Raw genomic sequence first — 57671 nt, 5'->3', positions numbered from 1 at the left:
GCGTCTTCGGTCTTTTCAAGGGCGGCGATCTTTTCTTCGAAGGCACGGACCGTCGGGTTAAGCCCACGCGAATAGACCGGTCGGGTTTTGCGCCCGGCATAGGTTTCGACCATTTCGTCGAAATTCTCGAATGTGAACAGAGAATTCTGGAAAATGGGCGGCACCACGGCATTTGCGAAATGTTCCGCGTCATAGGCCACGACGCTTTCGGGGCTGCTGACAGTTTGCTTGTGATTGTTCGGATTATTGTTGTTCTTCATCAGACATTCTCACGATGTCGTTCTCGACGACTTCAAGGATGGCAAGGGTGTGCTGGCGGGCCAGTTCGGCATCGCCGGCAACGATGGCGTCAAACAGCATGCGGTGAAATTCAAAGGATGAACTTGCGAAATCGGGGCGGTTGAACGGCTGGGCAAAGAAGCTTTCGAATGCTTCGCGCATTTGCCCCAGAAGCTGTTCGAATAACGGGTTGCCCGATGCCTTGTAGATCGACAGGTGAAACACCAGATCGGCCTCGCCAGCGGTGCCGAATTCAAGATGTTCGGCCTCCATCGCATCAAGGGCGGCGCGCATTTCGTCAATGTCCTGTGCGGTGGCGCGTTTGGCGGCCAGCATGCTGGCTTCGACTTCCAGCCCGCGGCGCACTTCAAGGGTTTGCAACAACCCGTCGCGCTGGGTGGCGATCGAAAGCGGCATGAACAGGGTCTTTTCACTGACCGGCCGCTTCAGATAGGTGCCCGATCCCCGCCGGATTTCGACAACACCCAATGCCTGCATATGGCCAATGGCTTCGCGGATGCTTGACCGGCCGACTTTCAGGCCCGCCATCAATTCGCGTTCGGGCGGCAACCGGTCACCCGGCGCCAGTTTGGAACTGACGATGAAATCGGTCAGGGCTTCAAGGATCGCATCACGGCGTCCCGATGTTTCAATGGGTCGAATGGTCGCTCCGTCCGCGTGCGGCACATCACACCTTCTTGTTTGTCATCACAGGTCCGGACTGCCGGGGTGAACTGTTCAATCTGGTCAGTCATCAGACGTCAGACCAATTTTTGCGTTGAATCGGTTCAAGTCAAGTTCAAATTCAACCAACCGGTGATTTATCGGAGGATTTTCAGTGTAATTGTTGGCCGGTTTGTGCAGGCGCGAAATTGCGAAAGCCGCGGTTTTCAAAGGGTGAGGCATGCGGGGCGATCCGCACATACGCACACGCATTCAGGTTTGATCATGCGCCGGATTTTTAGGGCCTTGGGCGCAAAACCGGCGGGGAATCGGGCGGGTTTGGTCCGGCAATGATAAGGCGGGATGGCGGACAGGGTAAAATCCGTGATGACAACGCGGGTCAGGTGCGCGGTTATTTTCCGGCTTTGGCGCGGGCTTCCTGGCTTAAGGATTCCATATAGACCAGAAGATCGGCGATGCTTTCCGGTGTCAGGGTGAATTCCGGCATCGTCATATTGTCATGCGATACGGTGATGCCTTCTGCCAGTGCTTCTTCGAGGTTTTCAAGCGGCCAGCGCAGACCGAAACTTGCCAGGGACGGCGCATCGGTAACGGCCGGATCCGGGGCCGGGTCGCCGTCAAACTTGGTGTGACACCGCAAACAGGTCTGCTCGGCAATGGATTGACCACGCGTGACATCGCCATGTTCTTCGCCCTTGCGTGACAGATAATCGCTGATTCCCCACATGCCCGCGGCAACGATCCCGGTCACAAGGATGACAAGGCTGATTTTCTGCATGGTGGATCTCCCCCGGTGGCGTGCCTGAAACGGGCCGTTTTCTTGTTGATATCAATCGACTTTACCACAGGTTGGTAACGAATTTCCTAAGCCGGTTGCCAGAAATCTCGGCCCGCATGCCAGATGTTGACGGTTGTTTTGGGGCGATGGTTCCTGTTTTCTATGTAAGTTGACGTTTACGTAAAAGTAAACAATGCTCTCGCGATATACCGTTTCAGGAGGGAGGCCCTTAATGGAAAACAGAATCACGTCAGAAACCAGCGATAACATCTGCACAATAAGCATCAATCGTCCCGAGAAACGTAACGCCCTTAATGAGGCGATGTTCGATGCACTCGCAAACGCCATGAACCACGCAAACCAAAATACAAATGTGCATTGCGTCATACTTCAGGGCGTCGGGCCACATTACAGCGCCGGACACGACATTGCTGAATTCGCCAAGCTTTGGCCCCAATCCCAAGACGGTGCGGTACGTCGCTGCATTTCTGCCTTTGCTCAACAATCCAAGCCGATGGTGGCCGCAGTAACCGGGGCAGCCGTGGGTTTCGGCGCCACAATGCTGTTACACGCAGACTGGGTTGTCGCAGGAGAAAGTACCGTGTTTAAGTTTCCCTTTGCGGATCTCGGTATCGTTCCTGAAGCTGGTGCAACGGCGCTTCTGGCGCGCAGGGTAGGGGACATGGTCGCACGAGATTGGCTTTTAAGCGCCCGTCGAATATCGGCAGAGGAGGCGTTGCACCATAGATTTGTTTCATGTGTAAAACCGGATGTCGATGTCCATGCAGCAGCCCGCGACTATGCTCTTTGCCTCGCAGCAAAACCTGCCGATGCATTGCAGACCAGCCGTCGCCTGTTAAACGAAGGGAGCGTGTTGTCTGCCAGCGACGCGATCGTGAAGGAGGTCGTCTGCCTTAATGCGTTGATCCCGGCTGTGGCCAAGGCATCCAGCGGAAATTCATAAGTCTGTTACTGCCAAATAGGCCAGCTTGCTAACGGCGTTAACGACTTGGGCCTCCAGAGACCCGTTTGCCAATCAACAAGCAAAAGGCCAGCTTTTCTGGTGAAATTGCCAAACTTGTTGAAAGCAACAGTGCTGTCGCCAGTAAAAGTTATTGATAATCAGTATCACTTGCGATATGGCTCAAGCCGTGGGGAACGGAGCTTGAAAGGGCTGCGCATAAAGGAATGCCTGTTTGGCCGGTAATTCAACATCTTTGACATTGTTCATGCGCCAAAGACCGGCGCTTGTGAACTATGCCAGTTCGATCATCGGCAACCGTGTGTTGGCCGAAGATCTGGTGCAGGAAGCCTGGTTGCGGTTTGACGAGGCGTCCAAAGGCCGGTTTCTGGAAGACGCGACCGGGTATCTTTACCGGATCGTGCGCAATCTTGCCCTTGATAGCAAACGGCGTGATGCGCAGGAAAGCCGTGTTACCGGTGCGGTTGACTATGAAGTGATCGCCAATATTTCGCCCGCACAGACGCCGGACCCGGAAACCATCGTTCTTTACAAGGATGACTATGCCACCCTGATGCAGGCCCTGGCCGAGCTTCCCGAAAGAACGCGGATTGCCTGCGAAATGCATCGCTTTGGCGGGGCCAAGCTGCGCGAGATTGCCGAATTCCTCGATATTTCTGTTCCGCTGGCCCACAAGCTGGTGGCGGACGGTATTGACCATTGCCGCGAACGTCTGGGCGGTTGGCCATGAAGGTAATGCATGACCCGGTCATTCTTTTCAGTGTAGAAGATCGCATTGCTGCCCGTCTGGGTGGTGATCAGATGCGATTGCTGACAAGATATGTCCGTGGCACGGCCGATCAAATTGTGCGCCCGGACGGTGAAATGGTGTGATGACAGGGATGACAAACCCGGCGCAAGCCAAGGCAGCAAAAGAAGCAACCGACTGGATTATCCGGTTGCACGAAGCGCCCGAGGACCGCGAACTCAAGGCAGAATTTGATGCCTGGTGCGCGCAGGATCCGCTGCATCTTGATGCCTGGAATGCGACCAGACGCACCGCCGATCTGATGGCGGGGATCGCACCGCTTGGGGCGGATCAGGCCAAAGACGGCAAGGCCGACTGGCAGCGTTTTCTGGATGCCAGACGCGCATCCGAAGACGATCTGGCCGATGTCAGAACCGCTGCTGGCAAAGATGCCATCGCAGCCCGGGCCGAAGAAACCGCCAAAGTCATCGCCGCCCAAAGCCGGTTTAAAAAACGTGGCAATACATCCTGGCGCGGGATTGGTCTTGGCGGGCTTGCCATTGCCGCATCGCTGGTTGCGGCAATAATCGGGCCGCGGATTGCAACCGAAATGCAGGCCGATCATTTTACCAAGACAGCCGAAATTACCACGGTGACGCTGGCCGATAACAGCACGGTGACCCTTGCACCTGAAAGCGCGATCAAGGTGCGGATGGATGGCACCACCCGGTTTGTTGAATTGCTAAGCGGGGAGGCGTTTTTTGAAGTCACCCCCGATCCGCAAAAACCGTTTACCGTCGGTGCCGATGCCGTGACCGTAACCGTGCTGGGCACCGGATTTGATGTGTCTGATACGGCGGGGCGGTCAAGTGTCGCGGTTGAACATGGCCTGGTCCGTGTTGAAAATGCCCCGACCGTACCGCCGGTGTCGGAATTGCTTGAAGCCGGACAACAGGCCCGGGTCAGTCGCGACGGACAGGTCCGCCGGTCAACCGCCCCGGCAAGCCAGATCGCCGCATGGCGGCACAATCAGCTGATTGCCCAGGATCAGCCGTTGGGCGAAATCGTTGACCGGTTGCGCCGGTATTATACCGGCACCATCGTCATTACCGATGCCGAACTGTCCCGTCAGACAGTGACCGGGGTTTATCGTCTTGATGATCCGGTATCGGCCCTGCGCGGCATGGCCCGTGCGCAAAAGGCAACGGTGCGTGAAATCACCCCTTGGTTGCTTGTCGTGTCGCCGTCCTGATTAAATCAGGATCATGAAACGCGCCGGGAAATTTGCGTAAAGCCGGGGCTTTCAGGCCGATTTTGAATTTTCTGAAACTTTTTTTGAAAAAACACTCAGCCGATCCGTTTTGTTTCATATCTCGCCATTGAGAAGCGTTTGCATTCTCAGTCTGGTTGGGGCATATGACGTAAAACGGAGATTAAGACGAATGAAGAGTGGGGGTGCAGACACGCTGCGTAATCGTGGACGTGTTGCAGTTATAGCCAGTGCCTTGATGATGACGACCGCCTTGGCGCCTGTCATGTTTGCAACCGATGCGACCGCCCAGGTCGCGGCAAACGGCATTGATGGTCAATATGCCTTTGACATTCCGGCCCAGTCGCTGACCAGTGCGCTTGCGCAATTCGGTGTTCAGACCGGGCTTCAGGTGACTGTGGATGGCGCGCTTGCCCGCAATGTGCAGGCCAGTGCCGTTTCCGGTACCATGCGTGCAGATACGGCACTCGAAGCATTGCTGCGCGGAACCGGACTGAGCTACGACATCACCGATGACGAAACCGTGGTGATCGAAGCGGTCAATACCGGCGGGGCCGCACAGGGCGAAGTTCTTGACCCGATCCGGGTTGAGGCGAATGGCGCAGAAGCATCGGGTCCGGATGTTGCCGTTACCGAAAGCTTTGTCGCATCGCGCAGCCGCACGGCATCGAAAACCGACACGCCCATTCTTGATGATTCATCGGCCGTGTCTGTGATCACCCAGAAAGAAATGGAAACCCGCAACGTTCAGGACATCCAGCAGGCCGTTTCCTATACCGCCGGTGTCCAGGCCGCGGAATACGGGTCGGATTATCGCTATGACTATGTGCGCATTCGCGGCTTTGGCCAGACGTCGCTTAGCAGCTATCGCGATGGTCTTCCCATTCGTATCTACAACTTCACCAACAGCCGTCCCGAACCGTATGGTTTGCAGCAGATCGATGTGCTTAAGGGATCGACATCAAGCCTGTTTGGCCTGAATGGTCCGGGCGGTCTGGTCAATATGACGACCAAACGTCCCGAAGACGAAGCCGGCGGCGAAGTCTTTACCACCTTTGGTGAAAATCACCTGCGCGGTGGCGGGGATGTTACCGGCCCTGTGGTCGAAGGCAGCAACTGGACATACCGTTTGACCGGCCTTTGGCAGGATGCCGAACGCAGCCAGGATTATTCGCAGGATGACCGTCTGTATATCGCGCCTGCCTTTACCTACAAGCCCAAGGCAGGCACCGAAGTTACCCTTCTGACAAGTTACAGCGAACGCGACAGCGGCCTTGGCTATGGCTATCCGATCGGGATCGAAACCAGCCGCGATGCATTCTTTGGGGAACCTGATTTCAACAATTTCGACACCGAAGAAACCAATATCGGTTATGCGCTTTCCCACCAGATTACCGACAAGCTCGAATTTCGTCAGAACGCGCGTTACACCCATGTCGATCTGACCTATGAAACCATCTATCTCAATGACAGCACGCCGCTTGGCAATCGTAACGCCTTTGCGATTTATGGTGAACTTGACCGCTTCGGGATCGACAACCAGCTGCAATATGACACGGCGATCAACGATACCTTTGACAGCAAAACGCTGATGGGGATCGATTTCAACCGTGACCGGAACCGCGAATTCCGCCGCGACGGTACGGCATCGGCAATTGATCCGTACAACCCGTCCTATTGCGGGCTTTCATGCATCACATTCACAAGCAGTTCCGACACCGAAATCACCCAGTCGACCTATGGTGCCTATCTGCAGGAACAGCTGACCATTGCCGATGACTGGATTGCGACGGTTGGCGGGCGCTTTGATTATGTTCAAAGTGACACCGACACCATCAGCAGCGGCACCACGGCCGAACGCGATGATCACAAATTCACATCGCGCCTTGGTCTGACCTATAAGGCGACCAACGAAGTTTCGATTTACGGCAATTATTCGGAATCCTTCCAGCCGGTCTATTCCGGTCTGGCGTCGCGCCCCGACGGGGTCAAGCCGCAGGAAGGTACGCAATATGAAATCGGCGTGAAATATCAGCCCGAAACCTTTGATGCGCTGTTTACCGCGGCCCTGTTTGACCTGACCCAGGAAAACGTGTCGCAGTGGAATTCAAGCACCAGCAGCTATAAGCAGATCGGCGAAATCAATTCGCGCGGGCTTGAGCTGGAAGGCAAGATGTCACTTGATGAACAGACCAACCTGACGCTTGCCTATACCTATCTGGATGCGGAAATCAAAGACGACATTACAGCAGCCAATATCGGCAACAGCCCGGCAAACGTTCCCGAACATCAGGCATCCGCATGGCTTGATTACACCATTCCGGGGCAGGGCTGGTTTGGGGATCTGACCCTTGGCGGTGGTATGCGCTATACCGGCGAACGTGCACGTAATGACGGCAATACCGAAACGCTTGGCGGATACACCCTGTTTGATGCTGCGGTCATTTATGCGGTGACCGATGATGTCAGCCTGTCGGTCAATGCCACCAACCTGACCGACCGTGAATATGTGTCTTCCAATACCTTTGGCAGCCGCTATTACGGTGATGGCCGCACGGTTCTGGCGACCCTTAAATACAGCTGGTAACAGCTGATCCAACCTATCTTCTGGCAAAAGGGCGGGGCATTTTCCCCGCCCTTTTCGTTTGGGATATTGGCATTGAGTAACCGGTATGATAATTTTCAAAAACTTCATAATTTCGAATTTCAGATCATACAGGAGATTTCAGAATGCGGCATTCATCGCTTGTTGCCTTTGCCATCGCGGTTTTGGCAGCAACGCCGGCACTGGCCCATACCGGGGCGGGCACGGTTTCGGGTTTTGCATCGGGTTTCGGACATCCGATCGGTGGTCTTGACCATTTGCTGGCGATGGTTGCGGTCGGCATTCTGGCCTCCCAGCAAGGGGGAAAGTCGGTCTGGCTTTTGCCTTTGTCCTTTGTCGGCATGATGATTGTCGGCGGTATTCTGGGCGTTGCCAATGTTGCCCTGCCGTTTGTTGAGCTTGGTATTGTCGGCTCGGTCATTGTGCTGGGCGCGGTTATTGCCCTTGGCAAACATCTGCCGACCGGTGCTGCGATGGCGCTGGTTGGTCTGTTTGCGGTTTTCCATGGTCATGCCCATGGCACAGAAATGCCGGCAACCGCCAGCGGCATCGAATACGGGATCGGCTTTGCTGTTGCGACGGCGGCACTTCATGCCATCGGACTTGGTCTTGGCATGTCGGTTAAAAAGCTGGCCGAAAAGGCCGCCCCATTTGCCGTGCGTGCCGGTGGCGGTGCCATCGCAGCAGCGGGTGTTTTCCTGCTTGCAGCGTGAATGCTGCCCGCGATGAACTGATATGAAAAACGGCCGCCACTCCGGATGGGAGGGCGGCCGTTTTGTTTTCAGACCGGTTGCATAGTGACGCAGACCGGGCGAAGGCTATTCGCGCAATTTCTCGCGTGCGGGTGCGCCGCCGCGTCCGCGTTTCAGGCTGGGCAGGGCCAGCATGGCCAGAACAAACAACCCGGTCGCCAGTTTCAGATCGGGCGGTGGCATGCCTGCCGCCAGACACAGCGACACCAGCTGATAATAAATGATCGCCCCGACAAAGGGTGCCAGGAGCTGGCGAAACACGCTTTGTTTGCCAACAACGGCTTCGCCGATCATCAAGGCGGCAAGACCATTGATCAGAATGCCAAGCCCCATATTCACATCGGCAAAGCCCTGTGACTGGACCATCAATGCGCCGCTGGTTGCCGAAAAGGCACTGGCAAGGCCGACACCGACAATGGTGGAAACCCAGACCGAAATGCCCTGTGCCTCGGCCATGGCGGGGTTGGAGCCAACCGCGCGAAGGGCCGTGCCCTTTTCGGTTTTGAAAAACCAGTTCAGGGCCAGGAACACAGCCGCACCAATGATCCCGGCAATGATGATCTTGCTGACCGGGAAGCCCGGGGTAACGAACGGTGCCCAGTTATAGACACTGTCCGAGCCAAAGATCGACAGGTTCGATTTACCCATGATGCGCAGATTGATGCTGTAAAGCATCGTCATCATCAGGATCCCGGCAAGCAGGGTGTGAATGCGGAACCGCAGGTGAATAAGGGCCGTACAGCAGCCAGCCAGAAAACCGCACAACAGGGCCACAATGATCGCCAGTGCCGGGTTCATGCCCGCGGCAATCAGAACACCGCAAACACATCCGCCCAGCGGATAGGCGCCCTCGCTGGTCAGATCGGGGAAATGCAGGGTGCGGAACGGGATCATGATGCCCAGAACCACAAAGGCCAGAATAAGGCTTTGAGCAAGGGTCACCGGTACAAGCGCGACATAGCTGGTAAAGGTCGAAGACAGAAATTCCATAGTATTCTTAAGCCCCCAACATCATCGCATCGGTCTTGACCGCGAAATGATCGACCAGTTTTGCCACGGTGATATTTGCTTTTTCTTCGCCACCGATCTGAAGTTTGACGCGGCCGGCATCAAGCATGATGACGCGATGCCCGTAATCGACAGCGTGCTGCATATTGTGGGTCACCATCAGTGTCGTCAGTTTCAGGCTGTCGACCGCACGAACTGTTGCCTGCATCACCAGATCGGCGGTGCGCGGATCAAGGGCGGCGGTATGTTCATCCAGCAACAGCAGATCGGGCGATCCGCCAACCGCCATGATCAGCGACAATGACTGGCGCTGTCCGCCAGACAGAAGTTCCACCTTGGTGTTCAGGCGGTTTTCAAGACCAAGCCCCAGGGTGGATAACCGTTCCTTGTAATCGGCAAGCCGTTTGGCATTAAGCCCGCGCGCAAGGGTGCGTTTTTTGCTGCGCAATTCGGCCAGAAGCATGTTTTCGGCAACCGTCATGCTGGCCGCAGTTCCCAGCATCGGGTCCTGAAACACGCGCGCAATCCGGGTGGCGCGTTTATGAACCGGGGTGTTGGTGACGTCGTCCCCGTTAATCAGGATTTGACCGCTATCAAGGGGAAGCGCGCCAGACACGGCGTTCAGCATCGTGCTTTTGCCTGCCCCGTTTGATCCGATGACTACGCCGAATTCGCCGGTTTGCAAGGTCAGGTCAAGATTATCAAGTGCCACCTTTTCGTCGGGTTGTCCGGCGTAAAAGGTTTTGCGTGCAGATCGGATTTCAAGCATCCGTCTTCTCCTTGGGCCATGTGTGACATGGCGAAATGGCATTGGCGCCGAAGGGAATGACCACTTGCGGCGCCAATGTGTGTTCAGGTCTGGACGAAATTATTCGACGATGCAGCCGCAATCGTTGAATTCAGCCGGAATTTCGATCCCGAAGGCCGCAGCAGCCGATTTTGAAATCATCGGTGCATGGGTTTCATAGGACGGGGCGGACGGCGGGATGTCTGCCGGTGATTTGCCCTTAAGGATTTCGGCTGCGATCTTGCCGGCATTCAGTCCGACCTGGCTGTAATCAACCGAGAAGCTGGCCGGAACGGTGCCATTAGCAACAGCCGAGCTGTCAGAGTTGACAATCGGAACGCCGATCTGGCGGGCCGCGGCCGACACGGCGGCAATGGCAGGCTGAATCAGGTTCGATGCCGGAGTATAGATGACGTCTGCCTTGCCTGCGACCGATGTGATGCGCTGCTGGATGTCATTGACGTTGTCAATGCCGACCGCAACCACCGAGAAACCGGCAGCCGGTGCCAATGCTTCGACCTTTTCAAGAAGGGCCACGTCATTGGCTTCGCCCGGGTTGTAGGGCAGGGCAAGGCGCTTGGCATCCGGAAGAAGCTTGCGGGTGAATTCCAGAACCGCTGCGATATCCTGAAGATCGGATGCGCCGGTCATGCCCTCGTCACCGGCTTCCCATGACGGGACCAGCTTGGCGGCAACCGGATCGGTCACAGCCGAAAAGACGATCGGAATGCCAGACCCTGCCAGCGCCTGTTTGGCGATCTGCGAAACCGGGGTGGTGATCGTATAGATCAGTTTCGGATTCTCGGATTGCAGCTTGGTGATCATCTGGGGCACCAGGGATGCGTCAAAGTTGGTGTGGCTTTCGGAATAGGAAACGTCTTTGCCCTCAACAAAGCCGTTTTCAGCCATGGCTTCCTTGAAGCCTGCAATCGCCGCATTAAGCTGCGGATGTTCGCCGAAATTGGCGATCCCGACCTTGATTTCCTCGGCCGATACGCTTGAGACGGACGCAAAAAGGCTGCCTGCCAGGACCAGTCCGGAAAGAAGGCCCGATTTGTTCATTTTCATTACCTGAAACTCCCTGATTCTTTTGGGCCGGCATTCGCTGCGCCGACCTTGAATGCGGATCATGCGAAGTTCCGAGATGAACGTCAATAATATGTATTTTTTCGAACCGACGCGGCCGAGAAAATCTGCATGAATGTGCAGCAATCACAGAATGGGGTGTTCAAGCCACAGAGTAGGGCCATGTTGGAAATGCAGGCTTGTTTCGATCCATGGTTTGGCCGAAAAGCCGATCAGCCTGTGCAAAAGGCCCTGCTTGATATGGAAACCGAATTTTTCGCCGGGTCTTTGAGATTGGCAAACTGATAGTTATCGGCCTCATGGACCGGGTCGACAGTCAGTCCGGCTGCAAGCAGATGGGCGCGAAACGCGAAAACATCACGCACGTCAAAGACCAGCTTGATAAGAGCCTGACCTTCTTTCTGCCCCTTGCTTGCCGGATGCAGCATCAGGACCAACCCGCCATCCGTCCGGCGCAATTCAGTGATGCGATCTTGTGGTCGCGCGACGACCTGATATCCGAAATAGGTGCTGTAAAATGACACCATTGCCTCGATATCCCGGCAATAGATCACAATGCGATTGCACGGCCCGGAAACAAGGTCCGAGGGGGCGGAGGCAGATGGTGCATTCATGGTCTAACTGCCATCAGCCGTGCGATAGACTGTCAGGCCGTTAACCACGATCCGGCCATCCGGAAGCAGCTGACCGTCATATTCGGTTGTGCCTTGCGGGCCGGGGCGGCCAACCGCAAGACCGTTCACCGCAAAGGGCAGCAAGGCGCCAAGAAGGGTCGGGCTGTCAGGGGTACCCAGAAGGTCGACCAGCTTGTCCTGGCCCAGCAATTTGAAATCAAAATCACCGGTAAAGCCATATCGTGCGGCGGCCTGGGCCATGAATTCGCCGGAGCCAAGGGCCTCAAGCCCGCGGGATTCAACGTAGAATTCCTCGACCTTGACCGGGGCACCGTTCTGGGCGGCCTTTTGCCAAAGCGCATCACCGATCTGGCGGCGGGCAAATCTGGGGGCGGTGCCGGTCAGGATATCGTGGAAGCCTTTTTCAATGATCGGTTTGGCTTCGCGCCAGGGCAGGCCGGTGCTGCTGCTTTTGACGCGCATGGTGCGCGGCTGGAACAGGCTGGGCAGCCATAAACCGTCATGGGCGTAATCAAGATGGGTTTCACCGTTTTCGCCGGGATAAAGGGTGAAGCTTGCCGATTTGACCGCCCCCATTTTTTCGCGGTTGGGACCGGTCCATTCGGCACCTTGCCAGGCAATGCGGGCCAGTTCCGGCAGCCACTGGATCATCAGGCCATTCATCATCCAGTGTTTGCGCGTCACCGGTTCGTCACCGATCAGGAAATCGGCAAAGCCGTCAAAGGTCACCGGGATGTTGCGCGCAACGTCCCAGCGCAGATAGCCCCCCGCATTACGCATGGTCAGATCACGCTGGTCACTGGTGGCTTCGGCTTCCATCCGGGCGCGTTCGGGCAATTTGACATCAAGATCAATCTGATCGGTTTGATCGGTGTCGCGCACGGTAACCGTGACCCCGTCCATGGTCAGCGCGCGGTCGGTCGAATAGCCGCGAAGATCAAGATAGACGCCATCATAGGTCAAAACCACGCCGTCGCCGTCAACCGTGCGGGCGTCGCTTTCGGTTGCCGTGATGCCCGATTGCATCAGGATTGCTTCAACGGCGGTGCGGGCCTTGTCGACCGTGATGGCCTGCGCACGCGGGGCAAGCGCAAGCATCAAGGTGGCGCACAAGCCAAAACCGACAAAAACACGACGTCCGGGCATCAGAAAACCCCTGCTTCTGGAATGGTGACAAACGCGATCCTGTTGCATTCAGTTTACATCGGTTTTGCGCATCTTTGGTGAACTGTTTGGAACGGTTGCAATCAATCATGGGGTATGCCCCGATTGCGGCACCGCAACGCCGGTTCGCCAAACACGCATCCGATGGCGCGCAACATCACACCTGTCACGCCCTGCCAAAGCAACCGGATCCGGTCTTGTCAGGCATCCTGAAGGTCAATTTTGGTGAAGTTAGGGCGCCGTTCGGGGCGTTTACCATCCGGTCACCCGGATTGCTGACAGGATGCTGTCAGGAGGGGCAGGTTACAAGTAGCTGACTTTCATCGCAAAGCCGTCGTGATCAACTGTCACATCCGACCGTTTGGCGATGTTCGTCGGTGGTGATGCCACACAGGAAAATCTGCACAGCACGCGACACGCGGTCTTCAATCTCGCGGTCGGTCATCGGGGGTCTTGGATGATGTTTCATAATGCGTGATTGCCAGTCGCCGATCACCATGGCTTCGAACATTTCAGCCGCATGGTCGGGATCATTGATGCTGATGCGGCCAAGCTTTTGCTGGCGCGAAAGGTAATCGGCAAGATGTTTGCGTGTGCTGTCCGGGCCGACTTCAAAGAATTTTTCGATCAGGGGTAGAAAGTGCTGGCCTTCGGAATACAGAATTTGAGTGAAGCGGGCGACTTCCTCGGTTACTATCTTGTGCGCCAGTTTGGTGCCGAAGTCCGTCAGTGCGTGACGAGGAGGGAGATCGGTTTCCAGCGAGATGTGTAATTCCGCGGAGAATTCCTGACAGCGTTCTTTCATGACAGCTTCAAGAAGGCCGTCCTTTCCGCCGAATGCTTCGTAAAGGGTTGTACGGGAGCCACCCGATTGCGAAATGACATCATTAAGTGTGACGCCAGCGAACCCCCGCTCCAGCAAAAGTTTCCAGGCCGCATCCATCATGGCGCGCCGTCTTGCAGACCCGCGAGTGGATTGTTTTTCAAGCTTTTCTGGCGTTTCACTCATGATTCTTGATTCTGTTGTTTTTGGCTCTTGATCGTGCAGTGCACAATGTGTACTGTACCGTACAGTATTTCGAAAAGCAATGACAAAGCGTTCCCGTTTTCATTGCTCGGGACTTAGAAGGAAAAGCAATTTGTCCATGCGATCTTGTTTGAAATTTGCCGGTGTGGCAGCACTTGCCTTGATGGTCGCTGCCTGCAGCGAGCAAAATGAAGGCGCTGAAAAACAGGCCGCTGCACCGCAGCAACAACCTGCAACCCAGGTTGGCACCGTTACTCTTGAAGCCCAGACCGTCGGTCTTGTCGAAGAAATGCCCGGGCGTACGATTGCTTTCCGTCAGGCGGATATCCGTCCGCAGGTCGACGGGATCATCAAGGAACGCAACTTCACCGAAGGCACCTTTGTTGAAGCCGGTCAGCAGCTTTATATGATTGATCAGGATGTCTATCTGGCCAAGGTCGATGCCGCACAGGCCGAACTTGCCCGTCAGATCGCCACCTTTGATCAGGCCACCAAAACCCGCAAGCGTTACGATCCGCTGATCAAGTCGCAGGCCGTCAGCCAGCAGACCTATGATGATGCGGTCGCCGCCGAAGCACAGGGCAAGGCCGCAGTCGCAGCAGCCCGTGCCGAACTGGAACAGGCCCGCATTGATCTGGCATACACCACTGTTACCGCACCGATTTCCGGTCAGATCGGATCATCCGATTTCACCGAAGGCGCGCTGGTAACTGCCAACCAGACTGCGAAACTGACCACGATCACCCAGCTTGATCCGATCTATGTTGATGTCACCCAGGCCGGGGGACGTCTGATGAAGATCAAGCAGGCCATCCAGAATGGCCGCATCAAGGGTGTTGAAAACGGTCAGGTCGAAGTTTCCCTGATCATTGACTCGACCGGTGCCGAATATCCGCACAAGGGCACGCTGCAATTCTCGGATGTGACGGTCAATGAAACCACCGGCACCATCCGGTTGCGTGTGGTCTTCCCGAACCCGGACGGAACGCTTTTGCCGGGCATGTTCGTGCGCGGTCAGGTCCGCCAGGGCCATCTTGAAAACGCATTCCTTGTGCCGCAAAAGGCCGTGATGCGTCGTCCGGATGGATCGGCTTATGTCTATGTCGTGGTCGATGGCAAAGTGGCGTCAAAAGACATCACCATCGAACAATCCCAGGGACAGAACTGGCTGGTTTCGGCTGGCGTTGAAGATGGCGATCAGCTGATCGTGGATGGTCTTCAGCGTATCGGGCCGGGCGCACCCGTTGCAGCCCAGCCTGTCGAAACCGCCAAAGCCGCCGAATAAGGGTTTATTCAATGGCAAAATTCTTTATTGACCGCCCCGTATTCGCCTGGGTTGTTGCCCTGGTGATTATGCTGGCGGGGGGACTTTCCCTGTGGCAGTTGCCGGTGGAACAGTACCCGTCAATTGCACCGCCATCGGTCGAGATTTCGGCTTCCTATCCGGGCGCGTCCGCGCAGACGGTGGAAAACACCGTGACCCAGGTCATCGAACAACAGATGAACGGGCTGGATTACCTGCGCTATATGTCATCGAATTCGTCGTCAAACGGTCAGGCATCGATCAAGCTGACCTTTGAACCCGAAGCCGATCCCGACATCGCACAGGTTCAGGTACAGAACAAACTGCAAGCTGCGATGTCGTCGCTTCCGACCGAAGTGCAGCAGCAGGGCGTGACTGTCAGCAAGTCATCGGGATCGTTCCTGATGGTTGTCGGCTTTGTGTCGGCTGATGGTTCGATGAATGCCGAAGATCTGTCCGACTTTGTCGTCTCCACGGTTGAAGATCCGCTTGGGCGTGTGAATGGTGTCGGTTCGGTCACCGTGTTCGGTGCGCAGCATGCAATGCGCATCTGGCTCGATCCGAACAAGATGCTGTCCTATAACCTGACGGTTTCCGATATCAGTTCGGCTGTCGAAGCCCAGAACACCGAAGTCACCGCCGGTCAGATCGGTGGTGCCCCGTCGGTTCCGGGCCAGCAGATCAATGCGACCATCACCGCCCAAAGCAAATTGCAGACGGTTGATGAATTCGCCAACATCCTGCTCAAGGTCGAAACCGATGGTTCGCAGGTCCGTCTTGGCGACGTGGCCCGTATCGAAATCGGTGGCGAAAGCTATGACGTGGTGGCCCGCTATAATGCACAGGCCGCAACGGGTATCGGTATCTATCTTGCGACCGGGGCCAACGCACTTGACACCGCCGAGGCCGTAAAGGCCCGTCTGGCGGAGCTTAAGCCGTTCTTCCCGCAAGGGCTTGAGATCGTCTATCCGTACGACACCACCCCGTTCGTGCAGGTCTCGATCGAAGAAGTGGTTCACACCCTGTTTGAGGCAATCGTTCTTGTCTTCCTGGTGATGTTGCTGTTCCTGCAAAACTGGCGGGCGACCCTGATCCCGACGATCGCGGTGCCGGTGGTTCTGCTCGGGACATTCGGTATCCTTGCCGCATTCGGCTATTCGATCAACACGCTGACCATGTTTGCCATGGTTCTTGCCATCGGTCTTCTGGTCGATGACGCGATTGTCGTGGTCGAAAACGTCGAACGTGTGATGCATGAAGACGGGCTTCCGCCGCGCGAAGCAACACGGAAATCCATGGGGCAGATTACCGGGGCGCTGATCGGTATTGCGCTGGTTCTTTCGGCCGTGTTTGTGCCGATGGCCTTCTTTGCCGGATCGACCGGGGCGATTTATCGCCAGTTCTCGATCACGATTGTGTCGGCGATGGCGCTTTCGGTGGTTGTGGCAATCGTGCTGACCCCGGCACTGTGTGCCACCATGCTCAAGCCGACCCATACCGACCCGCTTGCGAAAAAAGGTCCGTTCGGCTGGTTCAACCGCGGCTTTGACAAGACCAACCGGTTCTATCAGGGCAGTGTTGATCACGTTGTTCATCGCAAATGGCGTTACCTGTTTGTGTACGGGATCCTTGTCGGCGGCCTTGCGGCCTTGTTCTTCCGCCTGCCGGGCTCGTTCCTGCCAGACGAAGACCAGGGCATCATGTTCTCGATGGTTCAGCTTCCGGCTGGTGCCTCGCAGGAACGCACGGTCGAGGTTCTCAAGAAGCTGGAAACCCACTTCCTTGAGAATGAAAAGGAAAACGTCCAGGGTCTGTTCACGGTCGCCGGCTTCTCCTTTGCCGGGAGCGGCCAGAACGCCGGTATCGCCTTTGTCAACATGAAGGACTGGTCGGAACGTACCCGCCCGGATCAGGCTGTTGGTGCTGTGATCGGTCGTGCCTATGGTGCCTTTGCCCAGATCCGCGAAGCCATGGTCTTTGCCTTTGCCCCGCCAGCAATTATCGAGCTGGGCACTGCAAACGGCTTTGACCTTCAGCTTGTGGATCGTGGCGGCAATGGTCACGACGCCCTGATTGCAGCCCGTAACCAGCTTCTGGGGATGGCGGCACAGGATCCGCGCGTGGCCGGTGTGCGTCCGAACGGTCTGAATGACATGCCGCAGTTCAACATCAATATCGATCAGGAAAAGGCAAGCGCGCTTGCTGTCGACCTGGCGGATGTGAACAGCACCCTGGCTGCGGCCTGGGGGTCAAGCTATGTCAATGACTTCATCGAAAACGGCCGTGTCAAAAAGGTCTATATGCAGTCGGATGCGAAATACCGCATGATGCCTGAAGACCTTGATCACTGGTATGTCCGTAACGGTCTTGGTGAAATGGTGCCGATTTCGGCATTTGCCACCACGAACTGGGATTACGGTTCGCCGCGTCTGGAACGCTTCAACGGTCTGGCATCCGTCAATATTCAGGGTGCATCGGGACCGGGCGTTGCGTCGGGTGATGCAATGGCGGCCATGGAAGAAATGGTTGCGAAACTTCCGGGTGGCATCGGCCTTGAATGGCAGGGGCTGTCCTATGAGGAACGCGAAGCAGGCGAACAGGGACCGGCATTGTATGCGCTGTCCATGATCGTGGTCTTCCTGTGTCTTGCAGCCCTTTATGAAAGCTGGGCGATCCCGATTTCGGTCATGATGGTGGTTCCGCTTGGTGTCCTTGGTGCGGTGCTTGCTGCATTGCTGCGTGATCTGCCCGATGACGTTTACTTCCAGGTGGCCATTCTGACCACGATCGGTCTTTCGGCCAAGAACGCCATCCTGATTGTCGAGTTCGCCCGTGAACTTTACGACCAGGGCATGGGCCTTCTTGAAGCTACGGTGGAAGCTGCCCGTCAGCGTCTGCGTCCGATCATCATGACGTCGATGGCCTTCACCCTTGGCGTTGTGCCGCTGGCGATTTCGACCGGTGCCGGTGCTGCTGCCCGTGTGGCGGTGGGGACTGGCGTGATGGGCGGGATGATTGCGGCGACCGTGCTTGCGATCTTCTTCGTGCCGCTGTTCTTTGTTCTGATTGTTGGCACCTTTGCCAAGAACCGTTCAAAGCGCGGTGACGTCAAGGCCGCCCACGAACATCCGGCTGAGTAACCTGAACAAACAAGGCCGGTCCAAACCGGACCGGCCTTGTAAGGCATCGTGCTCGTGGCGGTGCAGAAAATGAATATCTTCTGCATGATCCCCCGACCCCGCCGTCGCGCGTGCGTAAGAAAGGGCCGATGCTTTTGCATCGGCCCTTTTGTTTTGACCCTAACCAAAAGTTGCGTCAAGCGCCTTTTGGTTAGGGCGTCCCACGAACGGGGCAGGGGAAAAGAATTCTCAGCCGTGTTTGGCACCCGGATTGCTCATGGCATCAAGGGCCTGGCGATGGGCATGCATCTGATGGAAAATGGCATAGCGCCGGTCGTGATCGGCTTTGGCCATCTCGTCGGGGGCATGCAGGGTTTCCTTGCCCGCCATCTGGCGCGCGGCACGGGCAAGACCGCCATCGGCATCAAGTGCTCCGGCCGCAAGCATTGCCGAACCCAGCAGAACCGGCTCCTCGCAATCGGACATCACAACGTGACAGCCGGTGACATCGGCATAAAGTTTGACCAGCACTTTGGATGCGGTATGGCCGCCACTCAGATGAATGTGGGTGATGTCATATCCGGTATCATTCAGCGCATCGATGATATGGCGCGTGCCATAGGCAATCGCACAGGCAGTTGCCCAGTAAAGTTTCAGGAAGCTTTCCTCGCTCTGATCAAGTGTCAGACCGGAAATCACCCCAAGGGCCTCGGGATCGGCAAGCGGGGACCGGTTGCCATGAAAATCGGGAAGAACATGCAGGCGCGGTGCAAGGTCGGTGGTATCCGCCATCAGCGGTAAAAGCTTTTCCCCGGCAAGCTTGTGGGCATCACGGCCCATGCCGTTGGAAAACGGATGCATGGCGACAACATGGTCAAGCAACGCACCGGTTGCCGACTGCCCGCCTTCATTGAGCCAAAGCCCCGGCGCAATCGCCCCGAAATACGGACCCCAGATGCCCTTGATGAAACGCGGTTCCTTTGACAGGGCCATATGACAGGTCGATGTGCCCGCAATCATCGCGAAATGCTGGTCCAGATTACCATCAAGATATTCGCCAAGGGTGCCAAGCGCACCGGCATGGGCATCAATCAATCCGGCCCCGACCACGCAATTGGTGGTCAGACCAAGATCAGCCGCACCTTGTGCATCAAGGGTGCCGATGCGTTCGCCAACCGCCAGTGCAGGATCATGCATATTGATCTTGTCATTGAGGTCTTCCATGCCGATCACCGACAGGAAATCACGATCCCATGGTTCGTCCTGATGGGCCAGATACGTCCATTTGCAGGTGACAGTACAGCAGGACCGGGCATTGCTGCCGGTTGCGCGGAATGACAGGAAGTCGGCCAGATCATAAGCCGCCCCCATCTTGTCCCAGGCCGGTTTGTTATGGCGTTTCAGCCACATCAGTTTGGGCATTTCCATTTCCGGGGACATGGTGCCGCCGATAAATTCCAGAACCCGCGATCCGGTCGCGGTGCATTCTTCGGCCTCGCGCACGGCACGGTGATCCATCCAGACAATCACATCCCAGTTATCCGCCCCGCCCGGGGTCACACCCAGCGGGCGGTTGTCCTGATCGCGGATGACCAGCGAACAGGTGGCGTCAAAACCGATGGCGGCGATTTTTTCGGGGGCGACAGCGGATTTTTTCAACGCATCGCGGACCGACTGGCAAACCGACTGCCAGATATTTTCCGAGTCCTGTTCGACAAAATCGGGTTTGGGACGGTTCATCGCAATTGCATGGGCGGCACTGCCAAGCAGCTTGCCATTGGCATCAAACACGCCAGCGCGCGCACTGCCGGTGCCAACATCCACGCCGATGAAACAGGTGTCTTGGGGACTCATGGTCGGGTTTTCCTCCGCATTTCCCCGGCTTTGCAGATGGGACCGCGACTGCCGGATGTTGTTTTGAATGGTCTGATTGATCGCGATTTGATCAAAAGTTCAATAGTTGGTCAAATGTTCATTTTTGTTGACGCTGAAACATGTGATTGGCTAGGCTGCTTTCATCAGACAAATGAAACAAGCCAGGTTCAACATGGCCCAGGAAAACGAACAAGAAAACGAACAAGAAAACAAAGATGGAAACGAAGCCAGCAACAAAGATGGACGCTTTGCCGGAAACGAAGACCAACGCCGCCCGGAACAGGGGCCAGCGTCACCTTCATCAATAGCCAAGCTGTTTGACGGCTGCAAGGTTGTGCTGTTTGACTGTGACGGTGTCCTGGTCGATAGCGAACCGATCTCGCTTGCGACCCTTGTTGATGTTCTGGATCATTTCGGCGCCCCCTTATCGTTTCGCGAGGTTGCCGACCGGTTCACCGGCCGATCAAGTTCGGCCCCGATCGATCATATCCGCAGCCAGACCGGCACCGATATCAGTGCCGAATTCAAACCGTTCTTTTATCAGAAACTGTTTGCGCGCTATGACACGGAACTGGCCAAGATCAGTGGCATTGATCTGGTGCTTTCGGCCCTGCGCAGCCGTGATCTGGCCTTTTGCATTTCATCAAGCAGTTCGGTCGAACGGCTGGAAAAAACCATGGTGGTCACCGGCCTTGGCCCTTGGTTCGCAGAACGGATTTATAGTGCCGATTTTGTCAAAAACGGCAAACCGGCCCCGGATCTGTTTTTGCATGCCTGTGCCGATATGGGCTTTTCGCCGTCATCAACCATTGTCATCGAAGATTCCGTTGCCGGTGTTACCGCGGCGGTGGCAGCCGGAATGAAATGTATCGGATTTGTCGGGGGCGGCCATTATGCCGGTCAGGAAACCGACGCGACCAACCGGCTTTACGATGCCGGGGCCGATATCGTGATTTCGGACATGACGGTTCTGGCTGCGGCTCTGGCCGACTGATTGGATCGGGTCTGACCAATCGTACCGGACGGACCTGACCTGACTGAACCGAACAGGACCGCTCAGACTTCCGGCAGTCCCAATGATTGCCTGACGACCGGGCAGCGGGTTGGCTGATAGTGGTGGTGTTTGCCAAATGCCGTCATGCGTTGTTCGGTCACCGAACCGCCGATGCCCGAGACACATCAGTTGCACTCCGGTTCGACAGGGCCCGCGCAAGGTCTGATCGGAATTTGCAGACAGTTCGCAAAGGATCGCGCCGCTGACACCTTGCATCAGGTTGCCTGGGCTTCATTCATTCGCTGGCGCTATCGACGGATGCGTGTGGTCGTTGATCGGGCGACCTTATCCAGTGGTGCGAAATCGTTTGATGACGCGCAGTTGATCGGCTTATCGCTGGGTTAGCAGTTTCTGATAGCGGGTCTGGCTCAGGCTAAGGTGATCGCGCATGGCCTTGCGGGCGGTGTCATCATCGCGGGCGGCGATTGCATCATAGATGCGCCGATGTTCACCCAGGATCATCTGCATATAGGATTTCTGGTCTTCGGCCTCTGGCGGGCGGCGGCGAAGCTGCGCCCGCGGGATGGTCTTGTCGCCCAGATGTTCGAGAAATTCGGCATAGCGGCGGTTATTGGTGGCCGCGGCAATCGCGCTGTGGAATTCGAAATCGGCCGGGGCGGTGGGTTCCCCTTTTTCCAGGGCGCGTTCCATTTTTTCCATCGCTTCGAAAATCTTGGCCTGCTGGGCGACGGAACTGCGCATACAGGCAAGGCCGGCGGCCTCGATTTCGACGGCCATACGCAATTCAAGAATTTCCAGAACGTCCGATACCTGGGCGTAATCGACTTCGAAAATCGATTTGTCATTGCTTCGGGTTTCCGGGGCCAGAACAAACACACCGGCCCCCTGGCGCGGTTCAAGAAGCCCGTCGGCCTTAAGGGCGGCGATGGCTTCGCGAATGACGGTGCGGCTGACACCGAACCGCTCTGTCAAAACCGGTTCGGTTGGCAATTTGCTGCCCGGTTCGCGCTGTCCGCTTTCAATTTCGGAACGCAGGCTTGCAATCACCTTTTCGGTCAGGGAAACTTTGCGGGGCGTATTTGACGCACTGGTCTTGTTCATTTTGCGTGTCCGATAAATCCGGTATAAAACAACCGGATATAAAAAAGATGCTCAGTGTTAAAGTTTAATTGGCGCTTTGGGCGACACCATCTTCAAATCGTCGTATGAGGATGGTGTGCGGATCAGGTTTCATTATTTTGAGTAGTCATCGAATTCAAATTAATGAAACCTGATCCTAAAGTCATCATATGATTTTGGTTGGAATTGAGGCACCTGCTTATGTCCAAAAAGGGCGAACCGGAATACCGCTGGAACAGCGGCCCATTTCAGATTGGCATTGTTCCCCAGGGTGGGGCGATATCGCGGATCGACTGGATCCGTCCCGATGGCAAAGGCACCATCAATCTGTTGCGTCCGGTCACCGAACAGGCGCTGAAATCGGGAAACCCGTCAAGTCTTGGCTGTTTTCCGATGGTGCCGTTTGCCAACCGGCTGGCCTTTGCCGAGTTCGAATTTGATGGCCGCATCGTCAAGGTGCCGGCCAACCGCCCGCCCAGCCCGCATGCGATCCATGGTTTTGGCCGGGCTGCGGAATGGACAATTGAACGTCCGACCGTCGACAGCCTGCGCTTCAATCACAAGCATGACGACCCCGAAAGCGGATTTGTCTATGTCGCCTGGCAGGAATTCAAGGTAACGCCCGATGATGTCACCATTGAAATCGGTGTGCGCCATCTGGGTCGGACCCCGATGCCCTATGGGATCGGATTGCATCCGTGGTTCCCGGGTGGGGATGATGTTTCGGTCTCGTTTATTGCCACCGACTGCTTTGGCACGGACGAGGACATGTTGCCGACCACGCGCACGGTAATTGATCTTGGTCGGGACTTTTCCGATGGCAAGATGATCCGTCATAACCGCGGGCTTGATGTGCATTATACCGGCTGGCACCGCGAAGCCGATATGGTCTGGGAAGATGCGGGTTACAGTCTCAAGATGCTGGCAAGTGACCGGTTTTCGAACCTGCAATTCTATATCCCCGAAGACGGCAAGACATTCTGTGTCGAACCGGTAAGTCATGTACCAAACGTCCATAACCGTCCGGAATTCAAGGAATTCGGTGATTTGCTGGTGCTCGATAAAAATCAGACCCTGTCTGGCACCATGACGCTGATTCCGACCCTGCTGGCACAGCCTGACAGTGGTCTGGTCGATGATGACGAAATCATCACACCGCAAAGCCGCGACTATTCACTGGTTGATTGATCCAGTCACTTTCAAGCCGCGATCATCCCCCGATCCGTGATCGGTTCGGGGGCTTTACCCGTGCGGGAATAGTCGATAAAACTTACAAGTAAGTTTTACAAGATGACAAGTACTCACAGCGTCCGGGGGACGGGATGACCGAATTGCTGCTTAAGGTCCAGAAGCGCGAAAAACTTGCTGATCAGCTTTATGGTCAAATTCTTGAACAGATCGTTTCAGGAAATCTGGGCGAGGGGACGAAACTGCCCTCCGAGAACGAGATTTGCGCATCCTTTGGCGTATCGCGACCGGTCGTGCGCGAGGCCTTGCGCAAATTGCAGTCCGACGGGCTGGTCTATGCGCGCCAGGGCGTTGGCTCCTTTGTCAAAAAACGTCCGCCCCAGGGGCTGATCGAATTTGGCGGGGTCAATGATGTGGCCGGGCTTTTGCGGTGCTTTGAAGCCCGCATCGCGATCGAGGGGGCAACAGCACGCATGGCGGCCGAACGTGCGAGTGTGCGCCATCACCGTGAAATCGAAAATGCCCTGAAAACGCTTGAAGACGGGGTGGCTGCCGGTGACATTGCCGATAAGGCCGATCTTGATTTCCACATGGCAATCGCGCGCGCCAGCGGCAATGAAATCTTTCTGACCATTCTGAATTCGCTGCATGGGGTAATGCAGAAATCGATGAATGTGGCGTTGAATATCACCCGTTCCGGGTCGGCGGACCGCGCCAAACGCGTGCTTGCCGAACATCGTCAAATCTATGATGCGATTCTGGGCCGGGATGGCGACAGTGCCGAATTGATGATGCGTTATCACCTCCACCAGGCCCGCCAGCGTGTCACCGACCACGCCCGCGACATGTAAAATTTTCCTGCCCGATTGCGATCTGCCTGATGGCCGGTTTCCGGTGCATACCGGTCGTCTGCACTGCTGCATCAACGCATGACAGGTGATCGGGGTACCAACCCGGCTGGCAAATAATGTTGACAAGCACAGCCCCGGATGGGCACACCAGTATCCATTGAAATTGATCATATGAATTTTAAGGGGTGACAATGTCGGGCAATGATCAGGTGCTGTATCAGCCGGAAATCCTGCTGGATGAAACTTTTACCTTGGCGGAATGTCCCAATTGGGATGCCCGGAATAACCGGCTTTACTGGACCGATATCCTGAATTGCAAGCTGCATGCCCTTGATGTCGCATCGGGGCAGCGCCGTGTCTGGGAATTTGACAGCGAACTGGGCTGTTTCGGCCTGACCGATGCGGGGCGCATTATTGTCGCCCTGCGCAAGGATATCCTGTTCCTTGATCCCGAAACCGACGAACGTGTTGCTTTGTGCCGGATCGAAGATGGCATCAAAAGCCGTACCAATGACGGCAAGATCGGCCCGGACGGGGCGTTCTGGGTCGGTACGATGGATGACAATCCCGACAAGCAGCCGATCGCATCGCTGTATCGGATTACGCCCGATGGCGTGATTGATCAAAAGGCAACCGGCTTCAAGATTTCCAACGGCATCGCCTGGTCCCCGGACGGGGCGCAGATGTATCATTCTGATTCACGCGGGCCGTGGGTCAATCGATGGGATTTCGATGTTGTCAGTGGTGACATTTCCAACTGCACGCGGTTTCTTGATCTTGATGATACGCTGGGCCGCCCGGACGGGGCCGCGGTCGATATGGATGGCTGTTACTGGTCGGCCGGGGTGTCGGCGGGCAATCTGAACCGCTTTGCGCCCGATGGCACTTTGTTGCTGTCAATTCCGATGCCGATGCCCAATCCGACCATGCCATGTTTTGGCGGGCCGGATATGAAAACCCTTTATGTCACCAGCCATCAGGAAGGCTATAGTGCGGAAAAACGCGCCGAATTCCCCCATGCGGGCAAGCTGGTGTCGCTGCGCGTCGAGGTTCCCGGCGTTGCGGTTACGCGCTTTCGCGAAAAGTGCTGATGCCCGGTCTTTGACGCCATGAACCGATAAAACAAAAGCCATGCAGGTCACCCCGCATGGCTTTTTCTGTACCGGGTCGTGATCGTGTGATCAGATCTTTTTGATCTCGGCGGTCACCGTGCCCAGCCCGTCAAAGATCGCTTCGATCTTGCCATGCGGGCTGATGGTCGGAAGCGCACAGGCCCCGGTGGTAATCACATCGCCGGCCTTAAGGCTTTTGCCCCGCTTGGCCAGAAAGCCGACCAGATATTCCAGCCCGCCAAAGATTTCCGGCCAGGCATCGGGATCATCATTGCTGGCAAGGATTTCGCCGTCGCTTTTGGTGGTGACCTTGCCGCCGATAAAGCCAAGATCACGCCAGCCTTCGATTTCCTGTCCCAGCACGAAATAGCCGGTGGAATTCAGATCCGCCAGCGTCTGGATCGGGTCCTGCTTTTCATGATAGCGCCGGTCGGCAATTTCGATCGCAAGATGCATTGATCGGATGTGATCGAGGATGTCACTTGATGTGGCATCCGGGGCCGGGGTGCTGTCCATGACCACGGCAATTTCGGCCTCGATATTGGGGAAATGCAGATCATTGGTGGTCAGTTGCGCCCCGTCCGAAAGAATGCGGCCATCCAGAAGCGGCCCGACCAGCGGCCCGTCAGCACCGATTTTTTCCTGTGCCGCGCGGGTGGCAACCGCAAGCTTCCATCCCGCTTGTTTCGCCCCGCTCAGTGCAAGGGTGGCGTCCTGGATTTCATAGGCCTCGTCAAACGCGGTCGGCGCGACGTCAGCAGGCAGCGGATCAATCAGACGGTGATTGACAAAGGCATCGGCCAGAATGCGGCTGGCAGCAGAAATATCGGTCATTCCCGGTCTTCTTGGTTGTGAGTGTAACGATCTGATAACCCGACCCTAATCGGCTTTGAGGGCAAAGTCATCATATCAATTGGTACGATTCGCGCAGAATGACCGAAAATTGAAGTCGTCATACCAAAGTTCAGTGGTTCTAATATAACTCTAAAACCCTTGTGTTGCGCAGTTTTTATGGGCTTCGAGTTGCGCTATGTAATATGTTTGACAAAATAATATGATGAATTTATAGAGTCATCATAGTTGTTGTGACCTATTTAAGACTTGAAGGACGCTTGATGCATTATCTTGAGATGAAAAAGGCCATTGGTGCCGGGTTGCTGTCATTCCCGGTGACGCCTTTTGATGCCGAGGGCAAGCTTGACCTTGATGCGTATCGTGCGCATGTCGGCTGGCTGTCGCAATATCCCGCAACGGCATTGTTTGCAGCAGGCGGTACCGGGGAATTCTTTTCCCTGACCCCGGCCGAAGTCGTTCAGACTGTGCGTGCAGCCAAGGAAGTCGCCGGTGACACGCCGATCATTGCCGGGTGCGGTTACGGCACCGCCATGGCGGTTGAACTGGCCCGCGAATGCGAGGCCGCCGGTGCGGACGGTCTGCTTTTGTTGCCGCAATATCTGGTCGGGGCCGAACAGGAAGGTCTGTTTGCCCGGGTCAAGGCTGTCTGTGATGCGGTCGAGATCGGTGTGATTGTCTATAACCGTGACAATTCGATCATCACCGCCGAAACCCTGGCCAAGCTGTGCGATGTTTGTCCGAACCTGGTCGGGTTCAAGGACGGTCACGGCAATATCGAAATGGTGACAAAGGTCTGCACGCTGATCGGTGATCGCCTGTCCTATATTGGCGGCATGCCGACCGCAGAAGTCTTTGCCAAGGCCTATAAGGCGGCTGGCGTGACCACCTATTCGTCGGCCATTTTCAATTTCCTGCCGCAACAGGCACTTGATTTCTATGACGCGCTGACCCGTGACGATGATGAAACCATGAACCGGGTGCTCAAGGAATTCTTCTATCCGTATCTCGATATCCGCAATCGCGGCAAAGGATACGCCGTTTCCATCGTCAAGGCGGGAATGCGCGTGATTGGTCGCGATACCGGTCCGGTGCGCAGCCCGCTGACCGATTTGACCGACAAGGAACATGACATGTTGGCAGAGGTCATCCGCAATGCCTATGGCGATGGTGCGTTGCGTATGGCCTAGGCATGGCGGTGCCTTCACGGCCTGCCAGATATCCCGGCAGGTGGTTCTGCCGGGATCCTTATTCGCGACGCCAAAATAAAAATCGGGCGCGCACTGGACCGGAAGGTCTATTAGACTAGTTGTTAACTAATCTTACAGTTGTCCTTACAAGTTGGGAATTGTAAGATTATACGACAATAAGAAGTTCCCATCAGGGAAAACAAGGCTTTAACGCAAGTGACAAAATGTCTCGGGAGGACTCCAAATGAATAACTTTCTCAAAACCACGACACTGACGATTGCAGCGGCTGCTGTGTCGGTGGCGCTGGCATCGGGTGCACAGGCAAAAGAATGGCGCGGCTGGAACATCCATCCGCCGGAATATCCGGTTTCGACCGGCATGGAAGAATTTGCCAAAATCATCAATGAAAAATCCGGCGGCGAACTTGAAGCCAAGGTGTATCATGGTGGTGTTCTTGGCGATCAGCCTGATGCGATCCAGCAGGTCCGTCTTGGTGGTCTGGACTGGGCTGTGTTCAACCTCGGCCCGCTTGGTGAAGTTGCTCCCGAGGCGAACGTTGTTTCGCTGCCCTTCATCTTCAAAAACGTCGATGCCATGCACAAGGTCATGGACGGCCCGGCCGGTCAGCAGATCGCCGATGGCCTGATCAAGGCCGGCCTTCAGCCGCTTGGCTGGTATGATTCCGGTGCGCGTTCCTTCTATAACACCAAGCACCCGATCAATACCCCGGCCGATCTCAAGGGTCTGAAGTTCCGCGTCATGAGCAACGATCTCTATGTTCAGATGGTCGCAGCCCTTGGCGGCAACGCCACCCCGATGGCCTATGGCGAAGTTTACCAGTCGCTGAAAACCGGCGTGATTGACGGCGCGGAAAACAACTATCCGTCCTATGACAGCTCGGGCCATTTCGAAGCGGCGAAATACTATTCCGTGACCCAGCACCTGATCCTTCCGGAATGCCTGTGCATCAACAAGGCGCTTTATGACAGCCTGTCGGATGACGAAAAGAAAATCGTCCACGAAGCAGCTGATGCATCGGTTGAAGTACAGCGTGCCGCATGGGCCGCACGTGCTGAAAAATCCAAGGAAAAAGTCATTGCTGCGGGCATCGAAGTCAACGAGATCGCCGACAAGCAGGCTTTCCAGGACGCAATGCAGCCGGTCTATGACAACTTCCTGAAGTCCAACCCGGATCTGGCCGATCTGGTCAAAGCCATCCAGGATGCGCAGAAATAAAATATGAATGATTGAAAGGGCGGCGATGATATCGTCGCCCTTCTTTCTGTCTGTGCTACTTTCATATCCGGCTTGGATACGGATTAATCAATTTCTGGCGGCGCATAGATGTTTTCCAGCTTTATCAATTTGATCGACCGTCTGGGCGGCGGGATAGCCGGGGTTCTCAACCTGATCGGCGGTTTGGCGCTTGTGGCGCTTATTCCCAGTTTCGCCTGGCTGGTTTTCGGACGGTATGTTCTTAATGAAACGCCGACCTGGGTTGAACAGATCTCTCTGATCCTGATCGTTCTGATTACCTTTCCTGTGGCGGCAGCCGGGATGCGCGACAACAGTCATCTTTCGGTATCGTTCTTTCGCGATGCGTTGCCTCCGAAAATTGCCGCGATCGTCGCTGCCATCAGTTATGCGGCCATGGCGTGGTTCGGATACTGGATGCTGATGGGCGGTATGGATCTGGTGGCGTTCAACTGGGCCAAGAAAATGCCGATCATCCATATTTCCGATGGCTGGCGTTCGGTGCCGATGGCGGTGTGCGGGGCGGGGATCGCATTTTTCAGCGTTCTTCACATCCTCAAGATCATTACCCGCTGGAAAACCATTTCCAATGCGCGTTTTTACCACGACGATTTGCTGAACAAGGACGTTGAATAAATGGGCATGACCATTCTTCTTGGCGTATTTGCCATCGGTATCCTGATTGGCATGCCCGTTGCCATTGCACTTGGCATCGCAGCCCTTGGGGCCTTCTTTTTCGAAGGTCTGCCAACCCTGATCGCCTTTCAGCGGATCGGGTCGGGTATCTCGGCCTTTTCGCTTCTGGCCATTCCGTTCTTTATCTTTGCCGGTGAGCTGATGCTTCATGGCGGGATCGCCTCACGGCTGGTGCAGTTTGCAACCGCCCTTGTCGGAAGCCGGCGTGGCGGTCTTGGCATTGTGAACGTGTTTTCATCGATGCTGTTTGGCGGTATTTCCGGATCGGCCGTTGCCGATACATCAGCCCTTGGCTCGATCCTGATCCCGGTGATGAAAAAGGAAGGCTACCGCGCCGATTATGCGGTCAACGTTACCGTGACCTCATCGATTGCCGGCATCATGATCCCGCCAAGCCACAACATGATCCTGTATGCGGTGGCCGCAGGCGGGGGGATTTCGATTTCCAAGCTGTTCATGGCCGGTGTCGTACCGGGCATTATCATGTGCCTGTTGCTTGGTCTTGCCACCTGGCTTGTTGCGATCAAGCATGGCTATCCGGCTGAACCGTTCCCGGGCTGGCGGGTAGTCTGGCAGACTGCGGTGCGGGCCATTCCGGGCTTCTTTACCGCCGTGATCATTGTTGGCGGGGTTCTCAGTGGCGTGTTCACGGTCACGGAATCCGGTGCAATCGGGGTTGCCTATGCGCTGATCATTACCGGGCTTGTCTATCGCGAACTCAGCTGGGCGGGGTTTGTTGCTGCGGTCAAGCAATCGGCCAAGACAACGGCGCTTGTCATGTTGCTGGTCGGCTGTGCATCGGCCTATGGCTATATGTTGGCTTTCTATCAAGTGCCCGATGCGCTGGCCGATGCGATTACCGGGATTACTGACAATCCGATCATGGTGTTGTTGCTGATCAATGTCATGTTGCTGATTGCCGGCATGATCATGGATATGGCGGCATTGATCCTGATCTGCACGCCGATCTTCCTGCCGCTGGCGGTTCAGTTCGGCATGGATCCGATCCAGTTCGGCATGGTGCTGATGATGAATTTGGGCCTTGGCCTGTGTACGCCGCCGGTCGGGTCGTGCCTGTTTGTCGGCTGCGCGATTGGCGGGGTGAAAATCGAAAAGGCGGTTCAGTCGATCTGGCCATTCTATCTGGCGATCTTGAGCGCGCTTTTGCTGACAACCTATATTCCTGCGATTTCGATGACGCTGCCCAATCTTGTATTTGGCGCCAATTGATCGCGGACAGACACGCATATCAAAGAGGATAAAGATGAAACGTTTGCTGATTACCGGTGCTGGTGGCAACCTTGGGAAAATCTGCCGCGAAGGGCTTAAGGGCTATGCCGATGTCATTCGCCTGTCCGATATTTCCCCGATGGACCCGGCCGGCCCGAACGAGGAAGTCGTGCAATGCGACCTGTCTGACCGTGCGGCCGTGATCGAACTGACCAAGGATGTCGACGGCATCATTCATCTGGGCGGGATTTCGATCGAGGCGGCCTTTGATGATCTGCTTCAGGCCAATCTTGCGGGCACCTATAACCTGTATGAAGGGGCGCGTCAGAACGGGGTGGGGCGCATCATGTTTGCCAGCTCCAACCATGCAATCGGTTTTCACAAGCGCACCACCAAACTTGATGACAAATCCGAACTGCGCCCCGATAGCCTCTATGGCGTGACCAAATGCTATGGCGAGGCAGTGGCGAGCTATTATTACGACAAGTTCGATGTCGAAACGGTATCGGTTCGTATCGGGTCGTGCTTTGAAAAGCCGCGCGATCGCCGCATGCTGTCGACCTGGCTCAGCCCGCGTGACTTCCTGTCGCTGATGAAGGCGATCTTTGATGCCCCGATGACCGGTCATCTGGTGGTGTACGGGGTATCGGACAACAAAACCAAGTGGTGGAGCAACGATCACGCCGATTTCCTTGGCTGGAAACCGCAAGACAGCTCCGAACAGTTCCGCGCGGAAATCGAAGCCGCCTTTGGCCCCGAAGACCGTCACGATCCGGCGGTGATCTATCAGGGCGGCGGCTTTGCCGCCAAGGGCCATTTCGAAGACTGATTTCGCGTCGTCTTCGATCATTTTCCTTCTGGCAAAAGGTCCGCAATTGCGGGCCTTTTTGCTTTTGGCATTGACGGCGTGCCGGAACGAAGATAATCAAAGATGAAAATGATAACGGTTATCATTATCGAAGATCAGGTGCGGCAAAATGGCGGTCGATGACCGTTTTTGGGATTCCATCTTTCAGCAATATCATGATCGTTTGTTGCGTCAGGTTCAGAAATACCTGCCGACGCGCGACGAAAGCCATGACGTATTGCAGGATCTTTATGTGCAGCTGCGCCATCGCAATGTCGATCCGGCCCAGATTGCCAACCCGCCGGCCTATATGATGCGCATGGCGACCAATCTGGCGATTGATGCGCTGCGGCGTCATAAACGCAATCCGCTTGAATTCACCGATCCGGCCGAAATCAGCGACATGGAAGGGGCCGGGGCACAATCGGTCACCCCTGAACAGATCAGTGCCGATCGTCAGCGTCTTGATATCGTCAAGGCCGCGATTGACGAGTTGCCGCCCCGGTGCCGCGAAGTATTTTTGCTGTGCAAGCGTGACCATTTGAGCCCGACCGAGGCCGCCGAACAGCTCGGCGTCAGCCGCAATATGGTCGAAAAGCATTTGCGTCAGGCGCTTAGACATTGCAAACAGGTGTTGGCGCGCCATGAAAACTGAACATCCTCAAATGACTGCGTTAAACGTCATCAAGATAACAAACCACGCAGCCAGAAGCCGGGTATCGACTTTGCCATGACAGAATTCCGCTATCCCGAAGACTGCCAAAGCAATGAAGACATTGCTGATTACTGGGCGGTCCGCCTTGATCAATCGGATTTGACCCCGGCCGAGGAAGTCGCCTTCAGCGCCTGGCAGGATGCCGATCCGGGCAATCCGCAACGCTTGGTGCGGGCTTGCCAGATCTGGCAAAGCATGGAAATCGCCGCAGCCGAGGACGGCGCGGCATTATCCGATAGCGCCACGCGTGACACCCGCGATGATGAACCGAAACCGGTTGATCTGGCCGGTGTGCGCCGTGATCTTGAACGGTTGGGCGCGCTGGAAGGCGGCAGTGGACGGTTACCGGGCATGCGATCGGCCAAGCGGCCATTTCGCCCGGTTCTGGCAGTGCTGACCTGTCTGGTGCTGGTGGTGTTATTTGGCTATTCGGCCTTTCAGCCCGATCCCGATCTGGTTGCAGAAGCAGACGCATCGGTGGTTGGTCAGATGCATGACCTGCCCGATGGATCGAGCATCTGGATGGAGCCCGGAACCCGGGTTGCCCTGAATTACAGTGACGCCCTGCGCGACATTACCGTTCTGGAAGGCGGCATTTTCATCAAGGTTGCAAAGGATGCATCACGTCCGTTGCGCATTCACCTTAATCAGGTCACGGCGATTGCGGTTGGCACCGCCTTTAGCGCGTCGAAATGGGGCGGGCATGCGCGGGTCGAAGTATCCGAAGGCACGGTCGATCTGGAAGACCGCAAGATGCGCTTGGCGCGCCTGGTGGCCGGGCGGGCGGCATGGCAGGACGCGGACGGGGACCTTCATTTTGCCGAAGTCGCCCCCGAACGGGTTGCGCCATGGCGTGGCGGGCGCTGGATTGTTGATGATATGCCGATTGATGAATTGCTGGCGCGGATTGCGCCGCTGATGGGGGATCTGACCTTTGTTCGCGATCCGCGTCTGGGCGATATCACCGTATCGGGCAGCTTTGATATCAGCAAACCGCACAGCGCACATGATGCTTTGCTGGCTGCTTATGGTCTTGAAGAACGGGCGTTTCCCGCCGGTTTCAGAATAATTTCAAGAAAATAGAAAAAATGTGCTCCTCAAATCGGAACCCGGTTCGTCATGAGGATAATAGTGATTTGCATTATTGTCTTCGAACGATGGGGGTAAGCTTTGAAAGCTGAGAATTCTGGAATGTCGCGTCTTTGGGGAACCACGGCACTTGTCGCGACCTTGATGATGGCAGCCGTGCCGATGGCATCGGCACAGGAAGGCACAACAACACCGCAACAGGTCACGATTGCGGCGGGCGATCTGCGCGGCGCGCTTGATCAGCTGGCCGATCAGTTTGGTCTGCAACTGATTGTTCAGGGCGATCTTTCGGGTATGAGCAGCGGCGATGTATCGGCAACGCTTGACGCGCGTGATGCCTTGCAATTGCTGCTGACCGGAACCGGGTATCAGTTTGAATTCATCACCGATGACAGTGTGCGTATCGCCCCGGCAAGTTCGGGCGCGCTTGAAAATGGCGGCACCACGGTCCTGCCCGAAGTGGTGGTCAGTGCCACCCGTTCGCGCCGGTCGATCAAATCCATGTCGCCATCGGTTGTGGTGATCGGTCGGGATCAGATCGAAACCCAGATGGCCAAAAGCAGCGACATCACCAATGTCATCCGCAACACGGTGCCGGGTTTCATGTTTGATGATCAAAGCCTGATTTCGAGCACGGAAACCTTCCGCGGGCGTGATGTCCAGGTGCTGGTTGACGGGGTGTCGCGCAACACGCCGCTTCGAAATACCAGCCGTATCCTGTCAATGATCGATATTGCCCAGGTCGAAAGCATCGAAGTCATTCCGGGGTCAAACGCGCTGAACGGGGATGGCGCGACCGGGGCGACCATCAACATCATCACCAAAACCGGCGAAGTCGGAAATAACAGCTTTGTCGTTGACGGGCATGTCACCAGCTATGCCGACGATATTGATGACAGTTTCTCGCCGTCGCTGACATTGTCGGGCAGTGGGGGTGTCGGTGCGGTCGATCTTGCCGCAAGCGTCACGGCATCGAAATCGGGTGATGCCTTTGACGGTTATGGCAATCAGGTGCCGTCGGATGCGATGCTGGGGCAGGGCGGTTTTGACAATGCCGAAGACCTCAACCTGTTTGGCAAGGCGGGGCTGACCGTTGCCGAGGGTCATCGACTGTTTCTGTCGTCCGAAGTCGTCCGGTTTCGTCAGGATATCGAATATTATCCCGACCTGACCACCGATCCGGTCTCGGTGGATTATGACAATCCCTATCTTGCCCAGCCGCTGGAAGATGAAAGCCAGTATTTCACCGGCGGATATGAATATGATTTCGGCAAGATCGGGACGGGCGACCTTAAACTGTTTTACAATGACAGCTACAAACAGGCCGCACGCGCCGATTACCATGCCAGCTATAACCCGGCACTGGTGGCACTTGCCAATAGTGGCGCTGTCGAAGACCCGCTGGGCCAGTCGGTAATTGATACGGTCAAATATGGTGTGAAGCTTTCGACCGATACCAGCCTTGATCCGGTTTATGACGGCCTGACCCTGACATGGGGTGGGGATTTGACCCATGATGACATCAAATACCGCACGATCAGTGGCCGCGATATCGGCGCACCGATGGAGCAGGATGGCAAGGCTGTCTTTGCCCAACTCAGCGCGCCGGTTACGCAGTTTGTCGATCTGTCGGGCGGGGTGCGTTATGAAAAATATGATCTGACGGTCAAGGATTTCCTGCGTCCGAACTATATGCGCTATAACGCCGGTGTCGGTCAGGCGATCCTTGCCGCGGCGCAATATACCGGTGGCAATACGACCTATAGTGCGGTGACCTATAACGCATCGGCAGTGGTGCACTGGACCGACCGGATCGATACGTCGCTTAGCTATAGCGAAGGTTTCTCTGTACCCGATGTGGGGGCCTATACCCGCCGTGCCGGTTTCAACGGCGTGCCGATGAATTTCAGCGCCCTTGATGTCGAAGCATCCAAGGTCAAAACCTATGAACTGGCGGCACGCTATAACGGGCCCGATTTCCGCACGACCGGTGCCGTTTACATGAGCACCAATGAACGCGGCGATACGTTCGATGCCTCCACCAATGCGCTTAGCCAGCAAAAGGAACGCATCATCGGTGCCGAACTGACCGGTGAATATGATGTGACCGAAGATACCTATGTCGGGGCCCTGGCATCCTATGTCGAAGGTCGTTACGACAGTAACAAGAATGGCGATCTTGACAGCTGGTTGCCCAATAACCGCATCCCGTCCCCGTTCCGCTTTACCGGCTATGTCGACAGCTATGTCTGGGGCGATCTCAATATGCGTTTTGACGGCACCTATACTGCGCCACGCACCAAGATCGACAACAAGAAAGTCAAATCCAGTCTGGTTTTCAATCTGATGGGCAACTATCCGGTGCTTGGCGGCACGGCGCGCTTCGGGGTCGAGAACATCTTTGATGCCAGCTATGAAAACCCGGCGGCATCGGCCCTTCGCGGGTATTCGGTTGCCGGGCACGGACGCACAGTGACCATCGGTTTCCGGCGCGAATTCTGATCGCGACCGGTTACGGCAAAATTTGACCTTTACGGCCTGGCGGGATACCCGCCGGGCCCTTTGCACAAGGAGACCGGCGATGTTTCGTTCAAGCCAGCCCGCAGCCGACATCGTGCTGTTTGAAATGGTTGATCGGCAAAGTGATGCGGACGGGAAATCCTATCTGGCAGCGTTGCACGACCTTGCCCGGCGTCAGGACCCGGCAATCCTGATCCTGCGGGTTGCCGGCATGACCGAACAGGATCACGAAACCCGCAAACAGGCGGCTGCCTGGTTCAAGGAAAATCGCGACCGGCTTGGCATGTTCGCCAAGGGCCTTATTCGCGTCGATGAAGGCCATGACCATGGCGACGGGCATCTGCATGTTGATGATGCCCATGACGTCGAAAACAGCAACTTTGCCCGCATGCTGCCATTCCCGGTCAAACATGTGACAAGCCTTGATCAGGCGTTTGCACTGGCGCAAAACTGGCCGCCCGAACCCGGTTGATCTAGCGCGTTTCGATGCGTGTGATATCGCGGTGATTATCGTTTGCGCGCAGCCAGAATCATGAAATAGCTGGTTCCGATCAGGGCCGCGATCAGTCCGGTCGGAAGCTGTGCCGGATAAATCAGGTTACGTGCCAGCCATTCGGCCACCATCATCACATTGACCCCGATCAGGACCGCACCCAGCAAATGCCCGCCCGCCAGCCGATACCCGGCAACCCGGGCCAGATGCGGGGCCATTAGCCCGACAAAACTCAGCGGTCCGACAAGCAGGGTGGCACTGGCCGCAAGGATTGCCGCCAGCAGCATCATGGCAAACTGGAACCCCGAAATGCCAAGCCCCAGCGAAACCGACTGATCGGTGCCAAGGGACGCCAGTTCAAGCGGACGGCGAAGGGCAATGGCAACAATCAGCAACACCGCCGTTACCCCGGCAACGATCATGACCTCGTTCATATTGGTGAAATAGGTCGTCCCGGCCAGCCATGACATCAGCATGGTGGTCTGGGTGCCGCTTCGGGTCAGCACAATGCGCACGATCGCCCCCAGAATGGCCGTCAGCGCCAAGCCGTTCAGCAACATGTAATGCGGTGCATGGGTAAATTTGCGACACAGAACAAGCAACACCAGCAACGATACAATACCGCCGGCCGCCCCGATCACCATCAATTCGGCACGCTGTGCGAAGCCGAAAATCGCAAGTGCGATGATCATGGCAAGGGCGGTGGCCGAACTGACCCCGGTGATTTCCGGGCTGGCCAGCGGGTTGCGCCCGACCCGCTGAATAAGCGTGCCCGAAACTGCAAGTGCGGCCCCGCAAATCATCGCGGCAAAGGTACGTTCCGAACGGCCCAGCAGAATGTCGTAACTGTCACCATCAAGACCAAGCACCGCAAAGCCGTTGCCATCAAGCGAAATGAACAGCGAGAAACCGATACCCAGAACAAGCGTGATGCCCAGAATGATCGACAGACCCAGCTTGGAAACGATTTCCTGATCGCTGTGCTGATCTTCGCTTTGGGTGCCGGGCATGATCCGTGCCTTGCGCAGGATCAGGATGATGAACGGTGCCCCGAACAGCGCGGTCGCAGCCCCGGTCGGCAACACATCCCCGCCAAGACCGTTAAACTGTCGCACGATGAAATCAATGATCATCAGCACAAACCCGCCGGTCAGCACCGAATAGATCATAAGATCACGTGACCGGGTCAGTCCTGCGATCCGCAGGGCGGCGGGCACGGCAAGACCGACAAAACCGATCAAACCGGCAGCTGAAATCACCGATGCGGTGATGAAAACCGCAAAACCAAGGATCAGCAACCGCAACACCGTGACCTTGGCCCCCAGCGAATTGGCGGTGTCATCTCCCAGTGCCAGCAAATCAAGCGGCCGCGACAGGGCCAGCACCGCAATCATGCCAATGATTACGCGCGGCAGGATAAATTGCGTGGCTTCCCAGCCATTCTGGGCCAGATCACCCGCCCCCCACATGAAGACCGATTGCAGATATTGTTCGTTAAACAGCAACACGATCTGGGATGCGGACTGCAACAGCAGATTGACAATCATGCCCGCCAGAATAAGCCACAGCGTCGCATTGCCGCGTTTTGATGCAATCAGATAGACCGCACCAAGCGCAATCATCCCGCCTGCCAGGGCAAAGGCCTCCTGAAAGATGGCCATTGATGCCGGTGCGACAAGCAGGAAAATGGTCAGGGCAAATTCAACACCGGCCCCGACGCCAAGTGTCGTCGGCGATGCCAGCGGGTTACGCAGAACAGTCTGGATCGCCGCCCCGGCCAGAGCAAGGCCCGCCCCGCACAGAAACGCCATCACAAGGCGGGGCAGGGTGCTGTAATGAAACAGGATCTGGTCAAAGTCGGTTTCATCGGGGCTGAACATGACCTGTGTTGCCAGTCCCTTTTGCAGGAACGGCCAGAAATCAGCGATCAGGATACCAATACAGGACAGACCAAGCGCGACCAGCAAAGCAGCCGGAATGTTCGAACGGGTGTTGGTCATTGATGCGGGCCGTTCTCGATGCTTTCGGTCAGAAGTTTCGCAAAGCGAAGCGATGACGGAACCCCGCCATACATCCAGACAACCGGAAGCTCATAGACGCGGTTGTTGCGCGTGAAATCCATGAATTTCCACATCGGGGATGCGAACATCTTGTCCAGAATGGCATCGGGCACCGGGTTGGTATAGACGACACTTTGCTTGGCATAAGGGGCAATCAGTTCAAGACCGCCACGGGCAAAGCCCCATTTGTTGACTTCGCCGTGAAAGGCCATCGGCACATTCATTGCGGCCATCACCGAACCGGGCAGGCTGGTGTCGCCGAACATGCCGATCGTGCTTTCATCAAAGAAATAAATGATATTAAGTTGCTGATCAGGGCCAAGGGCCGCACGGGTGCGCGCCCCATATTCGGCCAGTTTCGCATCGACATCGGCCAGATAGGCCGCACCTTCGGCTTCGCGACCGGTGGCCTTGGCGATTTTGCCAAAAACTTCGCGTGCGGCCTGGAATGCCGGACGGTTTTCTTCAAACATCCGCAATTGCAAAACCGGCGCAATTTCCGACAGTTTCTCATAATTGATCCCGATATCGGGAATGGTAATGATCAGGTCGGGCTTTGCCGCGCGCAAGGCTTCAAGATTGGGCGATGATCGTTGCCCAAGATCGACAAATTCATCGGGCAATGCCGGTTCTTCGACCCATTCGACATAATCAACCGGGTCTGCAACCGCCACCGGATCAAGGCCAAGTGCAATCACGGTTTCGGTAAAGGCCCAGTTGATGGTGGCAACGCGCTTTGCCGGCCCCGGCAGTTCAAGCGTTCCGCGTTCATGTTCAATGCGGATCGGATCGGCATGGGCCGATGTCGCACTTACGACGCAAAATGTAGCGGCAACTAAAAGCCCGCCCAGAACAGTACGCAACAAAGCCATGGTTTATGATCCGCTTGCGGTGGTCGGGGTGCCGGTTACGGCATCGGCCAGCAGTTCGGCAAAGCGTGCCGCCGACAGGACCCCGCCAAAGGTCCAGCTTGATGGCACGGTATAAACATGACCATTGCGTGCAAACGGCATTGCCTTCCAGATTGCGGTGTCAAAGAGGCGGCTTTGGACCGTCGGGGCAATCGGTTCGACATAGGCAAAATGAACATCGCCAAGTTTGGCCAGATCGGAAACATCGCCGTTATGGAATGCCCAGCCATTGACCTCGCCATCCCAGGCATTGGCAAATCCCATCCGTGCCAGAACCGACCCGAACAGTGATGTGTTGCCGTGAATGCGGAAATGGGCTTCGTCAAGGATACGGACAACGGCGAATTTGGCATCATTGCCGACCTTGTCGCGGATGCGTTTGGCCGCGGCATCAATCCGGGCATTGACCGAGGTGATGACTTCTTCGGCCTTCTCGGATTTGCCCGCCAGTTTGCCAATATTGCGCAGCAGTGTTTCGGCCCGGTCAATGGCGGGTTCGCTGCTTCCGGTATTATAGATCGAATAGACCAGTGTCGGCGCAATGGCCGACAGCTTGTCATAGGCCATCGCCACATCGGCACTGATGACAATGGCGTCTGGTTTGGCTTCGCGCAGGGCTTCGAAATTGGGTTCGCGCCGGGTGCCAAGATCGGCAAATTCGGCCGGAAGTTCCGGTTCAACCACCCACACGCGATAGCCGTCCGCTTCGGGAACGGCAACCGGATCAATGCCCAGTGCCAGGAAACTTTCGGTCAGCACCCAGTTTGATCCGGCAAAACGGGTCGGCGTGCTGTCAAAGGTGACGTCGCCCATTTCATGGGTCATGGTCTGGGCGGTGGCGCCCATCGATGACATGGCGGCAATCGTTACAAGACAGCTTGCCGCAAACTTGCAAATCAGACGGGTGCGCATATGAATGTTCCTGATCCCTGTTGGCTGATCCGTAACCCTGTCGTCACAGCGCACTAGGCGACATAACTGACGAAACGGTCATGGTCCGGCAGATGGATGACATCAATGTCGGTTTGGAAAATGTCGCGAAGTGTTTCGCCCTGCATGAAATCGCGTGCGTTGCCCTGCCAGCAGGTCCGCCCGCCGCGCAATGCGACGATATGATCGGCAAAACGCCCGACCATGTCGATGTCATGCAAAACGGCAATCACGGTCAGATTGTTCTGGTCTTTCAGATTGGCGACCAGTCGCAGAATGTCGCGCTGATGGCCGACATCAAGGGCCGATGTCGGTTCGTCCAGCAACAGCACCGGCGCATCCTGGGCAAGCAGCATGGCAAGCCACACACGCTGGCGTTCGCCGCCCGACAGGCTTGCGACCAGACGGTCGGCAAAGCCGGTAACATGAGTCAGTTCCATCGCCTGATCAATCTTGGCATGGTCTTCGTCGCGGTAACGGCCAAATGCCCCGCGCCAGGGATAACGACCAAATGCCACCAGTTCGCGCACACTCAGATGCGGCGGAACCACCGGATTTTGCGGCAAATAGGCAACCTTGCGGGCAAAATCGCGCGTGCCATGATCTTCAAGAACCGCATCATCAAGGGTGATGGTGCCGGCATGCTTTTTGTTCTTGCGCGCCAGAAGCTTCAAAAGCGTACTTTTGCCCGATCCGTTATGGCCCACAATGGCGCTGAACGCACCGGTCGGAAAATTGACCGTAATGTCATCAAGCAGCGTTTTGGGATTTTTGCCGTCACTCTTGAAGATGACGTCTTTCAGATCGAACATGTGCTGAAAACTCGTAAAAACTGTAATCGGGCCGAAGTCCTTGAACCTGCTGGCCGGGATATCGACCCGGGACGATTGAAAACAATCGTCCCAATGTGAGAATGCCTATCAATTACTTGCAGAAAATGCAACCGAGTTGCGATTGCATTTGTTCAAAATCTTCGCGGTAAATTAAATCATCATACAAAATGACTTTTCAGAAGTTGCCATTCCGGGTAGCAGTATGGATCAGGTATTTCCGGTATGGGGGAAGGGCTTTGCAAACAGCCCGCCTTTACCGGAACAAAGCGGAAAACCGCATGAAATATCAGGGAGAAACCATGGCCAACGTGAAAACCGTCTTGCCAAACCTGCGCTGCACGCTGGGCGAAGGCCCGCATTGGGATGCCAAGGATGGCGTGCTGTACTGGGTGGATATTGTCGGAAAGACCGCCTTTGCCCTGCGTCCAAGTGATGGCGCATCGCGCAGCTGGACATTCGATCAGCCGGTTGCGGCAATTGTCCCGCGCGAAAATGACGGGCTTCTGGTTGCCCTTGCCGATGGTTTGGCGTTTCTTGATGCCGAAAGCGGGGAAACAACGCCCTTTGTCGCGCCAGATCGCGACCATGCGGGCAACCGGTCCAATGAAAGCCGGGTGGATCCGGCGGGGCGGTTCTGGCACGGCACCATGCAAAACAATATCGGCCCGAATGGCGAAGACCTTCCTGTGACGGTCTCGACCGGAACACTCAACCGGGTGGGGCCGGACGGGGAAACAACCCGTTTCCTGTCTGATATCGGGATTTCCAATACGCTGCTTTGGTCGGCCGACGGCAAGAAGATGTTCTTTGGCGACACCATCAAGGATACGCTGAATGTCTATGACTATGACATGGCGACCGGGGTCCCCAGCAATCCGCGCGTATTCTTTGGCCCGCAGGATCGCGGCAATATGGACGGATCGGCGATGGATGCCGATGGCTATATCTGGAATGCGCGCTGGGGCGGCAGTTGCCTGATCCGCTTTGCCCCGGATGGCAGCGTCGACCGGATCATTGATCTTCCGGTGACCCAGCCGACCAGTTGCGTGTTTGGCGGCCCGGACCTTAAGACGCTTTATATTACCTCGGCCGCGGTTGGGCTGGATGGCAATGGCAACGAACTGGAAGGCGCGCTGTTATCGATCCAAACAGATGTCGCCGGTCAGCCCTGCACGCGCTTTGCCGGATAGGGGCGCACGACGTTTTCCTGCTAACTCATCCTTTGGCATCCCGGATTTTCAGCATGTTCTGAAAGTCCGGGACCAGTTCATGATAAATCGGCAAGGCCGCAGCACCCATTGCCGCGGACAGCAGGTTGCCAACGCCTGCCTGCACCGGAAGCGCATTGCCAAGCGGGGTGCGACTGCCAGCAGATTCAAGACGGCCAAGCTCAATAAGCAACGCATCAAGGATTGACGCGGGCAACAAACCGCCCAGCATGACGGCCTGTGGATCAAGCATGCTGCCAAGGATTTGTACCGCCGTTGCCAGATGCGGGGCGGCCTGTTTGATCCAGCGTTTGACCGGTTCATCATCGGGTGACAGCTGGGCCAGACGGTTAAGTGTCGTATCATTCAAAAGCGCGTCGCGATCGGCCGCATCAAATTCATCATACAGCGCCAAAAGCGACACATAACGTTCAAGGCATCCCTTGCGTCCGCACGGGCAATCGCGCCCATGGGGTTCGACCGGCAAATGGCCGATCTCACCAGCCGCCCCGTTGGTGCCGTGAATGATCTGGTTATCCATGAAAAGACCGGCACCCAAGCCATAGCCGATAAAGACATAAACGAAATTTTCCAGCGTTCTGGCATTACCATACAGCTTTTCGGAAATCGCGGCGGCATCGGCGTCATTTTCGGCAAATACCGGGCAATCGATCTTTTCCGACATGGCGGCAACAATATCGAAATTTTCCCACCCCGGCGCGATGCCGGTCGGACCGGCAATGCCGACGGGGCCCGGCATCGCAATGCCGATCCCGATATTGCGTGCAGGATCAAGTCCGCAATCGGCAATGATTTTACGAGTTGCCTCAATCAGCAATTCGACCGCGCGTTCGGGATTGGGATGGTTGAATTGCTGGCTGATGCGCGCACGTTCCTCGCCCAGAAGATTGACCAGTACCGCGTCAAACTGTGTTCCGGTCAGCTGAAATCCGATGGCATAACCGCCATCCGGGTTCAGGCGATAGGGGCGGGCGGGCTGGCCACGTTTTTGACGAATCGGTTCACCAGCCAGAAGAAGACCCGTTTCTTCGAGTTCCCCGACCAGGTTCGAAATCGTCTGGGCCGACAGATTGGTGATGCGCGTAATATCTGCCCGTGACAATCCGTCATGGCGTCTGACCGCGTCCAACACCGCACGTCTGTTGTGATTCTTGGCGTGTAAAAGGTTGGTTCCCGTGACGCTCTTTGGTTGTTTTTTCATCTTTGCCATTGCCGCCCATTTTCTTTTGACTTATTAATTACATCAAATTGAATTAATAATAAAGCCTGTCCTCAATCAGGCTTGTCGTCTATCCAAGTCGTATCCTATGTATCAGGGAGATATAAATCATGAATATCAAGAATATCATGACGGGTGCTGCGATCGGCGTGCTGGCCGCATCGGGTGCCGCGCATGCTGATGTGACCCTCAATGCGCTGTTCATGGCGCAGGCTGCCTATAGCGAAGATGACATTCGCAACATGACGGCCGAGTTCGAAGCCGCCAATCCCGGCATCAAGGTCAATGCCGAACTGGTTCCATACGAAGCCCTGCATGACAAGATCGTGCTGTCGCAAAGTGCCAATGGCTATGACGTTGTTCTGTATGATGTGATCTGGCCGGCGGAATTTGCGCAATATCAGCTGCTTGAAGATGTCACGTCACGCATTGATGACAAAACCCGGTCAGGCATTCTCGACGGTGCGTGGACCACGGTGGAATATGATGGTGCGCTGTATGGCATGCCATGGATCGCCGATACCAAGTTCCTGTTCTATAACAAGGACATGCTCAAAGCTGCCGGTTTTGACAATCCGCCCGCAACCTGGGAAGAACTGCGCGCACAGGCCGCAGCCATCAAGGAAAAGGGCATTGTCGACTATCCGCTGGTCTGGTCCTGGTCGCAGTCCGAAGCCGCCATTTGTGATTATACCACCATCCTTTCGGGCATGGGCGGTGAATTCCTTGATGCCGATGGCAAACCGGCCTTCAATACCGGTGGTGGTCTCAAGGCGCTTGAATATATGGTTGGTACCCTTGATGACGGCCTGACCAACCCGAATTCCCGTGAATATCTTGAAGAAGACGTTCGTCGCGTATTCTCCAGCGGTCAGGCAGCTTTCGCGCTGAACTGGGGCTATATGTATAGTCTTGCCAATGACCCGGCCGAAAGCCAGGTTGCCGGCAAGGTCGGCATTGCACCGGCACCGGGGACTGATGGTGTTTCGAAGGCATCGGCTGTCAACGGTTCGATGGGTCTTGGGATCCCGACCAAAAGCGGTCACAAGGAAGAAGCCTGGAAATATATCCAGTTCCTGACCTCGCAGAATGTGCAGGACAAATTTGCCAAGCTCAGCCTGCCGGTATGGGAAGCATCCTATTCCAACCCGGACGTGATCAAAGGCCAGGAACCGTTTGTCGAAGCGGCCAAAACCAGCCTTGCTGTCATGGCACCGCGCCCGACCATGGCATCCTATCAGGAAGCATCATCTGTTCTGCAAGAAGCCCTTCAGAATGCGATGCTTGGTTCGGTCAAACCGGCAGATGCCCTGAATGACGCAGCCGAGACCATCTCGGACATGCAATAAGCGCGAAAGCGTCTTTTCGATCCAGAACCCGGACTTGTGTGATCCTCCTCCATGCTTGTCCGGGTTCAAACTCCGGAGCCGAATGCACCGCTATGATTTCCTATCGTAAAACGGTGACGGCGTGGCTTTTACTGACCCCGATGATCGTGATCATCGTCGGGGTCAGTGGCTACCCGCTGATCAAGACGATCTATTACAGCCTGACCGGTGCGAAACTGATTGCGCCCGACGTCACCAGCATCTTTGTCGGCTTCGACAACTATGTGCGTGCGCTGTCTTCTTCCAAGTTTCTTGAAGCCATCTGGCACACCACCTATTTCGCCGTCATTTCCGTCGGGGCGGAAATGGTGATCGGTGTTCTGGTTGCGCTGTTGCTGAACGAAGCCTTTGCCGGGCGGACCCTGTTGCGCGCCATGCTGATTTTGCCGCTTGCGCTGCCGACGGTGGTCAACGCCATGATGTGGCGGTTGATCTATAACCCGGATTTCGGGGCGCTGAATGCGCTTCTGGTCCAGATCGGGATGCTTGATGCCTATCGCTCCTGGCTGGGGGACCCGGCAACCGCCCTTGATATGGTCATTCTGGCCGATGTCTGGAAAAACTTCCCGCTGGTGGCCCTGATTGCGCTGGCCGCCCTTCAGACCGTGCCCAAGGATTTGTACGAGGCCGCCACCCTTGACGGGGCAGGGGTGTGGAACCGGTTTTGGCGCATTACCCTTCCGGCCATTCTGGGGCCGCTCAGTGTCGCGCTGGTTTTGCGCACGATCGAAGCCTTCAAGGTCTTTGACATCATCTATGTCATGACCCGTGGTGGCCCGGCCAGCAGTACCAAGACCGTCAGTTTCTATGTCTATCAGGAAGCGTTTGCCTATATGCGCGTCGGTTCCGGGGCATCCTATGCGCTGATTGTTGTTTTGATCAGTGCCTGTCTGATTGCCGGATACATGTATCTGATCCGCAAGCAGGGAGAAGTGTGATTATGAAGGCATCCCTGACAAAAAAGATCTGCATCTATCTGGGGGCACTTGTTCTTGCCACCGTGATTGCGGTGCCGGTTTTGTGGCTGTTTATCATGAGCATCAGCTCATCCACCCATCTGACCACATTGCCGCTGCAATGGTGGCCGGATGCGCCGACCTTTGAAAATTATCGCAATCTTTTGGTGTTTGCCGAAAACAGCCCGTCGGCCAGTTTCCTCTATGGCATCCGCAACAGCATCATCATTGCCTTTGCCGCGACCGGTCTTTCGATCATTGCGGCCATTCCGGCGGCCTACAGCTTTTCGCGTTTGCCCGGACCACGGCGCAAGAACCTGCTTTATGCGGTGATTGCGATCTTTATGTTGCCGCCTGTGGCAATCGTTTTGCCGCTTTATACGGTGATGAGTGCGCTTGGGCTTCTTAATACCCACTTTGCCCTGATCATTGTCTATTGCTCGATCCTGTTGCCCTTCACGACCTGGCTTCTCAAAAGCAACTTTGACACCATTCCGGGCGATCTTGACGAAGCCCCGATCATTGATGGTGCCAACCGCTTGCAGGCCATCTGGTATGTGATCCTGCCGATCGCCCGTCCGGCCCTTGGCGCGGCGGTGATGATGGCGGTGTTGCTGGCCTGGGATGAATTTTTCTACGGGCTTTTGTTCACCAATGACATTCGGGCCAAAACCATCACGGTGGCGATTGCCGATCTGGCGGCCGGGCGTGTGGCGGATTACGGCCTGATTTCAGCAGCCGGAATTCTGGCGGCGGCCCCCCCGGTCATTCTGGCCTTCTTCATGCAGAAAACCCTGGTGTCCGGACTTGCAAGCGGCAGTGTAAAGGGATGAATGCCATGACAAAATCACATCCGGGCGTTCGTCCTGATCCGGCACGTCCGATCATATCGATTGGCACGATCAATGTGGATCAGTTGATGGGCCCCATCGCCCATTGGCCGCAACCAGGGACCGAGACCGTCTATCCCGATTATGAAATGCGGATCGGCGGCGGCTGCGGTAATTTTGGTGCGGCTTTGATGGCGCTTGATGCCCATCAGCATATCGTCGTCAATGTCGGCAAGGACGCCATGGGCGACTGGCTGTGCACGCAGTTCGGGCCGCTTGCCGATCACTGGCATCGCAGCGATACCGTGACCTCGGTGACGTTTGGCCTGACCCATCCCGATAAGGAACGCACGTTCCTGTCAAACGAAGGGCACAGTTCGATCTTTGACGCGACAATGGTGCGCGAAATGCTGTCGGGAACCCGGGTTGATGGTGCGATTGCACTGTTTGTCGGAACGTTTTTGATGCCCGGCCTGCTGCCTGATTGCGCTAGCCTGATGAAGGAACTGCATGACAGCGGCGCGATTGTTGCCCTTGATACCGCATGGCCGACCGGCGGATGGAGCGATGATGTCCAGACCCATCTTGAAAGCTGGTTGGGCTATGTGGATATCCTTCTGATCAATGATGCCGAGGCATCGGGCATTCTGGGCATTTCACAAACCGAATTTGCCCGCGATATCGAAACATATCTGGCCCGTATTGCCGATAAACTGCCATCCGATGCGATCATTGTGGTCAAACGCGGGGCGGCGGGGGCGACGGCTTTTGCCGATGGCAAGATCCTGCATGTGCCCGTACCCGGACCGGTTGACGTTGTCGACACCGTGGGGGCGGGGGATTGCTTTAACGCGGGCTTTTTGATGGCGTTGCAGATGCAGGCCGCTTTGCCCGATGCATTACGCGCCGGGATCGAAGTCGCCGGCAAGGCCATTGCCAGCAACCCGCGCAAATATCCCGAAATTTCCGATCTTTGCCCTGATGTCGCAGCGGTCCTGTCCGCACCAGTGCCGACCGGCGAAGAAATCATGACATTCGACCAGGTGGAGAATAGCTGAAATGTCGTCTGTATCTTTGTTCAATGTCACAAAGTCGTTTGGCACAGCCGACATCATCAAGGGCGTGGATCTGTCGATCAGGGACGGGGAGCTTGTGGTTTTTGTCGGCCCGTCGGGCTGTGGCAAATCCACATTGCTGCGCATGATTTCCGGGCTTGAAGAAATCACCGCTGGTGAAATCCATCTGGGGGACAAGCGTGTTGATCATCTTCCGGCGTCTGATCGCGATATTGCCATGGTGTTTCAGTCCTATGCGCTTTATCCGCATATGACAGTCGCGGAAAATATCGGCTTCCCGCTTAAGATGGCGGGGGGGGCGAAATCCGATATGGATGCCAAGACCCGCGAAATCGGCGATGTTTTGCAATTGCTTCATTTGTTTGATCGCACCCCCAAACAGCTTTCTGGCGGGCAGCGCCAGCGTGTTGCGATTGGCCGGGCCCTTGCGCGGGATCCCAAAATCATTTTGCTTGATGAACCGCTTTCAAATCTTGATGCGGCACTTCGCGTCGATATGCGGATGGAGCTTGCCCGTCTGCACCGCGAACTTGGGGCGACCATGATTTACGTTACCCATGATCAGGTCGAAGCCATGACCATGGCGGACCGGATTGTGGTGTTGCGTGACGGGATTGTCGAACAGGTGGGAACGCCGCTTGATCTTTATCTGCAACCGGCCAACCGGTTTGTTGCCGGATTTATCGGATCACCCAAGATGAATTTCTGGGATGCACGCAGTGACGAGAACGGGCGTGTTGTGATGCCATCGGGGCTTGCGGTGGCGATGGGCGATCATGTTGCCGCCAACCGGTCGCTGACGGTGGGGGCGCGGCCCGAACATCTGGTTCTGTGCGATGAAGGCAATGCCGCATTGAAGGGCACGGTCTTGGCAGTCGAACATCTTGGATCGGATACGTTTGTTCAGCTTCATTGCGGGATTGGCGATCCGTCACAGATGGACGTCAATGTGCGTCTGGCGGGCATTGTCCGGGTTTCGATCGGCGATCAGTTGGCCCTGACGATTGCCGATCAGGACAACTGGCATCTTTTTGATGGTGACGGCATTCGTCTTGATCCGCCTGCTGACAGGGCAGCCTGAACGCAAAACAGCAGCAAATAACGTGCCTTGCCCCTTTTTGGCCTTGGTTTTAGGTGTTTTTGGCGGCAACATTGTGCGCATATAAATGCACAATCCAAAAAAACGAGCAAACCGGGGTCTCAATGAACTCAATATCGTCCGCGAAAATGTGGGTAAGGACGTTACTTGCCATTGGCATGGTCACGTTGTTATCGGCCTGTGCGGCATTTCAAACCAGCACGACCAGGGTCACCGGTTCGGTGACCTATCGCGAACGGATTGCGCTGTCGCCTGATAATGCGTTTCTGGTTGTCAGGCTGCGGGATGTATCGCGTGCCGATGCGCCGTCAGTGGAAATCGCATCCCTGCGTCAGCCGGTGTCAAACCCGCCGATGGTTTTTGTCCTGCCCTATGACGGATCGAAAATCGATCCGCGCATGACCTATGCGCTTGAAGCCGAAATCGTCAATTCCGACGGTGATACGCTGTTTCGCAATGATCAGGTCTATCGGGTGCTGACCGGTGATGCGCCAAGTGATGTGGAAATTACGGTGCGTCCGGTGTCACATACCCAGTCTGACGGGGCGCGCAAATTTGACGGTGCCGATACCGCGCGCGACATTGCCGCAATCGAAGCCCGCCTGCCATCCTTGCGGGTTATTCCCGGTCAGTATGTCGCATCCGATCATACCGTGACCTATAAGGCATATGTCTCGCCCGAAGGCGAACCGATGATGGTGGACGAGCATCGCGACCTTGGTGATTACGGCACCTCGGATGTGAAGCTTTATTACCGCAATGGTCAGCTGTTGCGGTTTTCGGAAAATGCCACGCGCGTCAATTATGACGGGGCACAAAGCGACACGCCGCTGGAATACAGCTTGCAGCTTGATTTCGCGCAAGGCCGCTTTTCATCGGGGACCAAGACCGTCAATGGCGTGCAAAGCAATCCGGACGAACATGAAGTCAGTGGTGCCCTTGCCCAAAGCAAGGTGGCATTAAGCCGCATCGACGCGATGCTGGCCCAGATGAACAGCGATACCGCAAAACTTGGCGGGTCAAAGGTCTTTGTCTGTGACGATCAAAGCCGTTTTTCGGTGACCTTCGAACAGCGTATTGATCGCGCCACCGTCGAATTCCCCGGTCGCGAACCGCTATCGTTGGCCCGTATTCCGACCGGGTCGGGATATGGCTATGCCAATGATCTGTATGAACTGCGCGGCAAGGGCGAAGATGCGATCTGGCAAACCCCGTCTGGCGAAACCCATTGTGCCGTGTCTGCCGCACCGGTCGGCCTGGCATTGCCGCCGGGCAACTTCCCGGTGGTCAAGCTTGATGAGCTGAAATCGGCGGGCAAAGGTATCTGGACCGAATATTTCGCCGATCTGCAACCGGCGATTACGGCCTGCCTTGCGGAAAATCCGGGCGATCTGGTGTCGGTTCTCAAGGCCTGGCCGATGAACCACGGCATGGTCGGGGTGCGGACGGTGAATGGCAATGGCGGGCGTTATGACTGTCTGGTTCCGGCCGATGGCATGGGCACGGTTCATACCGAACTGGTGGAAACCACCACCAATATCCTACCGGGTGAGGACGAAGTCCGCTTTACACCGGCCAGCAGTGCCTATCCCGACGGAAAATGTTTCAGCCATCAACGGCTTGAAGATGGCGCGGTCTTTCTGGGCTGGTTGTCAAAAGATTCCTGTTCATAGGAAATTGTGATCCAACTTGGTCGCTCCCGACATTTCAAAAAGACGCTACGACATGCTCGGGCGTCTTTTTTTTGTTTGGCCATCAATAGCCTTCATCGCAAAGTAAAACTATTCTTATGAGTGACTTACAATAGGTTGGTGCTGTATCTATATACACCCAAAGGAACAATTTATCGCGAAATAATGTTTCCAGGGTTGTGTACCTGGGGGAGTTAGTTGATGTCGGAAGATATGAAACCGGACAAAGCTATGATCAGCGTGTGTGTTGTGATTGTCGCGCTGACTGGTCTGGGCTCATATGTGGTTGGACTTCCCGTTGTGAATGAAGTTCTGGGCGGTTGTGTCGTTCTTCTGACGATACTGGCATTTTACTGTATTTTCCGGAATACGACCCAAAGTGCGGAACGGGAACACAAAGACACACGTTCGGTTTTGCAGCGTGAGCTGGTCGAATGTATTTACATGCTTCCGGTCCCGGCATTGGCGATTGACAGCAATCATCAAATCATCGGCTGTAACGGTCATCTGCGTGAGATCATCGGGCTTTCAAGCGAAACGATATCAGGGTTGAAATTTGATCTTCCTTCAAACGGAAAAGAAGGCGGGGAGAGCGATCAGGACGACGATGAATGGCCAAACTGGCTGGTTTCGGAACGCCAGTCCCTGAAAATTGGCAGGCACACGATATCGGGAACAGTAATTCTGGTTCCGCTTCGCAGCAGCACAGGCGAGGGGAGTGATGCGCTGGTCATCATCCGGCCGGAAGAAGACCTGGGCAGCATCCGCGAACCTGTTTCGATCGGTGTTCAGGGCAGTTTGAAGCTGAATGATGATGACCGGATGTTGTTGCGTGAACTTAGTCACGACATGCGGTCGCGCTTTCAAAACGCATCAGGCATTCTTGATCTTGCAGAAATGAGCGCCGTCGGTCCCGATGCCCAACGCTATTTTTCGGGGTTGCAGAAAATATACCGCGAAGCAGCAGACCGCGCAGATTCCGTGATTTCATTTTTTGAACTGGATTTTCAGGTCAAGGAAGGCAGTTACGAGACATTTGGTATCGATGAGCTGCTAAACGATATTTCTTTCGCGCTGGGACAGCGCAAGGATATCGAAGATAACGAAATCCTGTTTGATACCGATCTCAGTGTCGAAAAGGCGATCAAATACCACAAAAAGCTGGTTGCAAAGCTGGTTTGTCATCTTGTTTTGCATGTCATTGGCGGTGAAGTCGGCAAAACGGTGTTGATCCGTGTTCGAATGACCGACAGTGAGGACAAACTCCCCGAACTCAGTGTCGAAGTATTGACCAAAGACAAGATTGGTGGTGGGGCGTCCGGCGGAATTCACCTGGATCTCGAAATTGCCCGGCGTATCGCCCCGGCGATTGGTGGTGAATTGTTCCTTGATCATCAAAATCTGGAAATGACGGGTCTTCATTTCCAGGCAAGTGTCGAAGGGATTGACAGTTTCAGATCCGGCTTCGTTGTCCCGGCACATCTTAAAAACCTTCAGGCACTTATTGTTGATGATAATGAAACATCCCGAACCGTGTTTGAGCAGCTGACATCTGCACTTGGCTGGACGGTTGATGTTGCGGCGTCAGGCGAAGCAGCAATGCATATGATCCGGTTCAAACAAGGCATGCGGGAGTCATATGACGTCATTCTGATTGATTGGCGCATGCCTGGTATGGATGGCTGGCAAACCAGCGAGGAAATCAGAAAGCTTCAGAATGGTGGCAAGGTGCCGATCATTGTTATGATATCCGCCCATAACCGGACATTCCTGTCCAAAAATATCCAGGACCGCGGGCGGGTGTTGAATGGCTTCCTGACCAAACCGGTGACACTCAGCATGTTGCTTGACGCGGTTGCCGATGCAACAGCCCATGTCCATGAACCGGTCACCGATAGAGATAACCGAGGATCCAGCGCCGAACCGCTGTCGGGCAATACGGTGCTGATCGTTGATGACAACCAGATGCACCGCGAAGTCGCCAAGGAATTCATGATCCGCAACGGGGCACAGGTCTATACCGCGTCGGGCGGTTATGAAGCGATCAGCAAAGTGCAGAATTACCGCGACGAGATCGATATCGTTCTGATGGATGTGCAAATGCCTGACCTGAACGGGTTTGATGCGGTCAAACGTATCCGCGAACTGGGGTATCAGGATATTCCGGTCCTGATGATGACAGCCAACAGCACATCCGAACTTCATCACCGAAGCCTTCAATCGGGTGCCAACGAAGTGGTGATCAAGCCGTTCGTAATGCGCGAAATTGTCATGGCCATGTCCAAATATGTTGGCAGGGCCCGGCAATTCAGGAACACAGATAAAAACGCCAGACATTCGGTAGAGGCATGGAAGGTTGGTCGGGATCTTGGTTTCAATGCTGATGTGATCGAACAGCGCTTTGACGGACAATCGTCAACCTACGTCAATTCGCTCAAGACATTCGTCCGTGATGCAAAACGGTTGACCCACAAGCTTGAAATCGATCGCGGACGCAAGGTCTGGGAAGACATTGTGCGTGAAACGACTGCGCTGGGTGGATTGCTGTCTGTGGTCGGGGCGGTGGAAGATTCCCTTAAATTCAAACAGCATGCCGAGATGTTGCAAAAAATCCAGAGGGGCGAAACTGTCGGGCCAGCCAATATCGACAATGCCTTGCAGGATGTTGGTCGCGGCCTGATTGATTTGCTCAATACCCGGATCGCGGCAACCGAACAGTTCCTTGAACAGTTGGAAGAAGAAGCGGGCGATGAAGGGGACAATGAAGGGGGCAAAGAGGCCTGAATATCAGGCCGTCTGATCGTCCCCTTCGGTCAATTCATTCCACTTCATTCCCTGTATTCCCTGGGGCGGCGATTATCCTAGTTGGATGTTTCGTCGCCCTTGGTAGCAAGGATCGCCAGCGTCTCGTCCAGAACGCGGTCAAATTCGTCCAGCATTGCCGCAACCTTTTCGATCTCTCCGTTATGGGTCAGTCGTTCCATTTCGGCCGACATTTTTGAAATCCGGGTTGCGGCGACCTGCGACGATGACCCCTTCATGATATGAAGCTGCTCGCTCAGGGTTTTGGTTTCGTTATCCTTGATCGCCTGATGAATTTGCGTCTGGCAGTCGCGTGCTTGCGGGTCATAGAGTTTGCAAAGGCGATGATACAGATCGACACTTCCTGCTGTCAGTTCGATTGCAAGCTTTTCCTCATGCAGGGGGAAGTCATCCCATGCCGATCCCGTCGCCTGTTGAGCCGGAATGACAGGGGCATCGGCGGGACTGCTGTCGGCTGACTGCACCGTTTCGTCAGCCGGTTTCGGGGCTGGGTTGCTTTTGTTTGATTTTGAGCCGACCCGCACATGTTTCAGGATTTTGGACACAATCAGTTCGAAATCAAAAGGCTTGCCGACAAAGTCATTCATGCCCGCTTCGCGGCATTTATGCTGTTCATTTTCCAGAACGCCAGCCGTCAGTGCGATGATCGGCAAATCAAGATCGGGATAGGATGAGCGCAGGCGTTCCGTTGCCTCAAGCCCGGTCATTTCGGGCATCTGCACATCCATCAGGACGATATCAAATGAATGTTTTTCGACCGCCGCAACGGCCTTGATGCCATTATCGGCGATATGGACCTTGGCGCCCAACGAGGTCAGCAAATCCTTTGCGACCTGCTGGTTCACAATGTTGTCCTCGGCCACCAGGACCTTCAATCCGGCAAGGGCATTGTCGGTGATCTTATAGGCCGGGGCACAGCCAGGACGGATTGCCGCACTGGCATCACTGACGGATGTAATCGCATCCATGAATGATGAACCGGTTACCGGCTTGGTCAGCAATTCAAAGTTCTTGCCATTTTTTGTCTGCGACAAAAGATCGCGTTCATAGGCCGTGACCATGATGATCGCCGGCATTTTTTCAAGCTTGTCGGCCGGAATGCGTTCAATGGTTTCCAAGCCGTCAAGTCCACCCGGCATTTGCCAGTCAATCATCAGGATGTCATAGGGCACCTTGGCATTAAGCAGCATGTCAATCGCCGTCTGACCGTCCGGTGCGGTGTCGGCCTTGACATAAAGCGAATGGGCAATGGTCTGAAGCGCTTCGCGGGTTGGTTCCTGATCATCGACAATCAGAACACGCAGGTTTTCCACCTTCTCGAAATAAAGCGGTGGGGCAATGTCACTTGGACCCGCACGCAGCGGTATTTTCAAGGTAAATGTCGATCCGCGACCCGGGCTGCTGCGCAGGGTAATTTGCCCCCCCATTGCAGTTGCCAGCCGGTTGGAAATCGCAAGTCCAAGCCCGGTTCCGCCAAACTTTCGCGTTGTTGACGCATCGGCCTGGGTGAACGGATTGAAAATGGTCTGTTGTTGATTTTCAGGAATGCCGATGCCGGTATCCGTGACCTGGAAACACAGGATCGGTTCGGGCGCATGTTCCTTGTGAACATCAAGGCGCACGGTTCCGGCATCGGTGAATTTGATCGCATTGCTGATCAGATTGACCAGAATTTGTTGCAGGCGCTGGGAATCCCCGATGATCGAGCGCGGCACATCGGGGGCGACATCAATCACCGCTTCGATGGCCTTGTCATTGACCGACATCGACATGATCGACCCGACATTGTCGATCACATCGGGCAGGACAAAGGGTTCCTGGTCCAGAACAAGTTCATTGGCCTCGATCTTCGAGAATGTCAGGATTTCGTCAATCACCCCCAACAGGAATTTGCCCGAAAGCCCGATCTGGCGAACATATTCACTTTGTTGCTGTTCAAGCGGGGTGCGTTTCAAAAGCTGCGTCAGTCCGAAAATCGCATTCATCGGGGTTCGGATTTCGTGGCTCATATTGGCCAGGAAGTCATCCTTGATCCGTGCCAGTTTTTCGGCGTCATTGCGCGCGATTTCAAGTTCGCTGTTAACGGTTTTCAGTTCTTCATTATAGCGCTGCGTGGCCAGCGCGCGCAGGTTGATCGTCCAAAGAATGCCGATCATGAACACCAGCAAAATCACCGAGGCAATAGTGATACCGGTTGAAAATACATTCCAGTATTGCATCGCATAGTCATAGGGACGCGACGTGGAAATCACCAATGCGTCGTTAAAGACCCGTTCGGCAACACCAAACCGGGCCTCACCGGTAAAGATATTGGAATAGACATTGGCAACGATTGGTGTGTCGGACTTGGCCAGGTCATCATAAATCTCTGCATCGGCCATCGATTTAGAGATCATGTCATCTTTTGCCGGTTTGCGTGCAACCAGATTGAAATTGCGGTCCAGCAGGGTGACATAATCGACCGGGATCGTTGATTTGGCGATGCGGTCAATCATCGTACCCGGATCGATCACAGTCGAAATCACACCGACCAATTGGCCGTATGGGTTGCGGATAGCCCGGGCGAATGAAATCTGCCAGCGGCCATCTACAAGGTTCTTGACCGGTCCTGACAGGAACCGCGGTGCATCACCGCCATCAAGGAAATATTTGACGTAATCACGCCCGGATAAATCGACATCCGGTGCCGGGAAACTGCGCGATGAATGGATGATGCGGCCATTTATGTCGGTCACACCGAACACGCGGACAATATCGAGTGCGTCGGCGGCCTGCTTGAGCAGAAGATGCTTTTCACGTGCCGAGTACCGTTCGTCATAAATGATGCTGCCAAGCGCGGTCAGGGTGGTTTCCACCCCGATCATTTGTTCTTCGACCTGACTGGCATAGCCATCAAGGAGATTTGTCAATGATCGCAGTTCGCGCTGCTCGGCATTTTCACTGAGCGGGAAATGCACATAATAGTTGAATCCGAGAACCAGAAGGGTGATTGCCGCGGCTGCAAGGGTGACGGGCATGCTGCTGCGACGGAGGAGTGCCTGTTTCAAACCTTCAAGCATAAAGTAATCCCGGGTCATTCGTGTTTCAAAAGCGAAAGCATCAGTTCGGCTTAGGATCAACGCATTACAGGTCGTGTGTGGGGTCTCAACTTGCAATGCAATTGCAAAAATCTTCTCTGTGCAACCAGAACGTCCACTATGAATTGTCAGTAGATTTAAGACAAGACTGTTTTGTTTTTCAGTAGTTTGCAAGTGAACAGGCACAAAAAAAATCCCGCAGCATTTGCCGCGGGATTTTGAAGTTTTATTCTGGCTTGCCTTAGTGGGTACGCTGGCCTGTGGCATAAAGCATGCCGTGCGTGCCGCTCAGGACGTCTTCATTGCCAAGATTGATCGCCTGGAACCGGTGTCGATCAAAATGGCCGGGCATCAAAAGCCCGTTGGCGGGGGCTGCCTGGAAGCCAAAGCGCGCGTAATAGTCCGGGTCTCCGACCAGAAGAACCGAACGGTGACCGGCCGATTGCGCAGCGTTAAGGGCTGCGTAAACCAGACCGGCACCAACGCCCGATCCGCTATAGATCTTTTCGACCGCAAGCGGACCCAGCAACAGCGCGCTACCGCCGTTGCCCGCATTGACATTCCACAACCGGACAGTGCCGATCAGTTGTTTGCCGTCGTGGGCGACAAACGCAAGACCGTCCGCCGGAAGCCGATCACGGCGCAGGATTTCAGACGATTTCTGAAACCGCGCCGGACCCATGACGCGATCAAGCAGCTTTTCACGTTCGACGTGGTCAAAGCGGCCTTCGCGATCAATCGTGATCACTGATCTGTCTTTCCCGAATAGGGTCAGATGATATAGGCGGTCAGCGGCGAGAAGCCGTTAAACGCCACAGATGCATAAGTGGTGGTATAGGCGCCGGTTGCTTCGATCAGAACCTCGTCACCGATGGTCAGTGCGACCGGAAGGTCATAAGGTTTTTTCTCGTAAAGCACGTCGGCAGAGTCACAGGTCGGACCAGCCAGAACGCAAGGAGCAACATCGCCACCGTCATGAATGGTCGTGATCGGATAACGGATTGCTTCGTCCATGGTTTCGGCAAGGCCACCGAATTTACCGATATCAAGGTAAACCCAGCGCACCGGATCATCTTCGTGTTTGCGCGAAATCAGCACAACCTCGGCTTTGATCACGCCGGCATCACCAACCATGCCACGGCCTGGTTCGATAATGGTTTCGGGCATGTGATTGCCAAAGTGGGTGTGAAGCGCGTCAATGATCGCCGAGCCATATGCTTCGGTCGCCGGTACGTCACGCAGGTAACGGGTCGGGAAACCTCCACCCATATTGACCATGCGAAGGACGATGCCTTT

The 57671-nt window shown here is 55.5% G+C and carries 49 protein-coding genes (2 of these 49 running past the window's edge); 29 read left to right on the top strand and 20 right to left on the bottom strand.

Annotation, left to right across the window (positions count from 1 at the left end; all coding sequences use genetic code 11):
• The 3 genes from M9H61_RS07795 to M9H61_RS07785 all read right to left on the bottom strand — a co-directional run.
• Nucleotides 1-260, bottom strand: the beginning of a protein-coding gene (locus M9H61_RS07795) for a PLP-dependent transferase (protein ID WP_250284313.1). It extends 928 nt beyond the left edge of the window; only the first 260 of its 1188 coding nucleotides appear in the window; the start codon lies at nucleotides 258-260; its stop codon lies off the left edge, out of view.
• Nucleotides 244-966, bottom strand: coding sequence for a FadR/GntR family transcriptional regulator (locus M9H61_RS07790; RefSeq protein ID WP_114113496.1), 723 nt, complete (start codon nucleotides 964-966; stop codon nucleotides 244-246). Before M9H61_RS07790 ends, M9H61_RS07795 begins: the two co-directional genes overlap by 17 nt.
• A 388-nt stretch (nucleotides 967-1354) precedes the next feature.
• The gene (locus M9H61_RS07785) at nucleotides 1355-1741 is read right to left on the bottom strand and encodes a cytochrome c (protein WP_250284311.1); all 387 of its coding nucleotides are present in this window, start codon (nucleotides 1739-1741) and stop codon (nucleotides 1355-1357) included.
• 232 nt (nucleotides 1742-1973) lie between these two features.
• Between M9H61_RS07785 and M9H61_RS07780 the strand changes: the two genes are divergently transcribed.
• The 6 genes from M9H61_RS07780 (at nucleotide 1974) to M9H61_RS07755 (ending at nucleotide 8038) form a co-directional block, all read left to right on the top strand.
• Nucleotides 1974-2705, top strand: a complete 732-nt coding sequence (locus tag M9H61_RS07780; RefSeq protein WP_250284309.1) for an enoyl-CoA hydratase/isomerase family protein — start codon at nucleotides 1974-1976, stop codon at nucleotides 2703-2705.
• A 265-nt stretch (nucleotides 2706-2970) separates the two neighbouring features.
• Entirely contained in the window at nucleotides 2971-3453 is a 483-nt protein-coding gene (locus M9H61_RS07775; RefSeq protein ID WP_068517914.1) for a sigma-70 family RNA polymerase sigma factor, read from the top strand.
• Nucleotides 3450-3596, top strand: coding sequence for a hypothetical protein (locus M9H61_RS07770; protein ID WP_170310244.1), 147 nt, complete (start codon nucleotides 3450-3452; stop codon nucleotides 3594-3596). The genes M9H61_RS07775 and M9H61_RS07770 overlap by 4 nt, the downstream gene beginning before the upstream one ends.
• Nucleotides 3596-4702: a FecR domain-containing protein gene (locus M9H61_RS07765; protein WP_250284308.1), complete on the top strand. Its 1107-nt coding sequence runs from the start codon at nucleotides 3596-3598 to the stop codon at nucleotides 4700-4702. The genes M9H61_RS07770 and M9H61_RS07765 overlap by 1 nt, the downstream gene beginning before the upstream one ends.
• Before the next feature lie 190 nt (nucleotides 4703-4892).
• A complete protein-coding gene (locus M9H61_RS07760) occupies nucleotides 4893-7307 on the top strand; it encodes a TonB-dependent siderophore receptor (protein ID WP_250284306.1) in 2415 nt (804 codons plus the stop codon).
• A 143-nt stretch (nucleotides 7308-7450) separates the two neighbouring features.
• The gene (locus tag M9H61_RS07755; RefSeq protein WP_250284304.1) at nucleotides 7451-8038 is read left to right on the top strand and encodes a HupE/UreJ family protein; all 588 of its coding nucleotides are present in this window, start codon (nucleotides 7451-7453) and stop codon (nucleotides 8036-8038) included.
• Nucleotides 8039-8143: 105 nt separating this feature from the next.
• Here the strand turns inward: M9H61_RS07755 and M9H61_RS07750 are convergent, their stop codons facing one another.
• The 6 genes from M9H61_RS07750 to M9H61_RS07725 form a co-directional block, all read right to left on the bottom strand.
• Complete coding sequence (locus M9H61_RS07750; protein ID WP_068517918.1) at nucleotides 8144-9067, bottom strand: ABC transporter permease; 924 nt, start codon at nucleotides 9065-9067, stop codon at nucleotides 8144-8146.
• Between the two features lie 7 nt (nucleotides 9068-9074).
• A complete protein-coding gene (locus M9H61_RS07745) occupies nucleotides 9075-9854 on the bottom strand; it encodes an ABC transporter ATP-binding protein (protein WP_101247410.1) in 780 nt (259 codons plus the stop codon).
• Nucleotides 9855-9953: 99 nt separating this feature from the next.
• Nucleotides 9954-10940 (bottom strand): ABC transporter substrate-binding protein, encoded by a 987-nt coding sequence (locus tag M9H61_RS07740; RefSeq protein WP_068517920.1) that lies wholly within the window; start codon nucleotides 10938-10940, stop codon nucleotides 9954-9956.
• A gap of 230 nt (nucleotides 10941-11170) precedes the next feature.
• Entirely contained in the window at nucleotides 11171-11572 is a 402-nt protein-coding gene (locus tag M9H61_RS07735) for a VOC family protein (RefSeq protein ID WP_250284301.1), read from the bottom strand.
• Between the two features lie 3 nt (nucleotides 11573-11575).
• Complete coding sequence (locus M9H61_RS07730; protein WP_250284299.1) at nucleotides 11576-12739, bottom strand: hypothetical protein; 1164 nt, start codon at nucleotides 12737-12739, stop codon at nucleotides 11576-11578.
• A 358-nt stretch (nucleotides 12740-13097) separates the two neighbouring features.
• Nucleotides 13098-13766 carry a TetR/AcrR family transcriptional regulator gene (locus M9H61_RS07725; protein WP_068517925.1) on the bottom strand — a complete coding sequence of 223 codons (669 nt, stop codon included), beginning with the start codon at nucleotides 13764-13766 and terminating at the stop codon, nucleotides 13098-13100.
• A 136-nt stretch (nucleotides 13767-13902) separates the two neighbouring features.
• Here M9H61_RS07725 and M9H61_RS07720 point away from each other — a divergent pair, with 136 nt between their 5' ends.
• Nucleotides 13903-15069 (top strand): efflux RND transporter periplasmic adaptor subunit, encoded by a 1167-nt coding sequence (locus M9H61_RS07720; RefSeq protein ID WP_068517926.1) that lies wholly within the window; start codon nucleotides 13903-13905, stop codon nucleotides 15067-15069.
• 11 nt (nucleotides 15070-15080) lie between these two features.
• Nucleotides 15081-18227, top strand: a complete 3147-nt coding sequence (locus M9H61_RS07715; RefSeq protein ID WP_250284298.1) for an efflux RND transporter permease subunit — start codon at nucleotides 15081-15083, stop codon at nucleotides 18225-18227.
• Between the two features lie 228 nt (nucleotides 18228-18455).
• Here M9H61_RS07715 and M9H61_RS07710 read toward each other — a convergent pair whose 3' ends face one another.
• Nucleotides 18456-20060, bottom strand: a complete 1605-nt coding sequence (locus M9H61_RS07710) for an FGGY-family carbohydrate kinase (protein ID WP_250284295.1) — start codon at nucleotides 20058-20060, stop codon at nucleotides 18456-18458.
• Nucleotides 20061-20253: 193 nt separating this feature from the next.
• On the opposite strand from M9H61_RS07710, the gene M9H61_RS07705 reads away from it, so the two are divergent.
• Entirely contained in the window at nucleotides 20254-21075 is an 822-nt protein-coding gene (locus tag M9H61_RS07705; protein ID WP_250284293.1) for an HAD family phosphatase, read from the top strand.
• A 390-nt stretch (nucleotides 21076-21465) separates the two neighbouring features.
• On the opposite strand, the gene M9H61_RS07700 is transcribed toward M9H61_RS07705, so the two are convergent.
• Nucleotides 21466-22197 (bottom strand): FadR/GntR family transcriptional regulator, encoded by a 732-nt coding sequence (locus M9H61_RS07700; protein ID WP_068517929.1) that lies wholly within the window; start codon nucleotides 22195-22197, stop codon nucleotides 21466-21468.
• A gap of 219 nt (nucleotides 22198-22416) precedes the next feature.
• Here M9H61_RS07700 and M9H61_RS07695 point away from each other — a divergent pair, with 219 nt between their 5' ends.
• From M9H61_RS07695 to M9H61_RS07685, 3 genes are all read left to right on the top strand, one after another.
• Nucleotides 22417-23403, top strand: coding sequence for an aldose 1-epimerase (locus tag M9H61_RS07695; protein WP_068517930.1), 987 nt, complete (start codon nucleotides 22417-22419; stop codon nucleotides 23401-23403).
• Nucleotides 23404-23537: 134 nt separating this feature from the next.
• On the top strand, nucleotides 23538-24254 hold the full coding sequence (locus M9H61_RS07690; RefSeq protein ID WP_068517931.1) for a FadR/GntR family transcriptional regulator: 717 nt from the start codon (nucleotides 23538-23540) through the stop codon (nucleotides 24252-24254).
• A gap of 191 nt (nucleotides 24255-24445) precedes the next feature.
• Nucleotides 24446-25345, top strand: coding sequence for an SMP-30/gluconolactonase/LRE family protein (locus M9H61_RS07685; protein WP_250284290.1), 900 nt, complete (start codon nucleotides 24446-24448; stop codon nucleotides 25343-25345).
• 90 nt (nucleotides 25346-25435) lie between these two features.
• Here the strand turns inward: M9H61_RS07685 and M9H61_RS07680 are convergent, their stop codons facing one another.
• Complete coding sequence (locus tag M9H61_RS07680) at nucleotides 25436-26200, bottom strand: 2-keto-4-pentenoate hydratase (RefSeq protein WP_250284288.1); 765 nt, start codon at nucleotides 26198-26200, stop codon at nucleotides 25436-25438.
• 281 nt (nucleotides 26201-26481) lie between these two features.
• On the opposite strand from M9H61_RS07680, the gene kdgD reads away from it, so the two are divergent.
• The 9 genes from kdgD (at nucleotide 26482) to M9H61_RS07635 (ending at nucleotide 36232) form a co-directional block, all read left to right on the top strand.
• Nucleotides 26482-27408, top strand: a complete 927-nt coding sequence (gene kdgD, locus M9H61_RS07675; protein ID WP_068517934.1) for a 5-dehydro-4-deoxyglucarate dehydratase — start codon at nucleotides 26482-26484, stop codon at nucleotides 27406-27408.
• A 244-nt stretch (nucleotides 27409-27652) separates the two neighbouring features.
• On the top strand, nucleotides 27653-28645 hold the full coding sequence (locus tag M9H61_RS07670; protein ID WP_068517935.1) for a TRAP transporter substrate-binding protein: 993 nt from the start codon (nucleotides 27653-27655) through the stop codon (nucleotides 28643-28645).
• 108 nt (nucleotides 28646-28753) lie between these two features.
• On the top strand, nucleotides 28754-29299 hold the full coding sequence (locus tag M9H61_RS07665; RefSeq protein ID WP_101247403.1) for a TRAP transporter small permease: 546 nt from the start codon (nucleotides 28754-28756) through the stop codon (nucleotides 29297-29299).
• Nucleotides 29300-30589, top strand: coding sequence for a TRAP transporter large permease (locus tag M9H61_RS07660; protein WP_068517937.1), 1290 nt, complete (start codon nucleotides 29300-29302; stop codon nucleotides 30587-30589).
• 34 nt (nucleotides 30590-30623) lie between these two features.
• Entirely contained in the window at nucleotides 30624-31418 is a 795-nt protein-coding gene (locus M9H61_RS07655) for an NAD(P)-dependent oxidoreductase (protein WP_068517938.1), read from the top strand.
• Between the two features lie 148 nt (nucleotides 31419-31566).
• A complete protein-coding gene (locus M9H61_RS07650) occupies nucleotides 31567-32091 on the top strand; it encodes an RNA polymerase sigma factor (protein ID WP_068517939.1) in 525 nt (174 codons plus the stop codon).
• Between the two features lie 75 nt (nucleotides 32092-32166).
• Nucleotides 32167-33234, top strand: a complete 1068-nt coding sequence (locus tag M9H61_RS07645; protein ID WP_250284286.1) for a FecR domain-containing protein — start codon at nucleotides 32167-32169, stop codon at nucleotides 33232-33234.
• A 108-nt stretch (nucleotides 33235-33342) separates the two neighbouring features.
• Nucleotides 33343-35742, top strand: a complete 2400-nt coding sequence (locus tag M9H61_RS07640; RefSeq protein WP_250284283.1) for a TonB-dependent receptor — start codon at nucleotides 33343-33345, stop codon at nucleotides 35740-35742.
• Between the two features lie 79 nt (nucleotides 35743-35821).
• Complete coding sequence (locus M9H61_RS07635; RefSeq protein ID WP_250284281.1) at nucleotides 35822-36232, top strand: hypothetical protein; 411 nt, start codon at nucleotides 35822-35824, stop codon at nucleotides 36230-36232.
• Between the two features lie 35 nt (nucleotides 36233-36267).
• Here M9H61_RS07635 and fhuB read toward each other — a convergent pair whose 3' ends face one another.
• Genes fhuB through M9H61_RS07615 form a run of 4 tightly spaced genes read right to left on the bottom strand, consistent with a single transcriptional unit; the run spans nucleotide 36268 to nucleotide 40966 of the window.
• Complete coding sequence (gene fhuB / locus M9H61_RS07630) at nucleotides 36268-38253, bottom strand: Fe(3+)-hydroxamate ABC transporter permease FhuB (protein WP_250284278.1); 1986 nt, start codon at nucleotides 38251-38253, stop codon at nucleotides 36268-36270.
• Nucleotides 38250-39185 carry an ABC transporter substrate-binding protein gene (locus M9H61_RS07625; RefSeq protein WP_250284276.1) on the bottom strand — a complete coding sequence of 312 codons (936 nt, stop codon included), beginning with the start codon at nucleotides 39183-39185 and terminating at the stop codon, nucleotides 38250-38252. Before M9H61_RS07625 ends, fhuB begins: the two co-directional genes overlap by 4 nt.
• A 3-nt stretch (nucleotides 39186-39188) precedes the next feature.
• Nucleotides 39189-40136, bottom strand: a complete 948-nt coding sequence (locus tag M9H61_RS07620) for an iron-siderophore ABC transporter substrate-binding protein (protein WP_250284275.1) — start codon at nucleotides 40134-40136, stop codon at nucleotides 39189-39191.
• Between the two features lie 53 nt (nucleotides 40137-40189).
• Entirely contained in the window at nucleotides 40190-40966 is a 777-nt protein-coding gene (locus M9H61_RS07615; RefSeq protein ID WP_068517946.1) for an ABC transporter ATP-binding protein, read from the bottom strand.
• A 299-nt stretch (nucleotides 40967-41265) separates the two neighbouring features.
• Between M9H61_RS07615 and M9H61_RS07610 the strand changes: the two genes are divergently transcribed.
• Nucleotides 41266-42177 (top strand): SMP-30/gluconolactonase/LRE family protein, encoded by a 912-nt coding sequence (locus tag M9H61_RS07610; RefSeq protein ID WP_250284273.1) that lies wholly within the window; start codon nucleotides 41266-41268, stop codon nucleotides 42175-42177.
• A 25-nt stretch (nucleotides 42178-42202) separates the two neighbouring features.
• Here the strand turns inward: M9H61_RS07610 and M9H61_RS07605 are convergent, their stop codons facing one another.
• Entirely contained in the window at nucleotides 42203-43345 is a 1143-nt protein-coding gene (locus M9H61_RS07605) for an ROK family transcriptional regulator (protein WP_250284272.1), read from the bottom strand.
• A gap of 200 nt (nucleotides 43346-43545) precedes the next feature.
• On the opposite strand from M9H61_RS07605, the gene M9H61_RS07600 reads away from it, so the two are divergent.
• From M9H61_RS07600 to M9H61_RS07570, 7 genes are all read left to right on the top strand, one after another.
• Nucleotides 43546-44784, top strand: a complete 1239-nt coding sequence (locus M9H61_RS07600) for an extracellular solute-binding protein (protein ID WP_250284270.1) — start codon at nucleotides 43546-43548, stop codon at nucleotides 44782-44784.
• A 92-nt stretch (nucleotides 44785-44876) separates the two neighbouring features.
• The gene (locus M9H61_RS07595) at nucleotides 44877-45761 is read left to right on the top strand and encodes a carbohydrate ABC transporter permease (protein ID WP_068517949.1); all 885 of its coding nucleotides are present in this window, start codon (nucleotides 44877-44879) and stop codon (nucleotides 45759-45761) included.
• A gap of 2 nt (nucleotides 45762-45763) precedes the next feature.
• Nucleotides 45764-46612, top strand: a complete 849-nt coding sequence (locus M9H61_RS07590; RefSeq protein ID WP_250284267.1) for a carbohydrate ABC transporter permease — start codon at nucleotides 45764-45766, stop codon at nucleotides 46610-46612.
• Between the two features lie 5 nt (nucleotides 46613-46617).
• The gene (locus M9H61_RS07585) at nucleotides 46618-47667 is read left to right on the top strand and encodes a carbohydrate kinase family protein (protein WP_250284265.1); all 1050 of its coding nucleotides are present in this window, start codon (nucleotides 46618-46620) and stop codon (nucleotides 47665-47667) included.
• 1 nt (nucleotide 47668) lies between these two features.
• The gene (locus M9H61_RS07580; protein ID WP_250284263.1) at nucleotides 47669-48766 is read left to right on the top strand and encodes an ABC transporter ATP-binding protein; all 1098 of its coding nucleotides are present in this window, start codon (nucleotides 47669-47671) and stop codon (nucleotides 48764-48766) included.
• A 122-nt stretch (nucleotides 48767-48888) separates the two neighbouring features.
• The gene (locus tag M9H61_RS07575) at nucleotides 48889-50457 is read left to right on the top strand and encodes a YbaY family lipoprotein (RefSeq protein ID WP_250284260.1); all 1569 of its coding nucleotides are present in this window, start codon (nucleotides 48889-48891) and stop codon (nucleotides 50455-50457) included.
• Between the two features lie 219 nt (nucleotides 50458-50676).
• Nucleotides 50677-53259 (top strand): response regulator, encoded by a 2583-nt coding sequence (locus M9H61_RS07570; protein WP_250284258.1) that lies wholly within the window; start codon nucleotides 50677-50679, stop codon nucleotides 53257-53259.
• A gap of 77 nt (nucleotides 53260-53336) precedes the next feature.
• Here M9H61_RS07570 and M9H61_RS07565 read toward each other — a convergent pair whose 3' ends face one another.
• The 3 genes from M9H61_RS07565 to M9H61_RS07555 form a co-directional block, all read right to left on the bottom strand.
• Nucleotides 53337-56357 (bottom strand): response regulator, encoded by a 3021-nt coding sequence (locus M9H61_RS07565; protein WP_250284256.1) that lies wholly within the window; start codon nucleotides 56355-56357, stop codon nucleotides 53337-53339.
• Nucleotides 56358-56616: 259 nt separating this feature from the next.
• Nucleotides 56617-57123 carry a GNAT family N-acetyltransferase gene (locus M9H61_RS07560; RefSeq protein WP_082817733.1) on the bottom strand — a complete coding sequence of 169 codons (507 nt, stop codon included), beginning with the start codon at nucleotides 57121-57123 and terminating at the stop codon, nucleotides 56617-56619.
• A 23-nt stretch (nucleotides 57124-57146) separates the two neighbouring features.
• A protein-coding gene (locus M9H61_RS07555) for a type III PLP-dependent enzyme (protein ID WP_101247393.1) crosses the window boundary here: on the bottom strand, nucleotides 57147-57671 show its 3' portion. It continues 609 nt past the right edge of the window; only the last 525 of its 1134 coding nucleotides appear in the window; the start codon falls outside the window, past its right edge — the gene reads right to left on this strand; it ends in the stop codon at nucleotides 57147-57149.

Source organism: Thalassospira sp. GO-4, from assembly GCF_023588965.1.
Lineage (GTDB): Bacteria > Pseudomonadota > Alphaproteobacteria > Rhodospirillales > Thalassospiraceae > Thalassospira > Thalassospira povalilytica.
This window is presented reverse-complemented; position numbering and strand designations above follow the sequence as displayed.

Coding starts and splice junctions, on each gene's coding strand:
- M9H61_RS07785 (WP_250284311.1), bottom strand. CDS start 1,741: ATGCAGAAAATCAGCCTTGTCATCCTTGTGACCGGGATCGTTGCCGCG.
- M9H61_RS07780 (WP_250284309.1), top strand. CDS start 1,974: ATGGAAAACAGAATCACGTCAGAAACCAGCGATAACATCTGCACAATA.
- M9H61_RS07775 (WP_068517914.1), top strand. CDS start 2,971: ATGCGCCAAAGACCGGCGCTTGTGAACTATGCCAGTTCGATCATCGGC.
- M9H61_RS07770 (WP_170310244.1), top strand. CDS start 3,450: ATGAAGGTAATGCATGACCCGGTCATTCTTTTCAGTGTAGAAGATCGC.
- M9H61_RS07765 (WP_250284308.1), top strand. CDS start 3,596: ATGACAGGGATGACAAACCCGGCGCAAGCCAAGGCAGCAAAAGAAGCA.
- M9H61_RS07760 (WP_250284306.1), top strand. CDS start 4,893: ATGAAGAGTGGGGGTGCAGACACGCTGCGTAATCGTGGACGTGTTGCA.
- M9H61_RS07755 (WP_250284304.1), top strand. CDS start 7,451: ATGCGGCATTCATCGCTTGTTGCCTTTGCCATCGCGGTTTTGGCAGCA.
- M9H61_RS07750 (WP_068517918.1), bottom strand. CDS start 9,067: ATGGAATTTCTGTCTTCGACCTTTACCAGCTATGTCGCGCTTGTACCG.
- M9H61_RS07745 (WP_101247410.1), bottom strand. CDS start 9,854: ATGCTTGAAATCCGATCTGCACGCAAAACCTTTTACGCCGGACAACCC.
- M9H61_RS07740 (WP_068517920.1), bottom strand. CDS start 10,940: ATGAAAATGAACAAATCGGGCCTTCTTTCCGGACTGGTCCTGGCAGGC.
- M9H61_RS07735 (WP_250284301.1), bottom strand. CDS start 11,572: ATGAATGCACCATCTGCCTCCGCCCCCTCGGACCTTGTTTCCGGGCCG.
- M9H61_RS07730 (WP_250284299.1), bottom strand. CDS start 12,739: ATGCCCGGACGTCGTGTTTTTGTCGGTTTTGGCTTGTGCGCCACCTTG.
- M9H61_RS07725 (WP_068517925.1), bottom strand. CDS start 13,766: ATGAGTGAAACGCCAGAAAAGCTTGAAAAACAATCCACTCGCGGGTCT.
- M9H61_RS07720 (WP_068517926.1), top strand. CDS start 13,903: ATGCGATCTTGTTTGAAATTTGCCGGTGTGGCAGCACTTGCCTTGATG.
- M9H61_RS07715 (WP_250284298.1), top strand. CDS start 15,081: ATGGCAAAATTCTTTATTGACCGCCCCGTATTCGCCTGGGTTGTTGCC.
- M9H61_RS07710 (WP_250284295.1), bottom strand. CDS start 20,060: ATGAGTCCCCAAGACACCTGTTTCATCGGCGTGGATGTTGGCACCGGC.
- M9H61_RS07705 (WP_250284293.1), top strand. CDS start 20,254: ATGGCCCAGGAAAACGAACAAGAAAACGAACAAGAAAACAAAGATGGA.
- M9H61_RS07700 (WP_068517929.1), bottom strand. CDS start 22,197: ATGAACAAGACCAGTGCGTCAAATACGCCCCGCAAAGTTTCCCTGACC.
- M9H61_RS07695 (WP_068517930.1), top strand. CDS start 22,417: ATGTCCAAAAAGGGCGAACCGGAATACCGCTGGAACAGCGGCCCATTT.
- M9H61_RS07690 (WP_068517931.1), top strand. CDS start 23,538: ATGACCGAATTGCTGCTTAAGGTCCAGAAGCGCGAAAAACTTGCTGAT.
- M9H61_RS07685 (WP_250284290.1), top strand. CDS start 24,446: ATGTCGGGCAATGATCAGGTGCTGTATCAGCCGGAAATCCTGCTGGAT.
- M9H61_RS07680 (WP_250284288.1), bottom strand. CDS start 26,200: ATGACCGATATTTCTGCTGCCAGCCGCATTCTGGCCGATGCCTTTGTC.
- kdgD (WP_068517934.1), top strand. CDS start 26,482: ATGCATTATCTTGAGATGAAAAAGGCCATTGGTGCCGGGTTGCTGTCA.
- M9H61_RS07670 (WP_068517935.1), top strand. CDS start 27,653: ATGAATAACTTTCTCAAAACCACGACACTGACGATTGCAGCGGCTGCT.
- M9H61_RS07665 (WP_101247403.1), top strand. CDS start 28,754: ATGTTTTCCAGCTTTATCAATTTGATCGACCGTCTGGGCGGCGGGATA.
- M9H61_RS07660 (WP_068517937.1), top strand. CDS start 29,300: ATGGGCATGACCATTCTTCTTGGCGTATTTGCCATCGGTATCCTGATT.
- M9H61_RS07655 (WP_068517938.1), top strand. CDS start 30,624: ATGAAACGTTTGCTGATTACCGGTGCTGGTGGCAACCTTGGGAAAATC.
- M9H61_RS07650 (WP_068517939.1), top strand. CDS start 31,567: ATGGCGGTCGATGACCGTTTTTGGGATTCCATCTTTCAGCAATATCAT.
- M9H61_RS07645 (WP_250284286.1), top strand. CDS start 32,167: ATGACAGAATTCCGCTATCCCGAAGACTGCCAAAGCAATGAAGACATT.
- M9H61_RS07640 (WP_250284283.1), top strand. CDS start 33,343: ATGTCGCGTCTTTGGGGAACCACGGCACTTGTCGCGACCTTGATGATG.
- M9H61_RS07635 (WP_250284281.1), top strand. CDS start 35,822: ATGTTTCGTTCAAGCCAGCCCGCAGCCGACATCGTGCTGTTTGAAATG.
- fhuB (WP_250284278.1), bottom strand. CDS start 38,253: ATGACCAACACCCGTTCGAACATTCCGGCTGCTTTGCTGGTCGCGCTT.
- M9H61_RS07625 (WP_250284276.1), bottom strand. CDS start 39,185: ATGGCTTTGTTGCGTACTGTTCTGGGCGGGCTTTTAGTTGCCGCTACA.
- M9H61_RS07620 (WP_250284275.1), bottom strand. CDS start 40,136: ATGCGCACCCGTCTGATTTGCAAGTTTGCGGCAAGCTGTCTTGTAACG.
- M9H61_RS07615 (WP_068517946.1), bottom strand. CDS start 40,966: ATGTTCGATCTGAAAGACGTCATCTTCAAGAGTGACGGCAAAAATCCC.
- M9H61_RS07610 (WP_250284273.1), top strand. CDS start 41,266: ATGAAATATCAGGGAGAAACCATGGCCAACGTGAAAACCGTCTTGCCA.
- M9H61_RS07600 (WP_250284270.1), top strand. CDS start 43,546: ATGAATATCAAGAATATCATGACGGGTGCTGCGATCGGCGTGCTGGCC.
- M9H61_RS07595 (WP_068517949.1), top strand. CDS start 44,877: ATGATTTCCTATCGTAAAACGGTGACGGCGTGGCTTTTACTGACCCCG.
- M9H61_RS07590 (WP_250284267.1), top strand. CDS start 45,764: ATGAAGGCATCCCTGACAAAAAAGATCTGCATCTATCTGGGGGCACTT.
- M9H61_RS07585 (WP_250284265.1), top strand. CDS start 46,618: ATGACAAAATCACATCCGGGCGTTCGTCCTGATCCGGCACGTCCGATC.
- M9H61_RS07580 (WP_250284263.1), top strand. CDS start 47,669: ATGTCGTCTGTATCTTTGTTCAATGTCACAAAGTCGTTTGGCACAGCC.
- M9H61_RS07575 (WP_250284260.1), top strand. CDS start 48,889: ATGAACTCAATATCGTCCGCGAAAATGTGGGTAAGGACGTTACTTGCC.
- M9H61_RS07570 (WP_250284258.1), top strand. CDS start 50,677: ATGTCGGAAGATATGAAACCGGACAAAGCTATGATCAGCGTGTGTGTT.
- M9H61_RS07565 (WP_250284256.1), bottom strand. CDS start 56,357: ATGCTTGAAGGTTTGAAACAGGCACTCCTCCGTCGCAGCAGCATGCCC.